Source organism: Pantoea sp. B566 (assembly GCF_024793925.1).
GTDB classification, from domain to species: Bacteria; Pseudomonadota; Gammaproteobacteria; order Enterobacterales; family Enterobacteriaceae; genus Pantoea; species Pantoea ananatis.
In genome coordinates, this window is sequence record NZ_JANUQL010000003.1 from 921,122 (window position 1) to 978,792 (window position 57,671).

Genomic DNA, 57,671 nt, shown 5'->3' on the forward strand with positions numbered 1-57,671 from the left:
AGTGCCTGTGCCATGATGTTCTCCGTTATTGCAGTTTACGTTCTGTACCCGCGCCCCATTAACCCATCTGGTCGGTACTGTCTGGCGTGAGTCATTATCTTGCGTTTGTGGCTCACGCCGCCGGAACCTGACGAGAGACCGCTATATTAAGAACACGGGGGATGAAGGCTGTATTACGGTTAGATGATTAAACTGTGACAGGCAAATCGGCACCCAGAGACAGCGACAAGCCGTCACAGGCTGCCCGAACCCCATCGGGTAAGGCGTGCTCTGCCAGCCAGTTATCCATGTGATGGCTCAGATGAATCAGCCAGGCCTGGTGCGGTTTCAGTTCATCAATGATGTTTAGCGCGGCGGTCAAATCGTTATGATTGCGTCCGCCCTGCCCGGGGGGATCGTTACAGTCTACCAGCAGGTGATCCAGCCGTTGTCCACGCAGGAAATCGGCAGTGTCCGGCGGCAGACCGCAGGTATCGCACAGCCAGGCCAGACGCGATCCATGCCAGTCAAACAGATAGCCGTGGGTCAGTCGTGAATGTTGAAGCGGCAGTGGTGTCACCTGTAATTCACCGAACTGATGTGCCACGTAAGGCGTTAAAGCGGGGCGGAAATCCAGCAGTCCGGGATGCTTAAACAGGTCATCGCAGCCCTTGTCGTCCGGCGGTCCCCACACAGGAATAGATTCGCCCTCGCCCCAGCGCAGAGTGAACAGCCCCTGCACATGGTCCATATGATAGTGAGTCAGCAAAATTCGGTTAATTTCGCCAGGCTGAAAGCGCTCGGCCAGCAATGGCAAACCGGCATCCAGTAAAATACGTTCGCGTCCGGCCTCAATTAACGCGCTGGTAGGCGCGCGGCGATAGCGGGAAGCGTCGCGGGCGCGCAAACAGGCATGACAGTCACAACCGAACACCGGCGCGCCTGTCACACCGCCGGTACCAAGCAAGGTCAGTTTCATGGGAATTCCGCCAGCAACTGTCGTAACTGTTGTACCGTATCCACCAGCGCACCATCATTGTTCAGCCGCAGGCAGCCCTCTGGCTGATGTTGCGCCGCGCGCGCCAGTCGTTGAACGATCTCCTCTTCACTCTCACGTCCCCGCTGTCGTAAACGCGCGGCCAGCACCAATGGCGAAACCTCAATGCACAGCGGCAACAGTCGTGCGCCGTAACGCGCACGAACCTGTTCCAGATGCTGACGGGAGCCGTTTACCAGCACGTTCTGCCCGCACGCCAGCCAGCCATCGATTTCACTCCCGATACCGTAATGAAAACCGTGGGCCTGCCAGCTGACCGCAAATAACCCCAGCGCCTTGCGCCGGATAAACTCCGCTTCCGTCAGGGCCACGTGGTTTTCGCCCCCCACATCGTGAGGGCGGGTGATATAGCGGTGCGCAATCAGCAGGCCGTCAGGCGGCGCCTCGCGCAGCAGGTCCAGCAGGCTGTCCTTTCCTGAGCCGGACGGGCCGATGAGCCAGATAAGCCGGGCCATCAGTACACCTGCCGGCCTTTGCTCCAGACATGGCGGATGTGGGGATGACCATGTTGGGTATGCGCCAGTACCAGGTCGGCACGGCAGCCTTCCGTAATCACGCCACGATCCTCCAGCCCCAACGCGCGCGCCGGATTACAGGTGACCAGCGCAACAGACTGGGACAGTGACAGCGTGTTTCGCTCATCCGCCGCTAAGCGGAAGGCCGCATCCAACAGGCTGCCGGGATAATAGTCCGATGACAGAATATCCAGCATTCCGTGTGATGCCAGCTCCCAGGCGGCTACGTTACCGGAGTGCGAGCCACCGCGAACAATATTCGGTGCGCCCATTAACACCTGCATATTGCAATAACGTGACGCCTTCGCCGCCTCCAGCGTGGTGGGGAATTCAGCTATCGCGCTGCCCACGCCGTGCGACTCTTCCACGTGCGCTTCGGTCGCATCATCGTGGCTGGCAATCGCAATACCATGTTCCCGGCACAGCGCGGCAATCGCCAGGCGGTTGGGCTGTGACCACTCTCTGGCCAGCGCCAGCTGATCGCGCTCAAACTCGTCCATCTGCTCGTCATTGAGCTGATATTTTCCCTGATAGTACTCGCGATACTTTTCCAGCGATGCGTACTGGCGCTGCCCCGGTGAATGGTCCATCAGCGAGACCAGCGACAGCTCTGGTGAGGAGATGAGCGCCTCAAACAACGGCAGCGTGGTGTGATGCGGCAGTTCGCAGCGCAGATGTAATAAATGCTCGGCGCGGTTGAGCCCCTTGCGGTTACTGTCACGAATCGCGCCAATCATTTTGCTGAGATTTTCCAGCCGGTGCCCCCCATCGCGTACATCACCTACACCGATGGCATCCAGCACGGTGGTGATGCCGCTGGCCACCATCAGCGCATCGTGGCTGCTCATGGCGGAATGGGCCGGCCAGTCAACCTTAGGCCGCGGGGTGAAGAACTTATCCAGGTTGTCCGTGTGCAGCTCGACCAGGCCGGGCAACAGAAACGCGCCCTCTCCGTCCAGCGCGCCGGCGAGCTGGCTGGCGGTTTCGCTAAAGTTCGTAATGCGGTCTTCACGAAACTCCAGCGATCCCTCTACCACTTCGTTTTCCAGCACCAGCTTTACATTATTGATGATCATGCTTCTGCCCCTGTTTTGAAGGGCTGCATCACGTGCAGGCGATCGGCCACACGCTCCCGCACCGCTTCATCATGAAAAATACCGACAATGGCCGCGCCACGCGCGCGCGCCTGTTCAATCAAACTCACGACTGCGGCGCTGTTAACGCTGTCGAGCGATGCCGTAGGCTCATCCAGCAGCAGCACGGGATAATCGGCAATAAAGCCACGGGCGATGTTGACGCGCTGCTGCTCTCCACCGGAGAACGTCGAGGGTGCCAGGGACCAGAGGCGTTGCGGGACATTGAGCCGGGTCAGCAGATCTTTGGCGCGCGCTTCGCAGAAGCTGCGCTCAACGCCGCGTTCCAGTAACGGCTGCATGACGATCTCCAGGGTCGGCACGCGCGGGATGACCCGCAGAAACTGACTGACCCAGCCGATGGTATCCCGGCGAATGGCAATAATCTGGCGGGCGGGTGCCTGTGCCATATCGACCCATTCGCCCAGATGCTGCACCCAGATACTGCCGCTGTTGGCCTGATAGTTGCCATACAGGGCACGGAGCAGAGTCGATTTTCCGCTGCCCGAATGCCCGTGCAGCACCACGCATTCGCCCTCACTGACTTCCAGGCTGGCATCCTGCAGCACCGGCAGAGCCGCCCCGTTCTGATTGTGCAGCACAAAGGTTTTGCACAAATTTTCCACGCGCAGTTGCGTCTTCATAGTCGCTGTCGCCATTAGTTAAGCACCGATGAAACCAGCAGTTGCGTATAAGGATGATGCGGATCATCCAGCACGCGGTCCGTTAAACCACTTTCCACGACCCGGCCCTGCTTCATGACCAGCAGCCGATGCGCCAGCAGGCGCGCCACGCCCAGATCGTGGGTCACAATGATCACCGCCAGATTCAGTTCGCGCACCAGCGTACGCAGCAGGTCCAGCAGTCGCGCCTGCACCGAGACGTCCAGCCCGCCTGTGGGTTCATCCATAAACACCAGTTTCGGCTGGGTCACTAAATTGCGGGCGATTTGCAGACGCTGCTGCATGCCGCCGGAAAACGTCGTCGGCAGGTCATCGATACGGTTCGCTGCGATTTCCACCGCCTGCAGCCAGTGACTCGCCTCGGCGCGGATCTCGCCATAGTGACGGTGGCCGACGGCCATTAGACGTTCACCGATATTGCCGCCCGCCGTGACCTGAGGACGCAGTCCTTCCAGCGGATGCTGGTGTACCACGCCCCACTCCGTGCGCAGTAAGCGGCGACGGTCGCTTTCGCTCATCTGGTAAAGATCGCGCTGCAGGTAATGAATTGCGCCTGCCTGCGGGGCCAGCCGGGCAGACAGGCTGCGCAGCAACGTGGTTTTACCCGAACCGGACTCTCCCACAATCCCCAGCACCTCGCCCGGGTAGAGATCAAAGCTGACCTCTTCGAAACCTTTGCCCGGTGCGTAAAGGTGCGTGAGGTTATTGACCGCGAGCAGCGGTTGTTCACTGTGCATGTTGTTGTTCCTGCTGCTGGTGGCAAAAATCGGTATCTGAGCACACAAACATGCGCGTTCCCTGATCGTCCATCACTACCTCGTCCAGATAGCTGTGACGCGATCCGCACAGCGCACAGGGTTCGTCCCACTGCTGCACGGTGAAGGGATGATCGTCGAAGTCGAGGCTTTCAACTTTGGTGTAAGGCGGCAAGGCATAGATGCGCTTCTCGCGTCCGGCACCAAACAGCTGCAGGGCGGGCATCATGTGCATCTTCGGGTTATCGAATTTGGGAATCGGCGACGGATCCATCACATAGCGATCGTTGACCTTCACCGGATAGGCATAGGTGGTGGCGATGTGGCCGAAACGGGCGATATCTTCGTACAGTTTGACCTGCATGATGCCGTACTCTTCCAGCGCATGCATGGTGCGGGTTTCCGTCTCGCGCGGCTCAATAAAGCGCAGCGGCTCGGGAATTGGCACCTGAAAAATCAGGATCTGATCTTCTTCCAGCGGGGTTTCCGGAATACGGTGACGCGTCTGAATCAGCGTGGCATCCACCGTGCGTTCCGTGGTGGCCGCGCCGCTCACTCGCTGGAAGAAACGGCGGATGGAGACGGCGTTGGTCGTATCGTCCGCGCCCTGGTCGATGACTTTCAAAACGTCTTTGTCGCCAATGACGCTGGCGGTGATTTGAATCCCGCCGGTGCCCCAGCCGTAAGGCATCGGCATTTCGCGTCCGGCAAAGGGCACCTGATAGCCGGGAATCGCCACCGCTTTTAAGATGGCGCGCCGGATCGTGCGTTTGGTTTGCTCGTCAAGGTAGCCGTTGTTATAGCCGCTGAGTTCAGCCATTTTGCTGCTCCTGATAGTCCTGACGCAGACGTTTCAGCAGTTCCAGTTCCGCCTGGAAATCGACGTAGTGCGGCAGTTTTAAGTGGGAAACAAAGCCTGCGGCTTCAACGTTATCCGCATGCGACAGAACAAATTCCTCATCCTGCGCCGGGCTGGTGATACGTTCATTGTGCTCGCGCGTCTGTAAGGCGCGATCCACCAGCGCCATGGACATGGCTTTACGCTCTGCCCGACCAAAGACCAGTCCATAGCCGCGCGTGAAGTGCGGGGCGCTTTCCCCATCGTGGGTAAAGCCGTTGACCATTTCACACTCGGTCAGCAGCATTTCCCCAATCTCCAGCTCAAATCCCAGTTCTTCCGGGCAAACGCTGACGCTGACATAACCGGTCCGGATTTCTCCGGCAAACGGATGGGTTCGGCCATAGCCGCGCTGGGTGGAATAGCCCAGCGACAGCAGAAAACCTTCATCGCCGCGCACCAGCTGTTGCAGTCGTGCGGCACGGGAGGCGGGAAAGCCCATCGGCTCTCGGGTGATGTCGGTGGGTTCGCTGCCGTCGTCGCTTTCACGCGCTGCTAAGCCTTCGTCGCTCATCATGCTGAACATGTGCGGGCAGTGTTCGGGCAGCGCCTGCTCGCTGCGCGGCGGCAGAGGCGTTTCCCCGTTAGCCATCAGGGTAAAGTCCAGCAGCCGGTGGCTGTAGTCATAGGTTGGGCCTAAAACCTGACCGCCAGGCAAATCCTTATAAACCGCGGAGATACGCCGCTCGATCCGCATGTTGCCGGTGTCCAGCGGCGTGCTTTGCGCCAGGCGTGGCAGGGTTGTGCGATAGGCGCGCAGCAAAAAAATGGCCTCAACCAGATCGCCGCTGGCCTGTTTAATGGCTAACGCCGCCAGCGCGGGATCGTAAATGCCGCCTTCGGTCATCACACGATCTACCGCCAGGCCAAGCTGCTGCGCGATCTGATCGCAGGATAACTCCGCGACCGCACGGTCGCCCCGACGCAGATCGGCCTGAAGATGATGGGCATTGGCAATGGCTTTTTCGCCCCCTTTAACCGCTACGTACATGAGCACACCTCAACATGGGTTGTCCGTGGCACCGCCATCATCGCTTCGCCACAGGTAAAGATGAGATCCACGCCCTGAGGGAACGGATGCGGTCGGGCACGCAGGTATTCGAGCACGCTTTCCGGCAACTGGGGCGCAATGGCGCGCGCTTCACGCAGGCCCGGGCCAGACAACCGTAGCGCCAGCCCACCGTTCAGTGCGGGCACCTCAATAATCAACGTGGTGCTTTTTTCCGGTGCCAGATTGTCGCCTGCGGCGAAGTCGGCAGGATTGGGCTGAGCAGTCGCGTGGCTGAGCGCAAAGGCTGCGTCATTGCTGTCGGTAAGGGGCGCACCAGTATGGAAACGCAGGTTATCGCGCAGTTCCTGATTATCGACCTGGGGATCCAGCCACAGCGGGCTTTCCTGATCCACCAGCGTCAGCAGCACGGCGGTGGCGGCAGGCGAAAGTGCGCCCCAGCCCTGTTGCAGCGGCAGGGAAACCATCACGCCAGGCTCGCTCATGGCTTTCAGGATGCGGCGGAAGGCGTGCTGCGCATCCGCAACCGGGTGATTAAAACTTGCCAGTAAAGTCATTCATTGTCTCCGCGTACCAGCGTAAAGAAGTCCACTTTGCTGCTGGCGATTTCACGTGCGCGCAGCTGACGCTGCTCTTCACGTGAGGCCGCCAGCGGGATAATCATTTTTTCCTGCAGCAGTTCAGCGGTGTCGGCCTGTTGCAACAGGGCATCCATCAGGGCGCAGCGTTCGGCATGGGCTTTATCCCGGCCGAGCAGATAGCTGTAACCCAGGGTGCCGTCGTTCAGCCGCACCACCGCACGCGTCACGGTGGCATCGCCCACCACAAAGCGTTTGCCGGTGGCGCCCATGCGGGCCTGCAGACGCGTCAGGCCAATCTCGGCCGGGCGAATCAGGGTAAATTCGGGCTTGAGGTTGAGCGGCTGCCAGTACGCGTCAAGCTCGGCTGCGCTGCTGTGTGCCAACACCGAAAGCCAGTGCTGGCGGGCCGTTTGCTGTTTCATTAATGCTCCAGAGTGAGTTCGATCATGTCGCCACGCGTGAGGCTGACGGAGTATTCCGCCATCGCGCCATCGGTGGTTTTATTCAGCGTCCGCACGCACAACAGTGGAGAGTGCAGCGCGATTTCCAGTTGCTTACACTCTTTGGCCTGGGCCCGGCGGGTGCTGATGCGCGTCTGGCTGCGTACCAGCTGCTTACCGGTGTGCTGCTGCAGATAGTCATGAAGTGAGCCGCTGTTAAAGCGCTGCAGCTGTGGCCACCAGCTGAGATCGGCAAGGAAGTGGTTGATCAGGCAGACCGGCAGGCCATTTACACGGCGAAGAGTTCGCAGGTGAATCACGTTATCGCCTTCACTGACGCCAAGCGCGGCGGCCACGTCGGCACTGGCCGGGCGCAGCACCGCCAGCAGACGTTCACTGGTGGGATCGCTGCCCTGCTCCATCAGGTTCTGGCTGAAGCGAGCCTGAGCGTGTAACGGATAGTCGTAGGGGCGCATCAGCACTAAAATGCCGACGCCATGGCGGCGCTGCAGCAGGCCCTTGTTCACCAGTTCGTCTACCGCCCGACGCAGCGTGTGGCGGTTCACCGCATAGTGATCGGCCAGCTGCTGCTCAGAGGGTAAATAGTCACCGCTGCGGTAGCGTTCCTGAACAGCCTGCTCCAGTTGCGCGGCAACAGCCTGATAGACAGTGGTCGGATGTCTGGATAACTCCATCACAATTAAATCCTCACATCAGTAGAGGGATTTCACAGCGAAGATGCTGCGGGATGGAAACAGAGTGACGGGATCAGATGACAGCGAGGTGACGAGACGGTGACGTAAAAATGAATTTGCGCCAGCCTGTCCCGCTCAGGGCGACAGGCTGGCAGAACAGCCCGTTAAGGCTGACCGAGCGTGTCCAGCAGCGCGGCAGAGGTGGCAACGGCACCAAAGATGCCGCCCTGCATGTGGATCATGCTCAGCGCGGCTTCATGATGGCGTTGCTCTGTGGCGGCACAACAGTCGGACAAAACCAGGCACTCATATCCGCGATCGTTGGCCTCTCTCAGCGTCGTATGAACACATACATCCGTCGTGATACCGGTAATAATTAAATTCCGAATGCCGCGACTGCGTAAGACCAGCTCAAGGTCTGTGGCATAAAAGGATCCTTTACCGGGCTTATCAATGATCACTTCTCCTGCTAAGGGGGCGAGCTCGGGGATAATCTCCCAGCCCGGCTCACCGCGCACCAGGATACGGCCGCACGGCCCTGCACTGCCGATCTCCGCCTGCATCCTGGCCGAACGCCAGCGCTTGTTTGCCGGTAAGTCACTCAGGTCCGCGCGATGCCCTTCCCGGGTGTGAATGATGGGAAACTGAAGCGCCCGCATACGTGCCAGTAACACTTTAAGGGGTTCGACAGGCGCACGCGTCAGGCCAATGTCGTAGCCCATCCTGTCAACGTACCCCCCCGGGCCGCAAAAATCGGTTTGCATATCAATGACGAGGAGAGCCGTGTCGGCCGGACTAAAATGGCCATCAAACGGCCAGGCATAAGGGGTGGAATTCACACTGTACTCAGGCATTGTTCTTCTCCAGTCGCGGCGTGGGGGAACGTAATTTAATAATCAGGGTGTAGCTGAGTGCGGCCGTCACCAGACCGATGACCGCTTCGCCAAACTGGGGGAACGCCAGATGCGCGACGACCGCGCACAGGCTTCCCAGCGCCCAGGCCGCGAAAGCCGCGCCATGGAAGCGTTGCGCCGGGCGCTGTTCACTCAGCTTTGCCATAAAAATCAGATCAACAATCATGACCGCACCAAACGGCGGCACCACCACGCCCAGCAGACTCAGCCACTCGAGAAAATATGACCAGACGCCTGCCAGTGCCAGCAGACCGCCGATGGCGCCAAGAATCAGGGTCCAGCGGCGCATCTTGCTGTTAAAGAGATGGCTAAACCCGACTGCACCGTTATAAAGACAGTGCGTACATACCGAGCCAAGGTTGATAAACACAAACAGGAAAGCCACCAGGGTCAGGACATCACCATGGCCCATCAGCATGGGCAGAAAGTTGCCGCCGTTGGTCAGCGGATCGACCGCCGCGCCAACCGAAACGATAATCACGCCAAACAGATAGGCGATCAGATTCGCGACCGGAAAGGCCGAAAAGGCGGCAATGACCGCAGCACGTCCACTCTTCGACCAGCGGGTGAAATCGGCGGTCATGGTGCCGGAATCGGCAAAACCCGCCACCACCATGGTGACCGCCGTGCCCATGCTCATGGCCCCCGCCACCGCCGGGCTGCCTTTCCAGTGAAACATGCTGGAAAATTCATGCGTCTGCCCCACGAAGTACAGCGCGACAAACCCCAGAATCACAAACATCGGCGCAGCAATCATGCCCAACACCGACAAGGCGCGCACGCCCAGAAAGGTCACGGCCGTAAACAGCACCATGGCAAATGCCGTCACCGACAGGGCATTCCAGCCGAAAGTCTCATGAATCACCGTACCGGTCAGTCCGGTCTGAAAGGCGTACCAGCCAATCACCACGGTCGAGAGGAAGCCCGACACGAGGATGTAACCTTTGCTGCCAAAGGTTCTTTTCGCCTGCAGGGCAAAGTTCATACCGGTATTACCGGCAAACCAGCTCAGCGTACCGACGTAGGCAAACAGCACCAGATTGCCCATCACAATCGCCAGCAGCGCAGGCCAGAAGCCAAGGTGCCAGGTGATGATGCCGCCAAACAGCGCATTCGTGAGGATCATAGGAAAACCAAACCAGACGGCCGAAACCGACCGGGTCGGATGGCGATGTGAGAGCGGCACAGGTTCGTGCTCAAACTCCTGTTCTAACGTTGGGGAAGCCTGTTTTTTCATTTGTCAGTTCCTGGTCAATGTCAGTCCACGGGTAGCCGCGTTGGGGCACTGTTTTTCATCCTGTACTCGCCATCGTTATGACGAAAAACGTGCCGTATCGCCGCCGACATGTGTGCATTGCGTGGCGTTGACGTGCCGCCTTGCCGGGGTGTTAATCCGTTTTCCACGCCTGTGTTCTACTGGATAGGGCTTACCGGACAGAAACTGCATGAAGCATGCCAGGAATCGCCGCCGCGACGTCATGGGGCGTAAATGCCCGTCGGGATACGGCCTTGGATACAAGATCGAATTCTTATGATAAGACGCGCTGAACCCCCGGCAGCGTCACGGCGGTTCAGGGCACGCTTGTGGGGCAGACTGCACAACAAATGGGAAACTTTATAACTCCATCTGGAAAGCAATTTTCACGTCAGATCGTCACGGGATTGTCATGTGTCATTAACGCTTTGCGGCCACAATACCGGGCCATCATTCGCCCGGAAGGTTTTCATCATGTCTGCTGCTGTTCGTTTTGGCATTTATCTGGCGCTGTTTTCTGGCATGGTTTCGACGCCTGTTTTGGGTCAGGATCGGCCCGCTACCGCACGGCCTGTCCCGCCGAGGGATCCGGGCTTCACCGACAGCGCGCCTGCGGCAGACGTGCCCGCTTTTATCGACAATATCGCCACCAACCAACGTGGTGATGCCCGGTTTGCGACGCTCGACACCAATGCCGGCGTGCGCGTGGTATCCGGCTTTCTTGCCCTGTGGCGCCCACGCACGCTGAAGGTCGATGCGGGAGTTACCGCGCCGGCCCGTGAGGGTTTTGCAGCCATTACGCCTTCTGACTGTACGGGACTGCCTGACAAAGCCCCCGTGTGCGGCACAATCCTTAATTCTCATGTCCTGGCCGCGAATGTTCAGTATGTGGTGACAACAACACGACGCCGCACGGCAGCCCAGGCTGAGGCGGCCTATTACGACGACCGTCGTGGCAAAGGCTACAGCGTCACAGATGGCATGGGGCCACTGACGGGCGCATGGCGCAGTGCGGCCCAGCAGGTCACAACCCTGACACGCATTCCGGCTGATGCCACCACCGTGCTGTACGTGGATAAAGGCAACAATACCGGCGTGGGCAGTCAGGAAGGCAATCGCGACTTCGGTCTGGTGGTGGATTTTCTCAATGAAATGGGCAACAACGCCTCGACCGAACCGGTGAAGCGCTTCTATAAATATGCGCGTCCGTATCGCTGGCGTTCTGCGGTGGAGGTTGTTCCTGCCCTTGTGCCTGCGGAGAATCCACAGCCCGCCACCGACGGCGGATTTATCAGCGGCCACACGGCGGAAGCCGTCAGAGATGCCCTTACCATGGCGTGGCTGGTGCCGGAGCGCTATCAGGAGATGGTCAGCCGCGGTATGGAGCTGGGCGAAAACCGGATCGTGGCCGGAATGCACTCGCCTCTGGACGTCATCGGCGGGCGCATGCTGGCGCTGGCGGTGACCACCGCAAATCTGACGGCTTATCATGAGGATGCCAGGCGTGCCTTCACCCAGGCGCATCAGGCATTATGGCAACGCACCGCGACGCAACCGGCCACCTTCTTTGCCTATGCCCATGCCGCGCCGCCGAGCGCCGATCGCTTCGCCGATCCCACCCTTAACCGCCTTCAGGCGCTGCGGCGCATGACCTTTGGTTTCGCCCCCATCGGCCCTCGCCACCGTCCCCCCGTGGTGCCCAAAGGGGCCGAGATTTTGCTGGAAACCCGGTTTCCCTATCTGAGCGCCCTGCAACGGCGCGTGGTATTAAAAACTACCGCATTGGCCTCAGGCTACCCGATCATGGACGATGCTGAGGGCTGGGGACGCCTGAACATTGTGGCCGCCGCCGACGGATATGGTCAGTTTACCGGCAACGTTAAAGTAGCAATGGACGCCGCTAAAGGCGGTTTTAATCAGTCCGACAGCTGGCGGAATGCGATCGGCGGTCAGGGAAAGCTGACCTTACAGGGTTCAGGCACCCTGAGGCTGACTGGCGCGAACCGCTACAGCGGCGGTACGGAGGTTCAGGGTGGCGTGCTGGAAGCCGGTTCAGCCCGCGCCTTTGGCGTGGGTGATCTCTATGTGGGCAATCAGGGCCGCGTGCGCATTGCTGCCCTGTCGCCGGTACAGGTGAAAAGCTACACGGCGCTGCCCGAAGCCAGTCTTGAACTGGATATTGATGGTCAGGGCGGTGGCCGTCTCATCGTGAACGGGCCTTTAGTGGCGGGGGGCACGCTGCTGGTGAAGTTTGTCAAAGGCTATCGTCCCGAAGCAGGCGATCTGATCCCGTTGATGCAGGCAGGCTCACTTGCGGCGCACTTTAGTCGCATCGTTGTCGAAGGCTATCAGGCTCGACCTGTCAGCAGCGCGACGCGACTCAGTATTAAGCTGCTCTGAACCTGATAAGCCCTGGCAAGGCGCGCGCAGGCAATGAGGTTGTCAGATTCCTGCGCGCTTAACCAAAAGTCAGACGCCGAACTCCATCGGGTTATGCTTGCTAATCAGTGAGCGCAGCGGCACGCTGCTTTTCATGACGGGTGATTTAATCACGATATAGCTGAAGTACTTATCGATACCAATTTGCGCATCCAGCATCTTCTCAATCACATCCTGATAATGCTCAATGCTGCGGGTAATAAAGCGCAACAGGTAATCGTAGCCGCCGGTAATTAAATGGCACTCCATCAGTTCATCAACTTCACGCATCGCAGCTTCGAACTTCATAAAGTCTTCGCGACGATGTCCGTTCAGGGTGACTTCGGTAAACACGGTGACGGAATCGGTAATTTTGGTGAGATTAACGTGCGCTTCGTAGCCGGTAATAAAGCCGGCCTGCTCCAGCCGTTTTACCCGCTGCAGGCAGGGACTCGGGGACAGCCCCACTGCATCGGCGAGATTGACGTTGCTGATACGGCCATCTTTTTGGAGTTGCACCAGAATATTGATATCGATGCGGTCGAGTTTCATTAAGCCGTTCATAGCACCCCTCATTGTTTACAGCTGTACTGGATGTTCGCTCCTACCCGGCGATAATCTGCGTACACGAGCGTAAAGCGCACTTTTAGCAATACTTAAAATACGCCACTTTAAAATAACAAGTACGCCACTTTTTTGTAACACAAAAAATTCCCGGCCTGTCACGCTTTGCAAAAAATGCGCCAGCGTTGACCGCGGCTGCGCGCACGCTGGCGGCACTGCCGGGATGATGCCTTTCCAATGAGAGAGAGCGGCTATCCTAAGCGTCCGGTCGCACGCGCCAGCGCAATATCAAAGATATGCAGCGCTTCTTCGAGTTGCGAATCGGTGGTCACTAACGGTGCAAGGAAGCGGATGGTGTTGCGATGCAAACCACATTTGATCAGCAGCAAACCTTCCTGACAGGCGCTGTCGAGGATCTTTTGTGTCAGCGCGCTGTCGGGTTTATGGGTATCCACATCCAGAATTTCTACTGCCTGCATAAAGCCCACGCCGCGTACATCGCCGATGCAGGCATATTTATCCGCAAGCTGGCGCAGACGCTGGTTTAACTGCTCGCCCAACTGGCAGGAACGCGCCAGCAGGTTTTCCTGCTCAAAGATATCCAGTACAGCCAGTGCCGCCGCACAGGCCAGCGCATTACCACCATAGGTACCGCCCAACCCGCCTGGGGCCGGACTGTCCATAATCTCGGCTTTGCCCACCACGCCGGAAATCGGCAAGCCACCGGCCAGGCTCTTCGCCGTGGTGATCATGTCGGGTTTGATACCGAGTTGCTGGAAGGCAAACATGGTACCGGTACGGCCAAAGCCGCTCTGAATTTCATCACAGATCAGCATAATGCCGTGCTGGGTAGTAATACGACGCAGCGCCTGCATAAATGCCGGGCCTGCAGGTAAGAAGCCGCCATCGCCCTGAACGGGTTCAATGATAATCGCGGCGACGCGCTCCGGCAAAATCTGCACAGAAAACAGCTGATCAAGTGCCTTCAGACAGTCGGCCTCAGTCACACCGTGCAACGGATTCGGGAACGGCAGGCGATAAACATCCCCCGGGAACGGACCAAAATTCTGTTTGTATGGCGCAGACATGCCCGTCAGCGTCACGCCAAGCAGGGTACGTCCGTGGAAAGCCCCGTCAAACGCAATGATGCCCGGCCGTTGCGTATAAGAACGGGCGATTTTCACCGCGTTCTCTACCGCTTCTGCACCGCTGGTGAAAAACACGCTTTTATAGTGCTCGTCACCGCCCACCAGCTTATTCAGACGCTGGGCCAGCTCAATGTATCCCGGATAGGCCGCCACCTGAAAACAGGCATGGGACACCATGCCCAGTTGGCGGGTGACGGCGTTAACCACGGCCGGATGGTTGTGGCCTACGTTAAGGACGCCAATACCGCCCACAAAATCCAGATAGCGGTTGCCTTCCACATCCCATACTTCGCTGCCTTTGGCTCGCTCAATCACCAGCGGATGAGCGGTAATAATGCCACGCGGCACATTGTGATCTCGGACATCCAGCAACTGGCTGTTGTCCGCATAGGTTTGCTGCTCTGCCAGGACATTCTGCATTTTTATACCTCATCCACGTCGTGTTCGGTTGGCTTAAGTATCGCAATCTGTTGGTCAATGACGCTGCCGTAATTCCGTCAGCCGCGGCATTTCGTGTCAAAATCCCACGGATTTCAGCCGGGAAATGTTGCCCCTGTTGCATAACAGGCCAGCGTGACAAAGGCCTGGATTCCGTAGGGTATGAGCGCGTCGTTAAAATCATAGGCGGCGTGATGGAGCGGCTTGCTGGGTGCCGATCCTATCCACAAATAAGCGCCAGGCTTTGCCTGTAACATAAAAGCAAAATCTTCTGAGGTCAGCGCAGGCTGAGGGGCCAGCCGGGCTGTCATGCCTGCCGCCTGCAAGGCCGCGAGGGCCTGACTTGCCTCAGACTCGCTGTTGATGGTGGCTGGGTAATAACGCAAATAATTCACCTCGGCGTCCAATCCATGCGCCGCCGCGATGTGCCCGGCCATGTGCCGCAGACGTGATTCGATGATGTCCTGTGCCGCTGGGTTGAACGTGCGTACCGTGCCGGTGATATTGGCTTCCGCAGGGATCATATTGTGAGAAAATCCGCCCTGCATGCGCGTCACGGTCAGCAACGCCGGTTCGCAGGGATCAAGCGCCCGGGGCACCAGAGTGTTTAACTGCACCACCAGTTCACTGAGGGCAAGCAGCGTATCGTGCGTGAGATGAGGCTGTGCGGCATGGCCGCCAGGCCCTTTCAGGGTGATATCAAATCGGTCTGCCGCGGCCATGATGGCACCGGGGCGAGTCTGAATTTCACCCAAGGGTAATTCAGGCCAGTTATGCAGGGCAAACACCGCATCGCAGGGGAAGCGCTGGAACAGACCGTCGTCAATCATGGCCTTCGCGCCCGCCAGGCCCTCTTCTGCTGGCTGAAAAATAAAGCAGACCGTGCCGGTAAACTCGACCTCGCGCGTCAGCTTTGCTGCCGCGCCAAGCAGCATAATGGTGTGGCCATCGTGACCGCAGGCGTGGCTGCAGTTCGGCGTCTGGCTGGTCCAGGGCACCTCGCCGTTGTCCTGCATGGGCAGCGCATCCATATCAGCCCGCAGTCCAATCATGCGTGAACCGCTGCCTTTTTTCAGTACGCCCACCACGCCCGTTTTACCGATGCCGCGATGCACCTCAATGCCGAGATCCTCTAAAAACCGCGCGACAATATCGCTGGTCCGCGCTTCATGAAAGCCCAGCTCCGGATGACGGTGCAGATCACGGCGCAATGCCACTAAAGGGTCCATTTCAATATCCTCGTGAACGATCAACGACGCCGACCAGCGGCTCGCCGCGCTGAAAGCGACGCAGGTTAGCCAGAAGCGCCTTAATCGCGCTGTCATTCTGCGTCTGGCTGGCGATGTGCGGCGTCAACCACACAGCCGGGTGCGTCCAAAATGCGTGACCGGCAGGCAAAGGTTCGGGATCGGTGACATCGATCACCGCAGCCCGTAACTGGCCGCTGTCGAGCGCATCCAACAGGTCCTGATGATTTAGCTGAGGGCCGCGTCCCACCTGAACCAGTGCGGCTCCCGCAGGCAACTGGCCGAACAGCCCGGCATTCAGGCGTCCCTGGGTGCTGGACGTTAGCGGCAGCAGGCACACCAGAATATCGCTGCGCGCCAGAAAGTCGGACAGCTGATCGTCACCATGCCAGCACGGCACGCCCGCAATATGGTGCGGCGTACGGCTCCAGCCGCCGCAGTCAAATCCCATCGACTGAAGCTGCGCCAGCGCCGCGCGGCCCAGTTCGCCCAGGCCCATAATGCCGATGCGACGCTGACTGGCGGGCATCGCCAGATGCGCCTGCCACTGCTGGTGGCGTTGCTGCTGGAAATAGCGTGGCATGTCGCGATGCAGCCCCAGCACCGCAAAGGTGACGTATTCCACCATGCCCTGCGTCAGGCCAGGTTCAATCGTTCTGACCAGCGGGATGTGGCCAGGCAGCGTGGACAGATCAAACTGCTCAGCCCCTGCGCCCACAGAAAACAGGACTTTCAGATTGGGAAAACAGGCCATAAGGTCATCCGGCGGCAACCAGGCGACCAGGGCATCAACCTGAGCCGCATCACCGGTTTCCGGCCAGAGATGTAAGTGGATATCGGGCGCGTGTTCAGCCAGCCAGCGCTGCCAGTAAAGGCCGCGCTGGGGTTCAGATTTATAGACAACGTGCATCAGGCCATGGCCTGCGTGGTCAGACCAAACGCCTGCATACCTTGCGCTACCCAGACCTCACCGCGCACCATCGTGACGGGCGCATCAACATTCGTGAGGCCCAGGCTCTCCAGCCAGGGAGCCAGCGGTAAAGCCGCATCCGTATCCATGCGCAAATACTCGCCCTTCATGCCCTGCATCAGCGCAGCCGACAGCGCCTGCGCAACCGGAAAATCTTCTGCAATAACGGGACCAATGACCCAGCCACGGCCAAAACGGCGCAGGCTGGCAAAGCCCTTAAGGCGTTGCTCATCATCCTGCAATATCACGGTCTGATTGTCGGTAATCAGATGCGCCACCAGCGCCGGGCGGAAAAGCCCGTGGGCGGCCTGGTCCATGTTTACCAGCGCATCCCGGTCGTCAAGGGTGGCGCTGCGCAACGTCAACCCAGCCGGGATCGCGACCCTGGGCAGCGTCGTCAGGGATGGCGTCTGGTACTGAAGGATCTTACCGCAGGCAACGAAGCCGAGCTTTTCATACAGGCCTTTCCCCATCTCGGTGGCGTGCAGACGCACATTGTAGCCGGGAACTTTCTCTAACAAGGCCAGCATCAGCTGCTTGCCCAGCCCGCGCCCCTGATGTGAGTTTGCGACAATGACCAGACCGATGGTGGCGGCTTTGTCGCCCCAGCGCCAGAGAATCGCGCTGCCAATCACTTCACCCTGATCTTCAATCACCACGCCTTCGCCAAGCTCAATGCCGATCGCCCAGTCTTCATGGCGGTGCGGCCAGTTTAGCGTCTGGCTCATCGCATAAACCTGCGGAATGTCTTCGGTCGTCATGCTACGAATATCAAATGTCATTTTGCTTTCCTTACATCATGCCAGGTGCATCAAGTCCGCTGCCGTCAATAAAACGGCTGTAACGATACGGGGTGGGATCCACCACCGGCGTCGCGTCCGTCGCCAGTTCAGCGGCGAGGCGGCCCGCGCCGGGGCCAATACCAAAACCGTGTGCGCTGAACCCCGCCGACAGCACCAGGCCAGGCAGTTTTGCCACCGTTGAAATAACCGGAATAGCATCCGGCGTACTGTCAATCATTCCCCCCCAGGCCTGGGCGACTTTGAGATTCGCCAGGGCAGGAAATTCGCGGCGCATGGCGGCCAGTCCGCTTTCCACGACCCAGGCATCGGCAGCCGGATCCAGAATACGCATCCGCTCGAAAGGCGAAACGGCATCCAGATCCCAGCGCCCCATTGCCTCAGGGCCGTGAAAGAACGGCTTCACCCCCAGATTCAGGGTAAGATTTTTACGACGACTTTTGAACGTGGGATAAAACTGACGCAGATATCGCAAGCCCTGAGCACCGGGCTCCAGCCGTCCACGGCCCGATACGGAAACGGTATAGCTGCCATCCAGCTGCGGCCGACAGGCGAAGCTTTCGGTATAAAAAGGAACGGCAATGGCCTGCTCGATGGGCTGAGTCCGAAAGGCGGTGCCAATCACATTCCCCAGCGGCAGATCGATGCCGTGCCGACGGCAAAACATCGACGTCCATGCACCCGCTGCGCAGATCACGCGGGGGGCTTTGACGACTCCCCGTTCGGTTATCACGCCGCTGACGCGTCCTGCTGAAATATCCAGCCCGCGCACCGCACATTGCTGAAACACCAGCGCCCCTTTTTTCTGTGCGCCAATCACTATACCCGGCGCGGCCAGTCTGGGCTCTGCTGCACCGTCGGTGGGGGCCGAAACGCCGCCCAGCCAGTTTGTAGTGCTGCCCGGCGTCAGGGCTTTCGCCTGCTGCGCATTTAATATGTCGCTGCGTACGCCATACTGTTTGGCCATCTGGCCCCATGTATCCCAGGCGGCGATGTCCGCTTCATTGCGGGTGGCGTAAACCAGTCCGCTGCGGCGAAAACCCAGCTCTTCACCGGTTTCCACACTGAGTTCTTCCCAGCCTCGTAAGGCTTCAATCACCAGCGGCAGTTCACGTTCATCGCGATTCTGCTGACGGCACCAGCCCCAGTTGCGACTGGATTGTTCAGCCCCGACCAGGCCCTTCTCAATCAGCACCACCTTCAGGCCCTGCTTTGCCAGATACCAGGTGGCAGCGGCACCGGCGATACCGGCACCAATCACCACCACATCAGCGGCATCCGGGAAGTCCGGGCTGTCCTGTACATAACGAATCGGTGCAGGCATGACGTCACAACCTCGTCGTGTATTGGGGCAGAATGACCCTGGTTCAGCTGCCCCAAAATGAGTTTTGCTTGCCAAAATGGCGGTGCCGGTTATTCGGCTTTCAGAATCTCTTCATGCTCGTCCAGCCAGCCCTGACGTAGCTCAGGAACCGCACGTTTCAGGCGTTCGAAATAGAGCTCACTGGTCGGTTGATCGTAGTTACCGCGTGCCAGCTGGGTCACGATAGCGCCATTGCGCATCACAACGATCTCGTCACACACGGCACGCACGGCGTGCATATCGTGGCTGATAAACATTACCGACAATCCCAGCTCACGGCGCAGTTCACTGATCAGATCCAGCACCGCCGAGGCCACTACGGTATCGAGCGCCGAGGTCACCTCATCACAGAGAATGACATCCGGTTCTGCCGCCAGGGCACGTGCCAGATTCACACGCTGCTTTTGCCCACCGGACAACGACCAGGGACGGCGCGAGAGTACCGTGCGCGGCAACTTCACCAGATCCAGAAGTTGATACAGCCGGTTCTGCCGGGCGATGCCGCTCAGACTATGAAACAGCGTCAGGGGACGAGACAGAATCCGCTCCACACTGTGCGCCGGATTGAGCGCCGTATCCGCCATCTGGAAAACATACTGAATACGGCGCAGCTCGTTATCCGTGCGCTTTTGCATCTGATCGGCCACCGTGTAGCCATTAAACAAGATTTGCCCCTGGCAGGCCGGATTGAGGCCAGCGATAGCGTGAGCCAGGGTGGTTTTGCCCGAGCCGGATTCACCAATAATGCCGATGGCCTGACCTTTCCAGAGCGTCAGATTGATGTTTTCCAGGATGCGCACTTTGGGTAAGCCATCGCTGCCTTTCGGGCCGTAACCGGCAGACAGATCGCGCACTTCCAGTAGCGGCAGTTCACCGGCTTTCGCCGGGCACCAGTGGCTGGGGCGCTCTTTCTGCTGAGCCGCATCCATCAACAGGCGCGTATAGTCCGCTTGCGGCGCGCCAATCAGGTGCGCAGTGGTGCCGTACTCAGCGATTTTACCTTGCAGCAGAACAAGGATGCGATCGGCCATTTGTGCCACCACGGCCAGGTCATGACTGACATAAATTGCCGTTACGCCGCGCTGTTTGACCACCCGACGAAAGGCTTTCAACACTTCAACCTGGGTGGTGACATCCAGCGCCGTCGTGGGTTCATCCAGAATCACCACGTCCGGATCGCTGATCAGCGCCATCGCCGTCATCAAACGCTGTAACTGCCCGCCCGAGACCTGATGGGGGAAGCGATCGCCAATCGTATCCGGGTTGGGTAACGCCAGCTCACGAAACAACGCCAGCGCTTTGGCCTTCGCCGCCTTGCGCGTCATTGTGCCGTGAATCACGACCGGTTCAATGACCTGATCGATAATTTTCATGCCGGGGTTAAAAGAGGCAGCCGCACTCTGGGCAATGTAGGCGACTTTGTTGCCGCGAAAAACACGCAACTGTGCGGGGGTAAGATTCATGATGTTGGTCCCCGCAACATGAATATTGCCCTCGGCTATTTTACAGCCGTGGCGTGCATAGCCCATGAGCGCCATCGCAATGGTGGTTTTACCCGAGCCGGATTCGCCAATCAGCGCCAGCACTTCGCCCTTTTGCACCGTGAAGCGAATATCGGACACGATATCCAGCTCATCCCCGTTGTCGTTATGCGCCGTTACGCGCAGGTTATCGACAGATATCACAGGCATTGCCGTATGTTGCGTCACGTTCATGCCCCCTCCTTTGCCAGCGTCAACGGACGCATGCTTTGCAAGCTGTCAATAAACAGGTTAACGGCGATGGTCAGGCTGGCAATGGCCACCGCGGGCATCAACACGGCGGGTGAACCATCAAACAGCCCCTGAATATTTTCACGCACTAATGTTCCCCAGTCGGCATAAGGTGGCTGAACGCCCAAGCCAAGGAAGCTCAGCCCGCTCAGCAGTAAAACGATATACACAAAACGCAGGCCAAAATCGGCCAGGACCGGGTGCACCATATTGGGCAGAATATCGTGGATGGCGATGTACCAGCGGCTTTCTCCCCGCAGGCGGGAGGCGCGGACATAGTCCATATTGCGCAAGTTGCTGGCCAGGGCAAAGGCGATACGAAATGCGCCAGGCCAGTAGGTGAATACCGCGGTAATCAGCAGCATCGGCAATGAAGATCCGAACACTGCCACGATCATCAGCGCCAGGATTTTCCCCGGTAACACCAGCATGGCGTCGTTGATACGGCCCAGCAGCTCTTCCAGCCAGCGCCCGGTCACCGCCGCTAACAGCGCCAGCAGGGTGCCAATCAGGCTGGCCAGCACCGCAGCGCCCAGCGCCAGGCCAAGGGAAAATTTCGCCCCGTACATAATGCGGCTGAGCATATCCCGCCCCAGGTAATCCGTACCCAGCAGGTTTTCATGCGTAAATCCCCCCATTAACGGGCCCGCACCAATGTCGTCGAGATTATGGGGCGCCCACCAGGTGCCGAAGAGCGCGATAATCAGCCAGAACAAGGTCACCACCAGGCCTAACTGGCCCGATAAAGACAGTGACTGAAAAATGCGCCAGGGAAGCAATATTTTCATCAGCTCCTCCATTTCGGGTTAAAGGCGATAGTCAGGATATCGGCCGCCAGCAGCAGAAGCAGATAGCAGCTGGCAAACAACATCACACAGAGTTGAACTACCGGCAGATCGCGGTTGCTGACCGCATCGACCATCTGACTGGCCAGGCCGGGATAGCTGAAGATGGTTTCGATAATGATGACCCCACCAAACAGGTAAGAAAGACTGAGGGAAATGGCGTTAGCGATAGGGCCAACGGCATTCGGTAAGGCATGACGGAGCACCGCCCGCATCGGGGAAACGCCTTTCAGCAAGGCCATTTCCAGATAAGGGCTGTCGAGCTGGTTAATAATGGCCGCGCGGGTCATGCGCGCCATTTGTGCCACCAGGCCGCAGCATAACGTCATCACCGGCAGCGCATAGGCTTTAAGGTAGCTGGCGAAGTCCATATTGGGGCTGCCCAGCGACATGGCCGAAACCCAGTGCAGCTTCACCGCAAAAATCAGGACCGCGACGGTTGCAACCAGAAACTCCGGTACCGCAACCGTTGCCATGGTGCCAATCACCAGGGCACGATCGAGTTTTGAGCCACGATTCATGGCCGCCGCGATGCCAATAATCAGCGCCAGCGGGACACAAATTGCCGTGGTGGTGGCAGCCAGTTCAAAGGTGGCAGGCAAGCGCTGCGCCACCAGCTGTGCTACCGGCAGATGACTGGCAAATGAGGTGCCAAAATTCCCTGTCAGCATACCGCCAAGCCAAGTGAAATAGCGCACCAGCAGGGGCTGATCTAAGCCCAACTGCTGGCGCAGGGCCGCCACGGTTTCCGGCGTGGCGTTTTGCCCCAGGATCATTTGCGCCGCATCGCCCGGCAGCAGGCTGGTGATAAAAAACACCACCGCCGAGACGATAAGCAAGGTCAGGATGCCAGCGCCAATGCGCCGGGCAATCAGGAACATCATGTATCGGTTCATCGGCGAACTCCTTCTTCAGACGATTATCAGGCTGAAAGCCAGGCGAACTCATGGAAGCGATAGCCCATCAGCATGCCCGATGGCCAGGCTTCAAGTCCGTTAACCTTCTTGCTGTAACCGTCCATGGAACTGATAAATGCCGGGATGAGCGTACCGCAGTGGTCATAGATCAGGGTTTGCATATCGCCGTACATCTGCTTGCGTTTGGCTTTATCACGTTCGCCACGTGCCGCAATCACCAACTGATCGAACTGAGGGTTTTTCCAGCCGCTCTCGTTGGTGGATGAGCTTGACAGGTAGAACTGTGAGAACAGCATATCGAGCGTTGGGCGCGGGTTGATCGAGCCGTAGCCCACCGGATCTTTCATCCAGTGGGTGCCCCAGTAGCCTTCATAAGGCACGCGACGCACGTTGACGTTCAGGCCTGCATTGCGTCCTACCTGCTGAATCAGCTGTGCCCCTTCCGTTGCGCCTTCCAGCGGCGGAGAGGTCACAATCTCAATGGTCTGCCCGGTCATGCCCGCTTTGTTGATATAAAATTTGGCTTTTTCGGGATCGAGCGGACGCGGTTTAAGGTCGGCGTTAAACAGCGGATGCCAGGGTGGAACCGGCGTGTCATTACTCACGTCGCCAAAGCCCTGCAGCACGGTTTTCACGATGATTTCTCTGGGCTGCAGATATTTCATCGCCAGCACGAAATCCGGGTTGCTGCCGGGTTTGATATCGGTGCGGATAATCAGGTTGGTGTACATGCCACCTTTGGTTTCAAGCACTGCATGATCCGGCGTACGGCTGATGCGCATACTGTCCGGCGCTTTCAGGCCCGAGGCCACCTGGATATCGCCCGACAGCAGCGCGTTGACGCGGGCGGCCTGATCGGTCACACCCAGCAGTTCCACTTCATCCAGATGCGGTAGCCCCGGTTTAAAGTAGTTCGGGTTTTTGGTGCCCACGGTATTGACCCCGGGCGTAAAGCTTTTGCACACGAAGGGGCCGGTGCCAATCCCTTTGCTGAAATCTTTGGTGCCATCCTGAACGATCAGGAAGGGAGATGTCGTCAGCATGTAAGGAAGGTCAAAGTTGGGTGCCACGAGAACAAGCTGAACTTCATTGTCGTTGACAGCTGTAAGGGTCTTGAACTGTTCGGCAAGCTTGAATGCACTTGAGGCCACGGCGGGATCTTTATGGCGGTTAAGCGAGAAAATCACGTCTTTCGCGGTAAAGGGCTTACCGTCGTGGAACGTGACGCCTTTGCGCAGTTTGATGCTCCAGGTGATACCGTCGTCCGAATCCACCGACTCTGCCAGGCCGGGCTTAACCGACATTGACTTGTCGACCTCTGTCAGACAGCTGTAAAACATAAACTGGCGCGTGTAGTCGGCGCTGTTGCTACCTTTTGCCGGATCAAGCGTATCAGTCGCAGACGCGTTAGACATGCCGACACGTATTTTTCCGCCCTGAACCGGTTTGCTTTCTGCCAGCGCCATGCCGGGAAAGCCGATCAGTCCGGTGCTCATCACCGCACCGGCGGAAAGCAGCTTCATTAAACTGCGACGGGACAGCGTGCCCTCCGTGATCATCCGCGTCAGAGCAGGATTGGTTACGTCAGATTCTTTATTATCAATTTTACTCATCTGTACACCCTCATTACGTGTTCGAGAGAACATGGAAACATCCCCTGCGTCATTCAGACGGCGCATACTGGCTGGCCGTTCCGCTGCCGGGCTGGCGAGTCGTCATTCACTGCGCGCCCAGAGCGGCCTGAAAAACAGTGTGAATTTATGAAAGGCGATCCTTTGCTTTGTAGTAGAGCCCGGCGAGCGGCAAAAACCACGGTTTTCCGTGATAGCCCGGCAGTGCAGGCCATGCCTCGCGCTGCCAGGGGTTATCGCGAGATTTCTCACTTATCAGATCGGCCATCACCCGGCCCATCCATACCGACATCTGCGTGCCATGCCCGCTGTAACCCAGCGAATAAAACACCCCGTCCTGTTCACCGGCATGTGGCAGACGATCGGCACTCATATCCACCATGCCGCCCCAGCAGTAGTCGATCTTCGTGTTAGCCAGTTGGGGGAACATTTTCGCCATTGCCGCATGCAGGATGTCGCCGCTGCGTGAATCCGACGTCGGATTGCTGATGGCGAAGCGCGCCCTGCCGCCAAACACCAGACGGCTATCCGCCGTGGTACGGAAGTAGTTACCGATGTTCATCGAGGTCACGTAGTTGCGGTTTTCGGGCAGCAGCGCATGAAGCAGCGCGTTATCCAGTGGCTCAGTGACGACAATAAAACTGCCCACCGGCACAATACGACGCTGAAACCACGGGAACGGGCCTTCGCTGGAGCAGCCGGTTGCCATCAGCACTTTGTCGGCCAGGATTTCGCCCTGGCTGGTGACCACCCGGTGACGATAGCCGTCGAGCCGTACCAGCTGAGTGACGTGATGATGGGTATAGATTTTTGCGCCACTGCGCACCGCAGCTTCGGCCAGGCCCACACCAAACTTGCCCATGTGCATCTGGCCGCCATGCTGTTGCAAGAGTCCACCATGAAAGTCGCCACCGCCAATTTCCCGCTGAACCTCATCTTTGCTCAGTAACTGGATATCAGGATCCACGGTGCGGCGCATCAGTGTCCAGGCGTCCTGCAGGCCGGAGAAGTGGGATGCCTTGCTGGCCAGTTTGAGCTTGCCGCACAGACGAAAATCGCAGTCGATCTGCTCTTGTTTAATTAACTGCTCAACATAGGTCACCGCATCGTCAAATGCCTTGTAGAAGCGACTGGCCTGGTCAAGTCCGTGGCTGCCAACCAGCGAGGCAAAGTTTTGCGCCACGCCGGTGTTGCAATGGCCGCCGTTGCGTGACGAGGCCTGACTCATCACCTCTCCGCTGTCCAGCACCACCACATTAATTCCGCTACGCGCCAGCGTCAGCGCTGCGGACACACCGGTAAAACCCGCCCCAATCACGACCACATCGGCCTGTGCAGGTAAGGGGGCTTTAGCGGCGGCGCTGAACGACGGGGCGGTGGCTTGCCAGTACGATTCCAGTTTCATGACGGTGTCCTCAAAGACCGACGACGCCAGGCAGGCCGCCAATATCTTTAATTTCGGTGTATTGATAATAGGGATTGGCCGGTTCATGCCCGCGATTGACCCAGACCTTATGCTTAATGCCCAGGTCGTGCGCGGTCATCAGGTCATAACGGAAACTGGATGACACATGCAGAATTTCGTCCGGACGGCAGTCCAGTTTTTCCAGCATGTATTCAAAGCCTTTCATCTGCGGTTTATAGGCACCGGCCTCTTCCGCCGTAATCGCCATATGCACAGGCGCGCCAAGACGAGGAATGTGATGCGGAATCAGGTCGTTCATCGAGTTGGTCAGCAGCACCAGCGGAAATTCTTTCGCCACTTTGGCTAATCCGGCGGGCACATCCGGATGCGGTCCCCAGGTGGCGCAGTCGGTGTAGATAAAATCACTGTCTGCCTGCTCCCATTTCACGCCCCATTTTTTACAGGTGCGCTGAATCGCATTGCTGACCACGTCGTAGTAAGGCTTCCAGGCACCCAGCACCTCATCCAGACGATAGCCCGAAAAGTCAGCGACAAAGGCATCCATGGCATTCGCGTCCACCCGCTCCGCAAAACAGCGCTTTGCTGCACCTGCCATATCAAAAAAGATCAGCGTGCCGTAACAATCAAAAGTGATGAATTTGGGTTTAAACAGTGCCATGGAATTAACCTCGTTATTGTCAGGTGTGGTGCTTAAAAATCGATAAGTACGCTTTTCTGGCGCTGGCAGGCCTGGAACGCCTGGCGTCCCAAATCTTTACCAATACCCGAGCCCAGAAAACCGCCGGTTGGAATGATGAAATCGCCGGAGCGTCCATAGCGATTGACCCACACTGTACCGGCGTCAATCGCCCGTATCGCCCGCATGGCCCGTGGCAGGCTCAGCGTATGCACACCGGCACACAGGCCGTACGTATCATGTGCTGCCAGCGCCAGCCCCTGCTCTTCATCGTCGAAGGTCTGAATGGTCAGTACCGGACCAAAAATTTCCTGCTGTACCGCCGGATTATCCTGCTTCACCTGGCTTAACAGCGTGGGTTGCCAGAACCAGCCCTCATCGGTATCCGCGAAGCGTTCGCCGCCCACCAGCACCTCAGCGCCCTGCGCTTTGGCATCTTCAATGACCGAACGCACTTTATTGCCCTGGCGCGCATCAATCAGCGGTGCATAACGCGAGGTGTCCTGCCATGTAACGCCTGGCCTGGCCTCACGACATAACGCCGCCAGCCGTTCCGTCAGCGCATCGGCAATGCCGCGCTGCACGATTAAGCGCGTACCCGCAACGCAGGCCTGGCCGCCATTTGCGGTGAAGCCGCGCAGAATACGCTGCGCCAGCACCTCAATATCCCCTGCATCATCGAAAACCAGTTGGGGGCTTTTACCGCCCAGCTCCAGCGTAACGGGCTTCATGCCAAACTGTGCGGCATCGCTCATGATGCGCGCGCCGGTCAGGGTGGAACCGGTGAAAGACACTTTGCGCACGCGCGGATGTCTGACGAGCGCGCTGCCCGTTACCGCCCCGCTGCCCTGCACGATATTCAGGATGCCTGCGGGTAAACCAGCCTGAACCGCCAGCTCTGCCATGCGCACGGTAGAAAGCGGCGTGAGTTCAGAGGGTTTCAGCACCACCGCATTTCCTGCCGCCAGGGCCGGCCCGCATTTCCACGAGGCCATCGACAGGGGGAAATTCCAGGGCGTAATCGCCCCGATCACGCCATAGGGTTCGGCAATCAGCATTCCCAGGCTGCTATCCCGCGTGGGAAACAGGTCACCGCTGTATTTGTCAGCACATTCGGCATAGAAACGAATGGCTTCGGCGGTGAAGGGAATTTCATGCTGCACCACGTCGGCGATCGGACGCGTTGAGCCAAGTGCTTCAAGCTGGGCCAGCAGCAGATCCTGTTCGATTAAGTCCGCCCAGCGGCGCAAAACCCGACCGCGTTCACGGGGGGAACAACCTGACCAGCCGCTGGTTTTTAATGCCTGATGCGCCGTCATCACGGCACGATCAACATCGTCCGCCTGGGCTTCATGCAGGGTGGCAAAAACACGACCATCTGAGGGGCGTTTAACGGCAAAAGATTCGCCTTGTGTTTGCACATGTTTCCCGCCGATATAATGGCCTAACGGGAGTGGCACGCTTTCCGGGTCGAAACTCAACATGGAAGAATCCTTATTTGTTACACCCATCACACTCTGGATTGGTTAAATTTCGGCAATGCTTTTCTGAATAAGTAATTAGGTAATGCAGAAAGTATGCCAGCCGTTAAAAAAATAAAAATGCGTTTAAAACGACGCAAAAAAATTTTTCTGCCGTATTAATGACGGATTTATTGCGGAATTGCCGAAGCGTTAAACAGATGATTTACCTCACAAAAAACCCGCCTTGCTTTGGTGCATTGCGCATGAAACTTGCACTAAAAAGGAGAAAAGGCGCAAAAACCAGATCTGATGCACAAAAAAAAGCGCCAGCATAACGATTATGCTGGCGCCTGAATTCAGGTATTACGTCTTAAATTACAAACTGCCGAGATGGAATGTTTTTTGTTCCAGATATTCATCAATTCCGTAACGTGAACCTTCACGACCGATTCCCGATAATTTAACGCCGCCAAAGGGCGCCACTTCTAAAGAGATTACGCCCGTATTAAATCCTACCATGCCAAATTCCAGCGCTTCCGCTACCCGCCAGGCGCGTCGAATATTCTCCGTAAAGAAATACGCGCCCAGGCCATAAGGCGTGTCGTTCGCCATCGCCAATGCCTGCGCCTCATCGTCAAACACAAACAGTGGTGCCACCGGGCCAAAGGTCTCTTCCTGCGCAATGCGCATCTCACTCGTCACCTGCCCCAGAACGGTAGGCTGAACCCAGGTTCCCGCTCCGCTGCTGATGCCGCCCGTTAACAGCGTCGCCCCTTTCTGTAAGGCATCGTCGATATGTGCATTGACCTTTTCAACCGCGGCGGTATTGATCAGGGGCCCGAGGGTGCTACCGGCCGCAAATCCGTCGCCCACCTTGAGGGTGGCCACGGCTTCCAGTAAGCGGGCGGAAAAGCGTTCATAGATGTTGCGCTGTACCAGAATCCGGTTGGCGCAGACACAGGTTTGCCCGGCGTTACGGAATTTGCTGGTCATGACGCCAGCCACCGCGATCTCAATATCGGCGTCATCGAAAACGATTAGCGGCGCGTTGCCGCCCAGTTCCAGACTCAACCGTTTTACGCTGTCGGCACATTGTTTCATCAGTAACTGACCCACACGGGTTGAGCCGGTGAATGAAATTTTACGCACCAGGCGGCTTTCAGTCAGGGCGGCGCCAATTTCCGTCGGCATACCGGTGACCACCTGCAAAACACCGGACGGAAAGCCGGCGCGCTCTGCCAGAACCGCCAGCGCCAGGGCAGACAGCGGCGTCAGATCAGAAGGTTTAACGATAATCGGACAACCCGCCGCCAGCGCAGGCGCCACCTTGCGGGTAATCATAGCAATGGGAAAATTCCACGGCGTAATGGCTGCCGCTACGCCGACCGGCTGTTTTAACACGATGATTCTGCGGTCGGACGTGGGCGCGGGAATGGTATCGCCGTAAATGCGACGCGCCTCTTCGGCAAACCACTTAACGAAACTGGCGCCGTACAAGACTTCGCTTCTGGCTTCCGCCAGCGGTTTGCCCTGCTCGGCCGTCATGATGATGGCAAGATCGTCGGCGTTATCGACAATCAACTGATACCACTTTTCCAGCAGTGCGGCGCGTGTGGCATTGGGTGTTTTGGCCCAGTCATGGCGTACCGACTCCGCATGATCGATCGCCGCCTCGGTTTCCTTCCGCCCCAGCGCCGGAACTGTCGCCAGCGTCTCACGGGTTGCCGGATCGATAACCGGCAGCGTTTCGCCCTGATAACCGTTCTGCCATTGACCCGCAAACAGCGCCTGCTGACGCAACAGCGTGTGATCTTTTAGTTGTATACGTGACATCGCATCCCCCCTTGTTCAGATCTTTCCACTTTATCGGGAGGGGAGAAGCGCAGGATGTTGTTATTGCCGGCCAGAAAGCGTTCGCTGTGAAGATTTACGGCAGAAAAAAAATTTTATGCCGTTGCGCCAGGGCGCTGGATGTTCAGGGTCGCTAAATCTGAAAATCGATAACCGGCTCATCGTCACCCGCGGAGGACAGTGCCTGCTCTTTAATCTCTTCAAGCGATAAGTTGGCGTTGCACAGCTCCAGAAATTGCCAGACATAGTTGCGCTGCAGTTGGCCCCGTTTCAGCCCCAGCCACACGGTGTTAGCCTCAAACAGATGCGTGGCATCCAGCCTGACCAGCTCACCGCCCGGTTCGGTTTCACAGGCCTGATCGGCCAGAATACCGACACCAAGGCCAAGTTTGACATAGGTTTTCACCACATCGGAATCCTGTGCGCTGAGCACGATGTCCGGCTTTAAGCCTGCCCCCTGGAAGGCCCGGTCCACACGTGAACGCCCGGTAATCCCCTGGCGATAAGTAATGAGCGGATGGTGACTGAGCGCATTGAGCGATACCGGCTGTTGCTGCACCAGCTCGTGATCGTGCGGCACCAGCAGGGCATGATGCCAGCTAAACCACGGAAACGCCGCCAGGCTGCTGTTATTCACCAGCATCTCACTGGCAATTCCGACATCCACCTCGCCTGCCAGCAGCATGTTCACAATTTCCTGCGGCGAGCCCTGGTTCAGTTCAAGTCTGACGTTGGGATAAAGCTGGCGAAACGCCTTGATGACGGGCGGCAGACTGTAACGCGCCTGCGTATGCGTGGTGGCGATGGAAAGGATACCGCTGGATTCATTGGTAAACACGTCAGCCAGACGGCGGACTTTACCGGCTTCGTCCAAAATGCGCTCCGCAATGGTTAATAGCGCTTTCCCGGGCTCTGTCATGCCAAGCAGCCGCTTGCCGCGCCGGATAAAGATTTCAACCCCAAGCTCATCTTCCAGATCGCGAATATGGCGGCTGACGCCCGATTGCGAGGTAAATAGCGTGCTTGCGACCTCTGTAAGGTTGAACTCCCGTCGTGCCGCTTCGCGGATAATTTTAAGTTGCTGGAAATTCACACTATTTACCTCTCTTTACACAATCCGATAAACAGAGGGTAAAAAGGATTTTCGATAACTGGAAATACTAAAAAAGTTTTATTTATGCATTTGAAGCATATAGAACAGGGCGGGAGACGTTGAGCTGCATCCTGATGGACAGTCACAGAAAGGGCAGCGGCGCGATATCTACGCGCCCTGCTTCAGAGAAAGTGGGTCAGGACAGGCGTTCTAGCTGACCAGGGTGAGTTCCCGTTTTTCCGTCAGCGGTTTGTTCAGCAGCGACAGCAGGATATTTTTAACGGCCTGCGCCGGGGGCGATAAAGGTAACCGATGTGAAAGGTTGAGCGATAACGGCAGGCTGATCGTCGGGCTGGTAATACGCGCCATCCATGCCTGGGTGGAACCCACCAGCGCCCGGGCGGCGGATTCCGGCAATACGGTGACGCCCATCCCGCTGGATATCGCGGCGGTCAGCGTGGAAAGCGACTCTATTTCACCAATAATACGCGCACTCAGGCGGCGCAGTGAAAATGCCTCGTCAACGCGCTGACGCACGGCACTGTAATCGCGTGGCAAAAACAGGCTCATCTGTGCCACTTCAGCCAGATCCACATTGGTACCCGGACAGGCGGTGGTGCCGACCAGATACAGATCTTCTTTGAGCAGCGGTAGACTGTTGATCCCTGCCGTCGGCGCACGGTCATACAGCACGGCCATATCCAGCTGCCCGCTAATAATGTTTTCATTCAGGGCGCTGCTGCTGTTTTCATGCAGATAAACAATGATATCCGGATACTGTTCCCGTACCGTTTGCAGCAATGGCATCGTCAGCGAGGAGGCGGCCGTTCCGGGAGCCAGTCCAATGGAAACCTGCCCTTTCACCACTTCACCGGCATTCATCACCGCTGACTGTGCCAGCTCACACTGTCGCAGAATAACGCGCGCATGGCTGTAGAGTAATTTTCCGGCTTCCGTAGGTGTTACGCCGCGTTTGGTGCGATTCAGAAGCTGCTGCTCCAGCTCACCTTCAAGCGTAGCAACCTGCTGGCTTAACGCAGGCTGGGCAATATGCAGCACTTCTGCTGCCCGCGTCAGGCTACCGATATCGACGATTTTCACAAAGTATTTCAGCCGTCTTAAATTCATCTTGCCTCCGTTGCTACGTCAAGGTTTCTGGCTGATCCGTATCAACCAGCCTGTATACAGATGAATTGCAATATGCAGACCAGGTTTATTCAGATCGCGAAACATGTCGGGAAATAATTGCTAAGCATCAGAATAAACAGCGTTTCTCTGTACCTCCAAAGAGGTAAGTCGGGGAGCACCGCCGCATTCAGGCGGCAACACAGGGTGAGCTGCACCGCAACAGTGCGAAACATGTCAAACCAGCGTGCAGCGTCGGCCCTGTGCCAGCAAAGGTTATCGACGTGCCAGCGTCCGGCCCGGTTATGCAGGAGAAAAAGCAGAAAGAGAGTGAGATGCGTTGCTAGGTTGCTGCGTGGCTGCGTGGCTGCGTGGCTGCGTGGCTGCGTGGCTGCGTGGCTGCGTGGCTGCGTAAAAGTCTAAGACTGTTGGCTGAGGAGAAACAGGTTTATTGCCTGAGCGGTTGATCGATTCGAAACGTCTTCCCACCTGTAACGCTCAATACGCTCACGTTTTTTTAAAAAGGTCAGAAAGGCGAATACGCAAACGCATTTGTGTTGTAGCAAGGCGGCGCCGGGCGCTTAGGCCCAGGAGCATAGTAAACTATGTGACTGGGATAAGCGCCTGGTGCCAACGCCGCTACGGCGCAAAGGCGGCAGCGTATTTTAGCGTTTAGCGCGATTGCGTCGCATATCGATGGTAACTGCGGCGACGATGATGATGCCTTTGATGATGTCCTGGATATAGGCATCCACCCCAACAAAGGTGAATCCGCTTTTAATCAGACCAAGAATTACCGCACCAATCAGCGTGCCGGTAATACGGCCCACACCACCCATTAGGCTGCTGCCGCCGATCACCGCTGCGGCAATCGCATCCAGTTCATAGCCCACGCCCATGCTTGACTGGCCGCTGCTGACGCGTGCCGCCAGCACTACGCCTGCCAGGCCTGACAGCGCACCCGCAATGGTGTAAACGATGATCAGGTATTTGTTGACGTTAATGCCGGACACTTTGGCCGACGTCATATTGCCGCCGATGGCATAAACATATTTGCCATAACGGGTATGTTTCAGCGCAACGTGAAACACCAGCGCCACAACCAGAAAAATCACCACCGGCATGGCACCCTGACCAATAGAGGTGAATCCATCGGACAGAAAACTGATGGGGTTACCCTGGGTGTAATACTGCGCCAGACCGCGCGCAGAAACCATCATGCCCAGTGTGGCAATAAAAGGTGGGATGCCGGTGCGGGTAATCAATACGCCATTGATCAACCCGCACAGTAAACCGACGCCAATGCCGGCAGCAATCGGCACGGCCGCAGGCATATTCACCAGGGATGGAAACATCGGCGTCAGCGTATCTGAGGTTTGCGCCAGGCTGGCAGCCACCACCGCAGTCAACGCAATCACCGAACCGGAGGAGAGATCGATACCGGTCGTAATGATCACCTGGGTTACACCGACGGCGATGATACCGATGATAGCGACCTGCAATACGATTAAAATCAGGCGGTTCGTGTTCATCAGGAACGACTGATCGCGAACATACCAGCCAAAAATTTCAAAAATTAAGGCAATCCCCACCATTACCACAAAGATGCCGGTATCCTTTGGAACCCGGTGACGCAGGCTTGCCAGGAAAGAGGGTTGTTGCTCAGAAGCCTGAGCGGCCGTGGCTTTCATATTACTCATCGTGGTTTCGCGCCTCATTCGGATGCTAACGACAAAATAGTTTCCTGATCGGCCTCTTCTTTATCGAGGATGCCGGTAATGCGCCCACCATGCATCACCATGATGCGGTCACTCATGCCCAGAATTTCAGGCAGCTCTGAGGACACCATAATGATGGCAACGCCACGGTTGGCAAGCTCACTAATCAAACGATAAATTTCTGCTTTTGCCCCAACATCAATGCCGCGCGTCGGCTCATCCAGGATCAGGATTTTCGGTTGAGCCAATAGCCAGCGGGCGATAAGCACTTTCTGCTGATTGCCGCCGCTCAGGTTATTGATGATTTGATCCATGGTAGGGGTTTTAATATTCAGACGGCGAATTTGATCCATGCAGTCCTGAGCCATTTTGACATGGCTGACAAAGCCGCTTTTGCCGCTGTATTCCGGCATGTTGACAATGCTCATGTTCTCCAGCACCGACAACACCAAAAACAATCCTGACTTTTTACGATCTTCAGTCAAAAATGCCATGCCCTTTTCGATGGCGACCGACGGTGAGTCAATATTCGCCGGGATGCCGTCAATCAGAATTTCGCCGCTGTCAAAATGCGTCATGCCAAACAGGCTTTCCATCACTTCGCTGCGCCCGGCTCCGACCAGGCCTGCCACACCGAGAATTTCTCCCCGGCGCACACCGAAACTGACGTCGGTGAAGCGGTCTTTGCAGCTCAGATGACGAACGGTCAGCACCTCTTCCCCGATGGCATTGTTGAATTTAGGGAAAAGCTGTGTCAGCTCACGCCCGACCATTTTAGTGATCAGAGACTGGCGCGTGAACGCACTGGTGCTGTCGCTGCCCACCCAACTGCCGTCACGAAACACGCTGATCTCATCCGTGATGGAAAAGATCTCATCCATTTTGTGACTGATATAAACGATGGCTTTACCCTGTTCGCGCAGATCGCGAATGATGGTAAATAAATGTGCGACTTCGGTTTCCGTCAACGCGGAGGTGGGCTCATCCATAATGACAATGTCGGCATCCCAGGACACCGCTTTGGCGATTTCCACCATCTGCTGTGAGGCGATGCTCAGTTCGCCTACCATGCGGTCGGCTTTCAGTTTGATATTGAGCCGGTTAAGCAGCGCCTGCGTGTCTTTATTTAGCCGGGCATGATCGACAAAACCAAATTTCATCGGCTCCCGCCCCAGCCAGATATTCTCGGCCACGGTCATGTGCGGCACCAGATTCAGCTCCTGGTGGATCATTGACACACCCGAACGTAACGCATCCATGGTGTCCCTGAACTGCACTGGCTCCCCTTTAATCTTGATGGTGCCCTGATCGGGACGGTAAATCCCGATCAGGCACTTCATTAAAGTGGATTTGCCCGCGCCATTTTCACCCATCAAAGCATGTACCGTTCCAGAGCGGACGCGCAGCGACACATTGTCCAGTGCCTTCACACCCGGAAAGAACTTGCTGATGCCTTCGGCTTCAAGCGCAAAAGCGGTCATACATCACCTCCGTACTACGGGTTCAGACGTTTATTTTTGGTTCATGCTGGTATATTTGGTGTAGTTGTCTTTGGTGATCAGCTGGAATGGGATATCAACAATCTTCTGCACTTTTTCACCGTTTGCCAGTTTGATTGCGGTCTGAACAGCGCCTTCACCCTGCCCTTTTGCATCCTGGAATACGCTGGCCACCATCTTGCCGTTCTTGATCATCTGCAACGCATCCGGTGTGCCATCCACGCCTGCCACCAGAATGTGTTTATCGTTCTTGCCTAATGCCTGAATGGCACCAATCGCCATTTCATCATTGTTTGACGCGATGGCATTGATATCATCGCCAGCGGTCATCCAGTTGCTCACGACATCTACCGCATCGTTGCGGCTGAATTTCGCCGTCTGCTTTTGCACCACTTTAATATTCGGGTATTTCGCCACTACGGCTTCCACGCCTTTGGTGCGTTCGCGGGTCGATTCGTTAGCCAGATCACCTAATAAAATGGCAACGTTGCCCTTGCCGTTCATCGCCTTCGCCAGGGCTTCCATCTGCAGACGGCCCGCCAGTTCAGAGTCAGAGCCCACAAACGCCATTTTGTCGCCTAGCTGGGCCTGGGGTTTACGGTTAACAAATACCAACGCCACACCGGCCTTGGACGCCTGATCGATAATGGGTTTTACAGCGTCAGTGTCGACGGGGTTAACAATGATGGCGTCAACGCCCTGTCCAATAAAGTTCTGTACCTGCTGGAGCTGCTGGGCCACATCGCCTTTGGCATCTTCGATCTGGCCTTTGACGCCATCTTTTTTCATCTCATTTTGTACAGCGTTACGCACAATCGTCAGAAAGTTGTCATCAAACACCGCCATAGAAACACCCACGGAAATATCTTTCGCCATCGCAGCGGCGGGCAACATGCAGGCTAACAGTGAGGCAACAATCGTTTTTTTGATGTTCATAGGGACCCTTCTTATTTGTTAACTTGCTAGCGATTTACGTTTTGAATGAAAAATATCTTTTACATTCACACCGCCTCGCCGGCGTTTTTATGGAAAATTTGAGGTAAGACGACTACGTTGATGCTTTTGCTAAAATCACCACTGCTTTTCTTATCCGCATGATTTTACTTAACATGCTGACGGTATCGTCCTGGCGCTGGTACGTCCATCCCACTTTCAGGCGCCAAGCAGTTTGTTTATTCCATATATTTCTTTTTTGAAATTTTTATCATAAAAGCACTGAAACAAGCGTTTTGATATCGTCAAATAACAAAACTTTGACATGCGTCTAACATCTACTGAGAAATGGCGTTAAAGTGAGATCCTGTTAGCAGTTTGAAAAGCAAGCGAATGTGTCTGATATTCACCAATACGCTGCTTTTACGAGCACTTAAACGCAAACCATGAAAGAGGGCTTTGACATCCCTAACCGGCGCCGCTACTATTCGCCCCGTTCTGACAATTCCTCTGTAGTTCAGTCGGTAGAACGGCGGACTGTTAATCCGTATGTCACTGGTTCGAGTCCAGTCAGAGGAGCCAAATTCTTGTTTTCAGGCATGCTTTAAAGCCTTTCAATCCGGTTTTATTACGTCTGCGTGAGAAATTTTTCCGATGCGTAGTGGGGTTAACCTGCGCATTCGGCAAAACAGCAAGTCTGATTGGCATCATTCCCGCTCGATAATAGCGTCATAAATCTGTTCCCCAGCCCTACGTGAAAAGCCTCAGCATCCCCCTTGTGATCGCCTTTTATACTGACTGATTCACAGCGTCTTTCTCTGCTTGTCCATCCTGACGGTTCACGCCGCTGTCCTCTCCGAGAGCGCCTCGACCAAAAAGAATCCCGCATTGCATCAGGTGCCCGTCACTGACTCCGTCTGCCATCCGCGCGACGCTATGCGTAACTGGCTGAAAAAGAAGATCAATCCCGCATAACCGCACTAAACTGGAAAAGTTGGTTCAGATTCCGACCTGCAGGCTGGCGCAGTAAAAGGAGGTATCCTGTTGAAAGCTGGGCTCTTCCGCGCTGTTCTGCGCCCGGTTTGGCTAACGTCTACAAGGCTAAGGCTTTCTGTTTGTAAAGCGTGGCGCTGTCCGCGACAGCATTGGGCAAGGAAGCGCTACCCATAGCGCTGGCGTGGTCAGGTATGTTTACAGGCAACAGAAGTCTTGAGTCATGTGTTGATATAAAAATAATGGCTTTTATGGCGTCAGCCCCTACCGATATCCCCTCCGTCTTAAAAAAGCGTCGTTCTGCGGTTTCTGAAAAGGACACTTAGGTTCACTCGTTCTTTGCCGAAAACAACATGGGTACGACAACACCATAACCGGAGAGAATGATGAAGGTATCGACACGACTGTCTGCTGGCTTTGCTTTTTTGATACTGCTTTTCGTCATCAGTTCAGCGGTTGCAATCAGCAATCTGCTTGAGACGCGTCAGAATATTGATGAGATCGTCAACACCAACCTTAAAAAAGTGACTTTGTCTAATGATGCAGGTACGGCGCTGAGAAACATGCTTGTTGAGGTGAGAAACATGGCGCTCTTCTCTGATCAAAAAGCAATTGAGAATGAGTGGGGCCGCTTTGAAACTCAGAAAGGGGTTTATACCCAGAAACGCACTGAGCTCGCATCCATGATCGAACGCGACCATAACCAGCAGGAAATTGGCCTACTCAGGAAAGTACAGCAGAATGAACAGGCCGCGCTCACGACACTCGCGACGGCGGCAAACATGGGCAGGCAGAGACAACTGAATGGCCTCGCAGATTATCTGACCAACGTTGTTCGTCCCCCTCAGCAAATCCTTATCTCCAGTCTCAACGAACTCACGGACATGCAGCGTGCCTTTGCTGAAAACACCGCCGTGGAAAGTAACGCATCCGCCAGCCGCGTTATCAAAACCTTTATTGTTCTCATCATTGCAACCGTCATTTCCGGCGCCCTGATTTGTCTCGTCATCAGCAGGAAGCTGATGCGCCAACTGGGCGGTGAACCTGCACAGGCTCAGGCGCTGGCCGCGACCATCGCTTCCGGAGACCTCACCTCCACCGTGCTGCTGCGTCGCAACGACACCAGCAGCCTGCTTGCCTCACTGGACAGCATGCAGGCCAGGCTGCGCGGCCTGGTATCGCAGATAAAGGATGCTTCCACTTCCGTGGCGCTGGCGGCCGACGAAATCGCCCAGGGCAACACCGAGCTGTCGTCACGAACCGAGCAGCAGGCGGCCGCCCTGCAGGAAACCGCTGCCAGCATGGAGCAACTGACCGCCACGGTGAAGAGCAACACCGCTGGCGCGCAGCAAACCGCTGAATCGGCCCGCGATACGGCCCAGTTGGCCCGTTCGGGTGAGGCCGACGTGCAGCGGATGTCTGGCACGATGCAGGATATTTCCGTCAGTGCCGCTAAAGTCCGGGACATTACCTCGGTCATTGAAAGCATCGCGTTTCAGACCAACATCCTGGCCCTGAACGCCGCGGTGGAGGCGGCGCGCGCCGGCGAGGAAGGCCGCGGTTTTGCCGTGGTGGCCGGTGAGGTGCGCACGCTGGCGCAGCGCAGCGCCACGGCGGCCCGCGATATCAAGATCCTGATTGAACAGGCCGTTGAGCAAGTGGAAAGCGGCGTTGCCGTGGCCTCCTCGACCGGGCAGAGCATCATCAAAATTGTCGGGATGGTCGGCGAGCTGGCGGAGGCCATGGACTCCCTCTCTCTGGCGTCCTCCGAGCAGATGCAGGGGATTTCACAGGTCAGCGTGGCGGTGAGTCAGATGGACGGCGTGACGCAGAACAATGCGGCGCTGGTCGAGGAGTCGTCTTCAGCCTCGCGTTCGCTGTCTGAACAGGCGCAGGCGCTGCGCGGTATGGTAGCGGCGTTTCATGTCTGAGAACGGGTTGTGGGTTCATGGTGAAGCATATTTTCTGTTTTCGTAGAGCATCCCGGTTCAACGGGTGCCGGCACAGGAATAAAGCCCTGATCCACAGCACAGAAAATCACAGGGTTCAGGCTGGCATTGCTGCCGTTGTTGCGCACGTATGACAACAATCGCCACACCCGGAGTAGCCCCCCTTTCACGCGCTCCCGCCTGCTTTTTACAATGGCATTACACAGCGAATCTCGATGAGGTTCGCTGTTCACTGACGCCTCAACGTCGGAAAAAAGAGGATGCTCCCCGCAAGCCTTCGTCTGCATGGGTTTAAAACTCGACGACAATATTGCATTTGGGAATGCTACAGCACGACAAAATATAGCCCTCTTCCACGTCCTCATCTGTGATGCCGCCGTTGTGGTTCATCTCCACTTCCCCTTCCAGGCATTTCACCTTGCAGGTGCCGCAGATCCCCATACCGCACGCCTTGGGAATATGCAGCCCCAGCTTAAGGCGTCAGCCAGTGACGTTTTCTTCGCGTTTACAATAGCTCCGGCCACGTCATAATCAGCTTTGCCTGCACAGGCTCGGCCAGCAGGCTGGGATCGGGCTGCCAGCTGTCCCAGTCGCGAAATGCGCTGAAATCAAGCCCGGTCAGGGTTTCCAGTGAACGAACCGCCACGCGATATTCATCCACCTGCGGCACCGCTTCCGGTTGTAAAAGCGGCAACACGCGGCGAGGCTCATCCAGCAGCTTATCCTGACTGACCAGCAGTGCGGTGGCCTGCGGCGTGCCCTGTGGACCGATGCGCAGAACGACCTTCCAGAACAGCAGCGGGACCTGCAAATCCCCGTACTGCCGATGTTGATCGTTCAGTACCGGGCCGGTCAGTACACTAATTTGCTGTTTGGTTTTTAACACGCCGTATTCCAGGATATAGCGCTCAACCCCTTGCCAATACTGCACGCTCTGGTTAAAGCGAAAATGCTGCGGGGAACAATTAGTGAAGTGGAACGTGTCTTTATTGGCGCGCACCGCCTCGGCCGCCGTGCCCCAGGTGGGATCGCTGCGGCGGGTGAGATGACCGCGATCGAACCAGCGACTGAACGCGCTATAAAACGACTCACCAGTAACATAGCGGCTGTCGATGCGGCTGTCTTCATACCAGCGGTCACCTTCGGGCAACAGCGAAGGTTGCCCACTGCCACGGTCAATGTTGATATAGCGTGCCCCATCGATATTGGTGGCGGTAAAAAAAGCCAGCCGTCGTTCGGCATTCATCAGCAGAGAAAAGTGCTCGTAATTCAGCCTGGCATCAGCGCCGTTGCGCCCGTCACGCAGAGGGGCGACTTCCCCTGCACGCGGCGCGATAATCTGTGCCAGATCGACAGGATTGTCCGCCAGAAAGTCTGTCTGAAAACCGTCGCGATTAGAGTAGTTTTCATCTGGCGCGGCGGCACTGGACTCAGGCAGTAGCGGTGCATTATCGGCCGTGAGCGCCTGCATCAGGATTGCCTGCCCATGCGGGGACAGCGCTGGCAACTCGCCCTTCAGCCAGTCGGTGAGCGCACTCATGCGAATGCCTTCGTTAACCCATTTTCCGCTGTCTTCTGTGGCGCCATGATGAAGGGCCACCAGCTGCCAGCCGTCGTTGAAGACCGGTGCACCTGACGAGCCGCCTTCACTGTCGGCCTCATAGTGCAGAAACTGTTCGTGACGTGCTAACAGGGCATTGTTGCGCAGCGTGATTTGCTGTGGCGCACCACCCGGATGATGAATGAGATTGAGGCTGATGCCCAGCGCATGTTTATCATTACGATCGTTAAGTGCCAGCGGCAGCGGTGGCTCACCGCTGTCGGTAAGCGCCTCGCCAAGCGCTATTAACGTACAGTCGAACGCCTCCGTCGGGCTGGAAAGCCAGAAGCTGTCGGCATCCACCGCATAGAGACGTCCCGGAAGAATTTCGCCGGATTCGTCTTGGCGATAACCGAACTGCAGCGTGATGCGCCCCGAAATGGGGGCTTCAGGCAGCACGTGATGATTCGTGACGAAGAGGTTGCCATAGGTCAGAAATCCACTTCCCTTAGGTATGCCATCTTCTCTGACCAGCGCGACGGCGCGGGCTGCGCGTAACCCCTGCTGTAAAAATGACACCGGCAGCAAGTCGTTAGCGCCCATAATGACGCTCTGGCGGGCCCGCTGTTGAAACGCATAGCGCTGCGCTCGTCGTGAGTCCGGTTCCGCCTGCTGGCCCTGGCTGAGCGCAGTGCGCGTCTGCTGCCTTTGCCCGGCCGTAATCGCCAGCCTTGAGGCTATCTGCGCTTTCAGTTGCTCGTTCATTCGCATCTCCATGGTTGGGTTTGCTCTCTTTAACCATAGCCGTTTATCACGGAACAGGCGGCACATTGCGGCGCTGCGACACAGTGGCTAACCTGCAGAAAACATGATCTATATAAGACTGTTTCGGCGTCTTGAACTGGCCTTTCCTGACGATTTGAACGGCCCTGCCATGCGGTAAACTGTGGATGAAACAACCAGGCTGCTGAATCCTTCAGCAAACGATCCGAAAGCGGGTAAAACCGCTTTGACTCAGCATGCCGACTCCATTACTATGCGCCCTGTAGCACGATTCCTCTGTAGTTCAGTCGGTAGAACGGCGGACTGTTAATCCGTATGTCACTGGTTCGAGTCCAGTCAGAGGAGCCAGATTTAAAGAAGCCCGCTCAGGGAAACCTGAGCGGGCTTTTTGTTGATCTTTATACTCTCCAGTCGCCTCTGAACGACGATTGCTGCCAACATCAGGTTCCCAGAACAAGCCAGTACACCCTTCGCTTTTTCCCATTTGATCCATGCACATGACCAACTGATTACTGAATATAAATTATCCGTTCATCAACGGTTTATAGACCGAAATATAAACCGGGTGCTAGTGTTTCGCTCTATAATAAAAAACGTCCCCCTAAGAGGCTATGGATGAGAAATCCCATTCTGTATTTTGCTTTAACCATGATGTTGACAGGATGTGTAGCACGCTCCCATGAACCCGATCCCCTCCAGGTGCAGCTCGCCAACTACGGTACGCTGCCAGACACTTATAAAACGGATGTCAGAAATACGTTTTATTATCACCTGAAAGATCCTTACAGCGCGCATTATCGCTTTTTTAAACCTTTTAAAGGGTATACCTGGGTAATGAATGTGCCCGAGGATAAAGAAGAACTGATGTTTGGCTGGGTCATCCCGGGCGTGATTAACGCAAAAAACAGTTTTGGCGCCTATGTTGGCGCGCGCAGATTCGTGGTGATTTATTCAAATGGTCACTATCACAATCTTTACTACATGAAAGGCACGAAAAAAATCGGGCGGGCCATTTAAAACAGCCCGCGATTTTCCGAGCCTTTAACACGTCATCGTCAATGGCGTATTTAAATGACAAAGGCAGGTGATATCGCGTTGTGAGTTTGCAATGATGATATTCGCCTGCCTGTCGTAGAAACGCGCTAGCCGTATTCAAATCCCTAAAGGGCGAACGTCTTTTACCGGCCTTTAGGGTGCAAAAACCGGACATTATAACTCACCGGCTAAAACAGACCTGCACGTTAAGCGCCGTGTCGCAATATCGCATTAAAATAACAAAGGCCTTCTGACAAACACGGCATAAGCGTGAGCCAATCATCTCATCGGGGGTTTTTAACCGGATAGGCCGTCAGCGGTTTAATCTCTTTCAAAACAAACATACTTTGCATCTCTTTAATGCGCGGCAGCCTGCGCACCACCGACATGGCAAACTCGGCGTAAGAGTCGAGGTCGGTTGCCACCACCTGTAACAAAAAATCGGCATCGCCGCCGATACTGTAGCAGGCCACAACATCCTCCAGCGCGGTCACCTGCTGCTCAAACTTTTCCGCTTCAGCTTCGCTGTGGCAGTCAATGACCACCCGAATAAAAACCATAACGCCCGAGCCGGTTTTCTTACGGTCCAGCACTGCCCGATAGCCCTTTATCACGCCCTGCTCTTCCAGTTTGCGGACTTTGCGCCAGCAGGGCGAGGCAGACATACCGATCTTATCGGCAAGCTCCTGATTGGTCATCCGGGCATCATCCTGCAAGATGCTTAAAATTTTCACCTCTGTCTTATCAAGCGGCATATCAGTCATATCCTTTCTGTTTAACCTATTTTACAGGCAAATTATTGCCATAATTACGGCACAGAAGCGATATTCAGACAACGTATTTCTGCCCAGCTCAGGCATACTTTAATCAGGCTGTATTGCGCAGCAGAGGAATGGCATTAAACGGCACAGAGCAGGTTCTTATGCTCAGAAGCGGGATGAGCAAGCGGCATCGCATTCTTTCCAGAATGCACGCTCTGTTAACGCAATCACGCCTGTAAACAACGTTCTTATCCCTATTGAATGAAGGAAACATCATGTCGCTTCAAACTGAATTACTGCCTTATATTTTGGCGCTGGGACTGGCCGCCGCGATTCCGGGCCCTGGGATGACGACGATCGTTGCGCGTAGCATCAATGGGGGTTCACTGGCAGGCTTTGCTGCGCTTATCGGCGTGATAATGGGCGATGTGTTTTATTTAACCCTGGCCGTATTTGGTCTGGGCATTGTGGCCAAGACCTATACCGCGCTCTTTACGTTGATTAACTGGGCGGCGGCGCTTTATTTGGGCTATCTGGCCTGGCAGTTCTGGTCTTATCAACCCCATGCTATCAGCATTGACCAGAAGGTTACCCGTCAGCAACTGGTCTCCGCCTGGCTGTCGGGGCTGAGTATTACGCTGGGCAACCCCAAAACGATTGCCTTTTATCTGGCAATACTGCCGCTCGTTATTTCCCTGGAGGCAATTTCACTGAAATTCTGGGGTGCCGTACTGGTTCCCGTTACCGCTGCCGTATTACTGGCCGTGGGCGCGATGTTTATTTTGGCGGCGGTGAAAGTCCGCGTGTTTCTGACCCGCCCGCGCTCGCTGCGGATCATGTACCGGGTCGTGGGCGTGATGATGCTGCTGGCCGCCATGGGTATGATTGTTAAAACGCTGTAATTGAGCGACCAGGTGAAATAACAGGTAGGTGACGGCTGCCTTGTGGATAACGGGGCTTCAGAACAGGCTGATTAATCCTGCTTAAAGGGGATTTTACTGCTGTATCCCCACCCGCATGGTTACGCTGTGGTAATATCGCCCCCTTACCTTCTCGTTACCTGGCAACCCACTGAGCACTATGACGGACACGACAAAACGCAAAAACGATCCTGAAGGGCTTAAAAAACGCATTCTGGCTGGCGCACTCAAAATCTTTGCTGAGTTCGGCATGCAGGGCGCCCGGCTGGAGCAGATCGCCGAGAGTGCTCAGACGACGAAACGCATGGTGGTCTACCACTTTGGCAATAAAGAGCAGCTCTATATTGATGTGCTGGAGCAGGTTTATCAGCAGATCAGGGAACATGAAACCGGCCTGAATCTGGCGGCAATGGAACCCGGACAGGCCATTACGAAACTGGTTGAGGCCAGCTTCGATTATCACGTTTCGCATCCTGATTTTATTCGGCTGATCTGCATGGAGAACCTCTCTCGCGGACGCTACATCTCACAATCCGTGCGGCTGAGCCAGCTTAACCGCAGCGCGCTGGATCTGCTGGATGACATCCTGACGCGCGGTCAACAGCAGGGGCTGTTTATTCAGCCGCTGGACACGCTGGATGTACATCGCCTTATCAGTAGTATCTGCGTACATCAGGTTTCTAACCGGTTCACGTTTAATACGCTGTTCAGTCCGGACAAAAGTGAAGAGGATATTATCAGCCGCAATCGCCAGTTAGCGGTGACGGCCACGCTGCGTTATATCTGTCGGCATCAGTAGGCTCACAGGGCGTTGAAAGCGATAGTCTATGCTTAAGGGGTATTCTTAATATCACTTAAGTAAGGAAAGCAGTTTGAGCAAAGACGCCAACCTTTATCCGCTTCGCCAGACCCACCTTGATCCACAAGATGATGCAGTCTGGAACTGGGCGCAAAACGCGCAGATTGGTACGCAGCAGCAGGTTAAACGCCCTGCTGACGAGGCCGCACTCCGGCAGTTACTGCGTGAGTCAAGCGGCAAAGTGCGCGTAACCGGTAAAACCTACTCCCCAGGCAGAATGCTGGCCGTGCACCCCGATGATTTGCTGCTGGATCTGAGTGCACTGTCCGGCCTGATCCGCAGTGATGCACACAGCGTCACGTTCGCCGGCGCGACCCCGCTGGAACAAATCTACAGTACCTTAACGGAAATGGATCGTATGCTCGCCTCCTCACCCGGCGTGATTTCGGTTCAGACGCTGGCGGGCGCAATGGCTACCGGCACTCACGGTCAGGGCCTGCACCAGAGTTCCATTGCTGATGAGGCTGAGCACATTCGCATGGTGCTGAGCGACGGCTCGATCCGTGAGCTGTCACGTGGCGATGCAGATTTTCCTGCCGCACTGGTGTCGCTGGGCGTGCTGGGCATTGTGACCGAAGTGACCCTGCGCACGCAGCCGTTTCGTATTTTCACCTGCCATAAAAATGCGGTGTCGGCGGACAGCCTGGAAAGTGATTTGCTGCGCTGGAATGATGAATACGAACTCAGCAAAGCCTGGTGGTTTGTGGATGACAATTTTATCCACGTCTGGAATGCACATCAGGCCAGCGAGGAGGAGATCCACCATTATGCGCAGAACGATCGTGAGGTGATGGAACACGCCGATGAAGGCGACGACAGCCTCAACGACACGATCGATCAGACGCTGGAACACATGCATCGCGACACCCAAATTCACGGCAAGGGCGGCAAACAGTTCCGTACCGTAACGCGCTTTCGGGATTTTACCGATGTGACAGGCGACATCTATCAGCTGTTCTGTCGCGGTATCGCCGTGCCGCAGATCAACGTCGAAATTGGCGTACCGCTGGAAAAAACGCCAGCAGTCATCAGCAAGATTAAACGCTGGTACGCCGACAATCGCCCGCATATGCACTATCCCATCATCCTGCGTTGTACAGGTGCGTCATCGGCATGGCTCAGCCCGGCCTTTGACCAGCCCACCTGCTTCTTTGGCTTTGTGGTGTATTACGCCGACGACGGCTCCCTTTCAGAAGCGGGCCTGCACTTTTTAAGTGAGGTGGAGAAGCTTCTGGCAGAAGAAGGCGGTCGCCCTCACTGGGGCAAGTATTACGACGCCTCGCTGTACCGCTGGCAGGATCTCTACCCGCACTGGGCGTCCTTCCGTGCTCTGCGTGAGCAGTTCGATCCGCAAGGCCGTCTGAGCAACGACTACACCGCTGCACTGTTTAATCAATTCGATAAGGGATGATATGTTTGCCTGGGTAACCTTACTGACGCAACCGGATTATCTGGTCGGCGTAAAAGCGCTGCGCTGTTCACTCACTCAAAGTCAAACGCGTTGGCCCCTGGTCGTGATGGCAACCGCTGCCATTGATGAGCAAGACTGCGCGATCCTGGAAGAGGAAGGCTGCTTAATCCAACATGTGGAGGGGCTTTATCCGCACAGCGATTTGAACCCGCAGTATGCATCTGAACGTTTTGGTGAAGTCTGGACCAAACTGCGCGCCTGGCAGTTGACCGACTATCAGCGGGTGGTCTTTCTGGATGCCGATATGCTGGTACTTCAGAACATGGATGAGCTGTTCTCGCTGGATCTGGGTGGCCATGCGCTGGCCGCCTGCCACGCCTGCCGCTGCAATCCGAATCAGATCGAGGCCTATCCCGACAGCTGGCAGCCCGAGTTCTGCCACTACACCTGGCAGGAACGTGAGGAGTCGCCGCCCGCACATGTGGATTATTACCTCAACGGCGGCTTTCTGGTGCTGGAGCCTGATAACGCCGTTTTTGAAAAACTTGAAGCGCGCATTGCCGCTATAGAGGACCTGAGCCAGTACGCCTTTTCAGAGCAGGATTTGCTGAACGAGGCTTTTAAAGGCCAGTGGCTGCCGCTCTCCTATGTCTACAATGCCCTAAAAACGCTGCGTTTCCAGCACGATAAGCTGTGGGAATGTGAAGAGGTGAAGAACCTGCATTACATTCTGGATAAGCCGTGGCAGCGCGATCTGTCTCAGCCTGTTAGTCAGCGTGATCGCTATTATGCGATGGATAAACTGTGGTGGGATAAAGTCTCAGCCTGATCAGCATCAACCGGCCCCGGCACTAAGCCCGGGGCCACATCCGGATCATGGACTGGTTTTGTATAATGTCACTTAAAGGCTATACCGCCATCCAGCGCCTTTCTGCCGCCGACAGCGCGATGGCCTCAAGCACCTTCTGCACCTGCAATCCTTCTGCAAAATCAGGCCACATAGGGTCGCCAGCGGCAATGCCATTAATGAGATCGCGAATTTCTACCGTTTTCTGATCGTTAAAGCCAATACCATGACCTGCTGAGACGCAGAAGTTAGCATAGTCCGGATGCGCAGGCCCGGTCAGCAGGGTTTTAAAGCCCTGCCGCCCCGCCGGTTCATCATGGATATACAGCTCCAGCTCGGCCATGCGCTCCTGAGTGTAACGCAGGGTACCTTTGGTGCCGGTCACGACATAGGTCAACCCCATCTTGGCCCCACAGGCGATACGCGAGGTTTCAATCACACCGTGCGCACCGTTGTGAAAGCGCAGCAAGGCGCTGGCCTGATCTTCATTTTCAACCGGCAACTGACGGCTGAGATCCTTTGGGTCAGGACGGGTTTTAATCACCGTCATCATATCCCCACTGACTTCCGCAATATTGCCCACCAGGTAGTGCGCCATATTGACGATGTGCGCCGCCAGATCGCCCAGCGCGCCTAACCCGGCCAGCGCTTTCTGGCAGTGCCAGTCGAGTGGCGTTTCCGGTTTCGCCAGATAGTCTTCGTTGTGCGTGCCGTAAAAGTGCACCACCTCGCCGATTTCACCGCGCGCGATGATCTCTTTTGCCAGCTGACTGGTCGGATTCTTCATATAGTTGAAGCCCACCAGGGTTTTAACCCCTGCTGTATTGGCCGCTTCAACCATTTCCCGCGCATCGGCCACCGTCAGGGATAACGGCTTTTCGGAATACACGTGTTTGCCGTTAGCAATGGCGGCCAGCGCCATCTCTTTATGCAGGAAATTGGGCGCGCAGATGTCCACAACATCAATATTCGGGTCGCTCACCAGCTCGCGCCAGTTGCCCGTAGAGCGGGAAAAACCAAAGGTGGCGGCCTGCTTTGCGGCCAGTTCGGGATTAACCTCTGCCAGCATTTCACGCACGATCTCCCCTTTTAACGCAAACACCGCGGGTGCCTGGGCATAGGCAATCGCGTGGCAACGACCGATATAGCCACTGCCGATCATGCCGATTCTGACTTTGTTCATTTTAACTCCGGGCTGACAGAGAAAGGATTAAATGAAATTTAAATTCCATTTATGAGTATTTCAATTTAAAAATGAAATAAATGTGACGAACATAAAGAACATTCGTGAGGGAATGTCGTGCAAAGCTTTATAAAAATGAAACAGAGATTCTGTTTACTGAATAAAAGGTGCAAAATTACAGCTATTCGATTGCGTCAGTACGCTAAGCGAAACGGTTAAAACGCGGGAGTTGGCGAGTATTTCAGCAATTAGACAGTTTTGTGAAAAAGAGCTTTGACAAGCCTGCGGGACGTCGATAATATGCGCCCCGTTCAAACGATTCCTCTGTAGTTCAGTCGGTAGAACGGCGGACTGTTAATCCGTATGTCACTGGTTCGAGTCCAGTCAGAGGAGCCATCTTCCTGTTTTCAGGCCTACTGAAACGTACCTGCTCAGCCAGGTTGCCGTAAGTTAGCGTGAAAATCTTCCCCGACGCGTATCGACCTACCCTACGCGTCCGGCGAAATGCGTTGTACGATTCCTTTTATTTCATTTCGATAATGGCACGACAAACCTGTCCCTTTTCAGCCCTGAAAATCCGTCGTATCACGTCTTGCAAAACCCCTGAACTGACCGATTCTTATGGTCCGTCTCTGCTTGTTGATTCAGGCGATTCACGTCTTTGGTATTCAACTATCGCCTCATCCGAAAAGAGCCCTATATTGTGCGAGTACCCGTCCGCAGGCTTTACTTTGTTTCCGGTGCCCGCAAGCAGCGCGAGTTTATCCGTTAACGACTGACAAAGAATAGCTGTCTCGCGCAGCAACACCTGGCTGAGAGCGTCGCCGCGCGAATGGAAAATGCGTTGGGGCCGTCGCGCAGGCATCGTGCAAAACCCTAAGAAACGATCGGCTGGCTACGTTGAACGGCCCTGCGGGTTTAAAGCACAAAACCGTAGTGAGAACCATCCGGCAGTTCAACATCAAGGCGAAACTTGCCACCGGTCGCTTCAACATAGCGTTTGAGCGTGGACAGCTTCAGGTCGTGCCCCGGTTTTTCCATTCTTGCAACGGTAGGTTGTTTGATGCCCAGCGCCTGCGCCATTTCTACCTGCGTTTTTTGTACTTTCTCACGCAGTTCGGCAAGGTGAATATTGAGCAGGATGTCCGTCGCCATCGCCTGAGCTTCATCCACGACGTCATTTTTTTCATCCGCAATAAGCTGTTCCAGCGTTCTGCCCATCGCGTTACTCCTTATTTTTTAATGCGTTAAGCCAGTTCGTAAATTCCCGGTCAGCAACCGGGAGCATCGCGTCGTAAAAACGTTTTTCATTGCCGACCTTATTTCCAGCACAAAGCACAATGCCGGTTCGGGCCGGCTCAAAGGCAAAAATGCCCGTAAAGGATAGCCCCGGCTCTGGATACGTCGTTCTTTCATGTTGCTATAGCGGGAGCCTTTGAGCTTATCGGTATAAGGTCTGGACAAACCCGGCCCCTTCTCCCGCAGGACCAACAATGCTGCAAGCACGTCAGCCCTGTCGATATCGCTAAGCGAGGTAAACCAGCAGTCAAACGTATCCGTTGTTTTAATCGGCCACACAACTCCGGGATATAGGTTAAATGCTATATAGGTGTAAAGCGATAAAGAGAAGTATGGCGCGAAGGAATGAGGGGTTCATACGGTATTGCTGCAAAGCTGAAGGCGCATTCGGTTGTTTAAGTGAATGGCTACGAGGACATTTAGCGTTTTACGATCTGTATCGATAAACCCGCTCAGGGAAACCCGAGCGGGCTTTATGTTTTTTGCCATTTGGCTAGCGCGTTATGGCTAGCGGGTTTGGTTATGCGCGGTTCGGGATTGTGTCGTTCTGTTCATCAGCTCTCTAAGGCAAATAAAACATCGGCTTTAATATTGAACTCACCGGGCTGTTATCCGCATTAGACGGCATTAAATCTTTCATCGATGCCCACCAGCGCTGGCAAACCTCGGTTTGCGCCACCGCGAGCCAGCGGGCTTCTGATTCAATCTCAACACTGGCGAACAGCAGGTTACGATCTGCATCCAGCCAGATAGCATAGTGATGGGCACCATGCGCTTTTAGCGTCTGTTCCAGTTCCGGCCAGATGGGTGAATGGCGACGCAGGTATTCATCGTGGCAGTGAGCATGCACCTGCATGACAAAAGCTTTACGTAACATCGCTGCGCTCCGCATCCAGTGCTGCCTGCCAGGGTTTAACATTAAAGCGTTCACCCAGCGCGATCAGCTGCGCGGTAGTGATGCTCTGACGAATACCGCCCATAGATAGAGCTTTTACGACAACCTCCGATGATTTTTCAGCGGTGTCGATCAGGCCAAAGGTCTCATCAAGATTAGGACCCGCGCCAAAGATGCCGTGGAAGGGCCACATGACCAGGCTGTGGATCGCCATCTCATCTGCCGTTGCCTGACCGATACCGTCAGTGCCCGGCACCATCCATGGCAAAATGCCCACCCCGTCCGGGAACACCACCAGACACTCTGTGCTGCCTTCCCACAACAGGCGCGTAAAGCGTGCCGAATCCAGATTTACAACGTAGCTCAGCGCCATAAAGTGAGTAGCATGGCAGTGCATAATCACCCGATCGCTTCCCTGAGTCACCTGCTTGCGTACGCTGTGCGACTGGAAATGCGCCGCCAGTTCAGAGGTCGGCAGCCCACCGTTGCTTAATCCCCAGTGAATTTTATACGACAACCCCTGGTCATCCACCTGCAGCAGCACCAGACTGTCTGCCGGGTCGAGCTGCACGTTACGAAAAAACTTGCCAGACCCGGTCACTAAAAACCAGTCGTTAGCTAACGCCGGTGCCGGTTTACTCAGTTCAATGCAGCGCGGTTCGGCATAAAAGTCGCTGGCGAAGTCCTGCACTTCTTCGGGAAGCAGGCGCAGGCTAACGTTACCGCCGTTACGCTCATCCCAGCCTTTCAACCACATATCGCTGGTGGCTTTTACCATCCCCTGTACGAACCAGGATGTCAGAATGTTTTGCATGGTTTATCCCTTAGCGTTGACGCAAAGTATGTTGTTCGTAATGACGGACGTCGCTCAGCCAGCTGGCATCGGCAGGAACGTCATGACGCAGGCACCATGCTTCCCACACCGCCTGCCACGGCAGCGACTTTTGCTCTTCCAGCAGGGCCAACCGTGTGGTGAAATCCCCTTCACTCTCCAGCCTACGCAGCCGATCGCTGGGCTCCAGCAGCGCCCGCAGCAACGCTTTTTTGGCGTTACGCGTACCAACGACCCAGGCGGCAATGCGGTTGATTGAGGCATCAAAAAAGTCGAGACCGATATGCACCTTATCGAAGAGTTTCTGGCGGGCGATCTCATGGGCAATCGCCTGAGTTTCATCATCGAGCAGCACTACATGATCGCTGTCCCAACGTACCGGACGGCTCACATGCAGCAGCAGGCGCGGCACGTACAGCATCGCGGTAGAGATTTTGTCGGAGATCACTTCAGTCGGGTGGAAATGCCCGGCGTCCAGCGTCAGCGCAATCTGCCGGCTGCTGGCGTAGCCAAGGCAGAATTCGTTGGAACCCACGGTGTAGCTTTCCGCACCAATCCCGAATAGTTTGCTTTCGACAGCATCAATATGGTGTTGCGGGTTGAGTTGCTCATTGATGATCGCGTCAAGCGCGCTGGCAAGGCGCTGGCGCGGCGCAAAGCGGTCGATGGTGAGATCTTTCATGCCGTCCGGCACCCAAATGTTCATCACGGAAGGCGTACCGAGCTGTTCACCAAAGTAAGCCGAAATATGGCGACTGGCTTTACAGTGGTCGATCCAAAACTGGCGAATACCTGAATCGGCGTGCGACAGCGTAAAGCCATCGGCACTCTTTTCATGTGAAAAGCAGGTGGGATTGAAATCCAGCCCCAGCCTGTTGCTTTTTGCCCACGCTACCCAGTTGCTGAAGTGTTTCGGCTCGATGGCATCGCGCTCAACGGGTTGGCTGCTCTCAAGATAGATCGCGTGCAGATTCAGACGTAAGGCGCCCGGAATCAGCGATATGGCTTTTTCAATGTCGGCGCGCAATTCGTCGGCGTTGCGTGCCCGTCCCGGATAGTTGCCGGTGGCCTGAATACCGCCGGTGAGTTGCCCGTTGGGATTTTCAAAACCGCGCACGTCATCACCCTGCCAACAGTGCATCGAGACCGGGATCTCATCCAGTTGCGCCATCACAAGGTCCACATCAACGCCATTCTCAGCATAACGTTGTTTCGCCAGGTCAAAGGCCTGTTCAATCAGCTTTGTCATATGCAAGTTCCTTAGCAGGTTGGAGCAGCGCGGTGAAGCGCGCCTGATGGGCCGCAAACGCGCTGTTGTCGAGCGGTTCAAAGATGTCTGACGGGAAATTACGGCTGATGCAGCGGCGCAAATCCGCGACGTCACGCAGTTCACCTAGCGCGATGAGCTGGCAACCCACATTTCCCAGCGTGGAGGCTTCTACCGGACCGGCAATCACCGGCAGTTGACAGGCATCGGCACACAGCTGGTTGAGTAAAGGATTCTGGCTGCCGCCGCCCACGATATGCAGCTGCCGTAGCGGTGTGCCGCGTAGCTGGCCGAGTTCCAGGATTGTCTGACGATATAAGAGCGCCAGACTGTCAAAGAGGGTGCGTGCCAGTTCGGCCGCAGTGTGCGGTATCGGCATCGCCTGTTCAGCACAGGCATGTTGGATTGCCTGCACCATGTTGTCTGGGTTAATAAAGCGAGGGTGGTTAGGATCTATGAGCGAGCGGCAGGCTGGCTGTTTTGCGGCATCCGCAATAAGCAGGGGCAAGTCGCGGATGTTCAGTTCGCTACAGACGCGCTGTAAAAGCCACAGCCCCATAATGTTTTTCAGCACCCGGTAACCTTCCGCGCCGCCTTCATTGGTTATGTTGGCCTGTAAAGCAGTCGCATTCACATAGGGTTGGAGACTTTCAATCCCCATTAACGACCAGGTACCTGAACTGAGATAGGCTGCATCGTCGTGCATCAGTGGCGTGGCCAGCACCGCGCTGGCCGTATCGTGCGTGGCTACGGCAATCACCGGGATCCGCTTGCCGCTGGCGCTGGCCCAGTAACCCACGTTATTGCCCGGTGCATGCGGTGTGCCGAACCAGGCGGAGTCGACGCCAGCCCAGTCCAGCAAGTCACGATCCCACTCACCACTTTGAATATTCAGTAACTGCGTGGTGGTGGCGTTGGTGTATTCCCAGTTCATTTCGCCGGTGAGACGATAGTGTAGATAGTCCGGAATCATCAGCGCATGTTTCACCTGCGACTGCCAGTCCGGCTGCTGCAGATGTAGCGCGCGCAGCTGATATAAAGTGTTAAATGGCAGAAACTGAATGCCGGTGCGCTGGTATATCGCCTGCTGGCCGAGATCGTCAATCGCCTGGGCCATCAGGCCCTCGGTGCGTTTGTCACGGTAGCTCACGGCTTCGCCAACGCGATGTCCGTCTGCATCCAGCAGTACCAAATCAACGCCCCAGGTATCAATACCCATGCTGTCCGGCACGATGCCTTCATCATCCAGTTGCTGCAGTCCGGCGCGAATGTCCTGCTCCAGACGATCCAGATCCCAGCAGTCATAGCCGCCGCGCTGAACCCGCTGATTCGCGAAACGACGGACTTCACGCAGGGCGATTTTCTGGCTGTCCGACGTCCACTGCGCAAGCATGACGCGCCCGCTGGATGCGCCTAAATCAATGGCAACGATGTTACGCATATTCATGGCATGTTTTCCTGAAATGACATGGCTACAGAATAAAAAGCCTGCAGGCCTGCCACCTTAGGCGCAGTGCCAGCAGAGGATCTTCGCTGGCAGGTTTGCAAAGGTGTTCGTGAGACAGCTCACAGAACCGCGTGACGATAGAGTTGTGAGCTTTGCCGCATTTCTATCAATCACTTAGGCGATCTTAAATAATTCGCCATTTTCTTGCGCCGCCCCGTTCAAAATTCAAGGTGATGTCCGCAGCGCCTGCGTAGACTCAGTTGCAACATTGTTAACGGAGAGCAAGCCATGACCGTTCTGCATAGCGCGGATTTCTTTCCCGCCGGAAATTACGCCATTGCCATCGAGCCACGCGTGCCACAGCAGGCTTTTCCAGAGCATCACCATGATTTCCATGAAATTGTGCTGGTTGAACAGGGGTCCGGTATTCATGTGTTTAATGGTCAGCCGCAGGCGTTGAGTGCCGGTTGCGTGTGCTTTATACGCGACCACGATCGCCATCTGTATGAAAAAACCGACAACCTGTGCCTGACCAATGTGCTGTACCGAAGCCCGGGGGCGTTCCGCTTTCTTTCCGGGCTGCAGGCACTATTGCCGCGTGAAGAGGACGGACGGTACGCGTCGCACTGGCGCATTAATCAAAAAGTGATGGGTCATGCTTTGCAGTTGGTGACACAGATGAAGCAGCAACCTCTGTGGTCACTGGAACGTCAGGCACATCAGGAGCAACTCTTTCTGCAAATGCTGGTGTTGCTACGTGAGGCCGCTCGCAATGACAACGCGCAGGACCAGGAAGCCAGACTGCACCGATTGCTTGACTGGCTGAATGAGCATTACAGTGAAGAGATCGTATGGGAGGCGCTGGCCGACAGCTTTTCACTGTCGCTGCGTACGCTGCACCGCCAGATGAAGCAGCAGACAGGCAGTACGCCACAGCGTTATTTGAATCGGCTGCGGTTATTGCAGGCGCGTCATCTGCTTCGCCACAGCGATATGCGTATAACGGACATCGCCTATCAGTGTGGGTTTGGTGACAGCAACCACTTCTCCACGCTGTTCCGGCGTGAATTTGGCTACGCGCCCCGCATGGAGCGTCAACAGATGTGGTAACTGGAGCTTTTAATATGTCGCTAATTCTGTCGCGCGAGGACTACTTTCCTGCCAGAAACCTGCCCATTGCAGTGGCCGAACGTATGCCACAACCCTCTTTCCCGCCTCATCAACACAGGTTTAGCGAGATTGTAATTGTCTGGCGCGGCAACGGGCTGCACATCCTCAACGATCGCCCCTGGCTGATTACCTGCGGCGATGTGTTTTATATTCGCGACAGCGACTGCCATAGCTATGACAGCGTCCATGACCTGGCGCTCGACAACATTCTTTATTGCCGCGATCGCTTTCGGCTCGATCTTGACTGGAGCCAGCTTATACCGCCTCAGGAAGAGAATGCTCAGTCCGGTTGGCGATTAACCACCCACGGTATGGCGCTGGCGCGTGGCGTCATCAGCCAACTGGAGCGGGAAAGCCGCAAAAACGATCCCTTGTCCATTCAGCTTTCTGAAGCCTTGTTTTTACAGCTGGCGCTGATTCTGCGCCGCCACGGTTACGCGGCCGATCGTTCCTGGGCGCTACCGGAAGGCGAACAGCTTGATCTGCTGATGTCGTCGCTGCTGGCCGATATCAGCCGTCCGTTTGACCTCGCCCACTTTTGCGAGCAGCACCAACTCAGCGAGCGAGCGCTTAAACAGCTGTTTCGCCAGCAAACCGGCATGACAATTGGCCACTATTTGCGTCAGCTTCAACTCTGTCAGGCAAAATACTTACTGCGCACCCAGGAAAGTTTAATCAGCGAGATTGCTTCACGCTGCGGCTTTGATGACAGTAACTATTTTTCGGTGGTGTTTACTCGTGAAACCGGCATGACGCCCAGTGCCTGGCGGCAACGTTTTGTACCGCAATGCGCCACGCTAACTGATAACGCAAAAGCCTGATACGCGTTAACGCATCAGGCTTTTATCTCTGCGGAGTCAGGCAGCCATGCCAAGCCCGACAATATTGGCAGCGATGATAATGACTATGCAGCCAATCGACAGGACGCTAACCGGACGACGCCCGACAGATTTCCACTCTTTCAGCATCAGTCCGACCAGACCACCACACAGCACATACAGACTCATGTGCAGCATCCAACTGACAAAGTCATATTGCGGTGGAATTTTGGCATGGCCCCATGCATAGAAAAAGAACTGCAGATACCACATGGTGCCGCCAAGAATAGCGAAAGCGATATTGGCAATTAACAGCGGTTTTGCCACGGAGAAGTCCCGGCGTAGGGAGAGCTCCGGCTTAACCGCCAGGCGGATAAAGCAGTACGCCAGGTTAATCAGCGCACCACCGCCCATAATCACCACATAGCTGGGTAGCGCCACGTACAGCGGATTAATACCCAGATTAGCTGCCGCAACATGCATCGGCTTTGCGGCATCCATAGCGAAGGACATGCCGGCCGAGAAAATACCGCAGATAACCGCCAGTATCAGCCCTTTCTTCAGATTGAATTCTTCGGCGTTAATGCCCAGCGCGCGCTCTTTCAGCAAACCGGCTCGCGATACAATTGCCACGCCAATCAGCGCGACCAGAACGCCAAGCAGCGTCATACGGCCACCAGCCGAGCTAAAGAGTGCGACAAAACGGCCCTGCAGCAACGGCGTCATGAGTGTCCCGACGACTAACGTAATGCCGATAGCAATACCGATGCCTAACGACATGCCGAGATAGCGCATGGTCAGGCCGTAGTTAATATTGCCGATGCCCCACATTGCACCAAACAAAAACACAGGTAGCAGCTGTGACAGACTGAAACTACTGTAGTACGCCCAGAAATTCGGCAGCAGCACGGCACTGACTGCCCATGGCAAAATCAGCCACGACATCAAGCCACCTACTGCCCACATGGTTTCCCATGACCATTTTTTGACCTGTTTAAACGGCGCATAAAAACATGCGGCACTGGCGGCACCCACCAGATGCCAGAAAATACCGGCAATAATGGCACTGTTCATTGTTATTCCTTCGCAAGGTTGAGGCCAAACAGGAAACCGACGTTTCCTGATAAGCAGCAGTCTAGTGGGAGCTGCTTTCACTCAGCCTTTGAATGGCTGCCGGAAAACACAGGTCGCTGGCAAAATCCGGTGAATGTTCAACATAAAGATCACAAATTCACATTTAAGGACAGTAACCGGACGTTTTACCTAACCCGCTTATTATTCGAGATATTTTTGTTGTTTGTTGTGTTGATCGGCACAGTTTTAATCTTACTGCCAGCACGCTTATTAACGTGGCAATGACATAAAGTTGAGCTGCGGGTTCGCTGCAAAGATGGTTTGGCGGACGAAGAGGGAAAACGGTCGGCAGAAAAGGTTTGTGATATGACTCAAGGCTAGTGGGGATACTGTGATCAGCGGGAGATCGCATGATGTTGGATAAGCACTCTACGATTCAGCGCAGTAGTCGCTGCGCATGTTATTAACTGCAGTCACGCAATGAGACGTTTGCGTGGCAGGGCAAACCGAAAGGACAATTGGCCGGGGATGCCTCCCGTCAAAAGCCTACCGCTTCGTCATTGACTGCGCGGGCAGGCACGGGCTTATCGCCATCCCAGGCGTTCCGGCATTTGCTGGCGAATACAGGGTTTCAGCCCGTCGACCCTTTTTATAAGACGCTGACCGCTCAGATAACAAAACACGCCGTGGAAATGCTGGCTTCGTCGTGTCTTTCTTCCCTTCCCTGCCATCTGCAGTGTGGCTTTGGCAAAGATAAAAAGGTGTATCGTCGTAATC

The 57,671-nt window shown here is 55.9% G+C and carries 50 protein-coding genes, 3 tRNA genes and 2 pseudogenes (1 of these 55 cut by a window edge); 12 read left to right on the forward strand and 43 right to left on the reverse strand.

The window, feature by feature from the left end:
• The 13 genes from phnC to NYE92_RS06090 all read right to left on the reverse strand — a co-directional run.
• Positions 1-14: the 5' portion of a phosphonate ABC transporter ATP-binding protein gene (gene phnC / locus NYE92_RS06030; protein WP_259018738.1), read on the reverse strand. It extends 817 nt beyond the left edge of the window; 14 of the gene's 831 nt are visible here — the first part of the coding sequence; its start codon is at positions 12-14; the stop codon falls past the left edge of the window.
• Between the two features lie 173 nt (positions 15-187).
• On the reverse strand, positions 188-958 hold the full coding sequence (gene phnP, locus NYE92_RS06035) for a phosphonate metabolism protein PhnP (RefSeq protein ID WP_014594004.1): 771 nt from the start codon (positions 956-958) through the stop codon (positions 188-190).
• Complete coding sequence (gene phnN, locus NYE92_RS06040) at positions 955-1,491, reverse strand: ribose 1,5-bisphosphokinase (protein WP_014594005.1); 537 nt, start codon at positions 1,489-1,491, stop codon at positions 955-957. The genes phnP and phnN overlap by 4 nt, the downstream gene beginning before the upstream one ends.
• Positions 1,491-2,627, reverse strand: a complete 1,137-nt coding sequence (gene phnM, locus NYE92_RS06045) for an alpha-D-ribose 1-methylphosphonate 5-triphosphate diphosphatase (protein ID WP_013026271.1) — start codon at positions 2,625-2,627, stop codon at positions 1,491-1,493. The genes phnN and phnM overlap by 1 nt, the downstream gene beginning before the upstream one ends.
• Positions 2,624-3,343 carry a phosphonate C-P lyase system protein PhnL gene (phnL, locus tag NYE92_RS06050; RefSeq protein WP_013026272.1) on the reverse strand — a complete coding sequence of 240 codons (720 nt, stop codon included), beginning with the start codon at positions 3,341-3,343 and terminating at the stop codon, positions 2,624-2,626. The genes phnM and phnL overlap by 4 nt, the downstream gene beginning before the upstream one ends.
• Positions 3,343-4,104, reverse strand: coding sequence for a phosphonate C-P lyase system protein PhnK (gene phnK, locus NYE92_RS06055; protein WP_014594006.1), 762 nt, complete (start codon positions 4,102-4,104; stop codon positions 3,343-3,345). Before phnK ends, phnL begins: the two co-directional genes overlap by 1 nt.
• Entirely contained in the window at positions 4,094-4,942 is an 849-nt protein-coding gene (locus NYE92_RS06060) for an alpha-D-ribose 1-methylphosphonate 5-phosphate C-P-lyase PhnJ (protein ID WP_013026274.1), read from the reverse strand. Before NYE92_RS06060 ends, phnK begins: the two co-directional genes overlap by 11 nt.
• Positions 4,935-6,011 (reverse strand): carbon-phosphorus lyase complex subunit PhnI, encoded by a 1,077-nt coding sequence (locus NYE92_RS06065; RefSeq protein WP_022623348.1) that lies wholly within the window; start codon positions 6,009-6,011, stop codon positions 4,935-4,937. The genes NYE92_RS06060 and NYE92_RS06065 overlap by 8 nt, the downstream gene beginning before the upstream one ends.
• Complete coding sequence (gene phnH, locus NYE92_RS06070; RefSeq protein ID WP_014594010.1) at positions 6,002-6,586, reverse strand: phosphonate C-P lyase system protein PhnH; 585 nt, start codon at positions 6,584-6,586, stop codon at positions 6,002-6,004. Before phnH ends, NYE92_RS06065 begins: the two co-directional genes overlap by 10 nt.
• On the reverse strand, positions 6,583-7,032 hold the full coding sequence (phnG, locus tag NYE92_RS06075; protein WP_013026277.1) for a phosphonate C-P lyase system protein PhnG: 450 nt from the start codon (positions 7,030-7,032) through the stop codon (positions 6,583-6,585). Before phnG ends, phnH begins: the two co-directional genes overlap by 4 nt.
• Complete coding sequence (gene phnF, locus NYE92_RS06080; protein ID WP_015700005.1) at positions 7,032-7,745, reverse strand: phosphonate metabolism transcriptional regulator PhnF; 714 nt, start codon at positions 7,743-7,745, stop codon at positions 7,032-7,034. The genes phnG and phnF overlap by 1 nt, the downstream gene beginning before the upstream one ends.
• A gap of 164 nt (positions 7,746-7,909) precedes the next feature.
• Positions 7,910-8,599 carry a cysteine hydrolase family protein gene (locus NYE92_RS06085; protein WP_014594012.1) on the reverse strand — a complete coding sequence of 230 codons (690 nt, stop codon included), beginning with the start codon at positions 8,597-8,599 and terminating at the stop codon, positions 7,910-7,912.
• Positions 8,592-9,896, reverse strand: a complete 1,305-nt coding sequence (locus tag NYE92_RS06090) for a cytosine permease (protein WP_210475969.1) — start codon at positions 9,894-9,896, stop codon at positions 8,592-8,594. Before NYE92_RS06090 ends, NYE92_RS06085 begins: the two co-directional genes overlap by 8 nt.
• A gap of 492 nt (positions 9,897-10,388) precedes the next feature.
• Between NYE92_RS06090 and NYE92_RS23240 the strand changes: the two genes are divergently transcribed.
• A complete protein-coding gene (locus tag NYE92_RS23240) occupies positions 10,389-12,314 on the forward strand; it encodes a phosphatase PAP2 family protein (protein ID WP_019106482.1) in 1,926 nt (641 codons plus the stop codon).
• 69 nt (positions 12,315-12,383) lie between these two features.
• Here the strand turns inward: NYE92_RS23240 and NYE92_RS06105 are convergent, their stop codons facing one another.
• The 19 genes from NYE92_RS06105 to NYE92_RS06195 all read right to left on the reverse strand — a co-directional run bounded on the left by NYE92_RS06105 (position 12,384) and on the right by NYE92_RS06195 (position 35,814).
• Complete coding sequence (locus NYE92_RS06105; protein WP_019106483.1) at positions 12,384-12,896, reverse strand: Lrp/AsnC family transcriptional regulator; 513 nt, start codon at positions 12,894-12,896, stop codon at positions 12,384-12,386.
• A 251-nt stretch (positions 12,897-13,147) separates the two neighbouring features.
• Positions 13,148-14,464 (reverse strand): 4-aminobutyrate--2-oxoglutarate transaminase, encoded by a 1,317-nt coding sequence (gabT, locus tag NYE92_RS06110; RefSeq protein WP_013026283.1) that lies wholly within the window; start codon positions 14,462-14,464, stop codon positions 13,148-13,150.
• Positions 14,465-14,577: 113 nt separating this feature from the next.
• Entirely contained in the window at positions 14,578-15,711 is a 1,134-nt protein-coding gene (locus NYE92_RS06115; RefSeq protein ID WP_014605505.1) for a M20 aminoacylase family protein, read from the reverse strand.
• 1 nt (position 15,712) lies between these two features.
• Positions 15,713-16,639, reverse strand: a complete 927-nt coding sequence (locus NYE92_RS06120) for a glyoxylate/hydroxypyruvate reductase A (protein WP_014594016.1) — start codon at positions 16,637-16,639, stop codon at positions 15,713-15,715.
• Complete coding sequence (locus tag NYE92_RS06125) at positions 16,639-17,481, reverse strand: GNAT family N-acetyltransferase (RefSeq protein ID WP_014605504.1); 843 nt, start codon at positions 17,479-17,481, stop codon at positions 16,639-16,641. The genes NYE92_RS06120 and NYE92_RS06125 overlap by 1 nt, the downstream gene beginning before the upstream one ends.
• A 10-nt stretch (positions 17,482-17,491) precedes the next feature.
• Complete coding sequence (locus NYE92_RS06130) at positions 17,492-18,823, reverse strand: FAD-binding oxidoreductase (protein WP_014605503.1); 1,332 nt, start codon at positions 18,821-18,823, stop codon at positions 17,492-17,494.
• Between the two features lie 89 nt (positions 18,824-18,912).
• Positions 18,913-20,577, reverse strand: coding sequence for an ABC transporter ATP-binding protein (locus NYE92_RS06135; protein WP_014605502.1), 1,665 nt, complete (start codon positions 20,575-20,577; stop codon positions 18,913-18,915).
• Positions 20,574-21,422, reverse strand: coding sequence for an ABC transporter permease (locus tag NYE92_RS06140; protein ID WP_014605501.1), 849 nt, complete (start codon positions 21,420-21,422; stop codon positions 20,574-20,576). Before NYE92_RS06140 ends, NYE92_RS06135 begins: the two co-directional genes overlap by 4 nt.
• Positions 21,422-22,375: an ABC transporter permease gene (locus NYE92_RS06145; RefSeq protein ID WP_014594019.1), complete on the reverse strand. Its 954-nt coding sequence runs from the start codon at positions 22,373-22,375 to the stop codon at positions 21,422-21,424. The genes NYE92_RS06140 and NYE92_RS06145 overlap by 1 nt, the downstream gene beginning before the upstream one ends.
• A gap of 26 nt (positions 22,376-22,401) precedes the next feature.
• The gene (locus NYE92_RS06150; RefSeq protein WP_014605500.1) at positions 22,402-24,009 is read right to left on the reverse strand and encodes an ABC transporter substrate-binding protein; all 1,608 of its coding nucleotides are present in this window, start codon (positions 24,007-24,009) and stop codon (positions 22,402-22,404) included.
• A gap of 145 nt (positions 24,010-24,154) precedes the next feature.
• Entirely contained in the window at positions 24,155-25,432 is a 1,278-nt protein-coding gene (locus tag NYE92_RS06155) for an FAD-binding oxidoreductase (protein ID WP_014605499.1), read from the reverse strand.
• Positions 25,433-25,442: 10 nt separating this feature from the next.
• The gene (locus NYE92_RS06160; RefSeq protein WP_013026293.1) at positions 25,443-26,111 is read right to left on the reverse strand and encodes a haloacid dehalogenase type II; all 669 of its coding nucleotides are present in this window, start codon (positions 26,109-26,111) and stop codon (positions 25,443-25,445) included.
• Positions 26,112-26,143: 32 nt separating this feature from the next.
• Positions 26,144-27,613, reverse strand: coding sequence for an aldehyde dehydrogenase (locus NYE92_RS06165; protein ID WP_014605498.1), 1,470 nt, complete (start codon positions 27,611-27,613; stop codon positions 26,144-26,146).
• A gap of 354 nt (positions 27,614-27,967) precedes the next feature.
• On the reverse strand, positions 27,968-29,425 hold the full coding sequence (locus NYE92_RS06170) for an NAD-dependent succinate-semialdehyde dehydrogenase (protein WP_259018746.1): 1,458 nt from the start codon (positions 29,423-29,425) through the stop codon (positions 27,968-27,970).
• Positions 29,426-29,576: 151 nt separating this feature from the next.
• On the reverse strand, positions 29,577-30,536 hold the full coding sequence (gene cbl / locus NYE92_RS06175) for an HTH-type transcriptional regulator Cbl (RefSeq protein WP_013026296.1): 960 nt from the start codon (positions 30,534-30,536) through the stop codon (positions 29,577-29,579).
• 210 nt (positions 30,537-30,746) lie between these two features.
• Positions 30,747-31,664, reverse strand: coding sequence for a nitrogen assimilation transcriptional regulator NAC (nac, locus tag NYE92_RS06180; RefSeq protein WP_013026297.1), 918 nt, complete (start codon positions 31,662-31,664; stop codon positions 30,747-30,749).
• A gap of 662 nt (positions 31,665-32,326) precedes the next feature.
• On the reverse strand, positions 32,327-33,352 hold the full coding sequence (locus NYE92_RS06185) for an ABC transporter permease (RefSeq protein ID WP_024470980.1): 1,026 nt from the start codon (positions 33,350-33,352) through the stop codon (positions 32,327-32,329).
• Between the two features lie 23 nt (positions 33,353-33,375).
• Entirely contained in the window at positions 33,376-34,860 is a 1,485-nt protein-coding gene (locus NYE92_RS06190) for a sugar ABC transporter ATP-binding protein (protein WP_013026299.1), read from the reverse strand.
• Positions 34,861-34,890: 30 nt separating this feature from the next.
• The gene (locus NYE92_RS06195; RefSeq protein WP_013026300.1) at positions 34,891-35,814 is read right to left on the reverse strand and encodes a sugar ABC transporter substrate-binding protein; all 924 of its coding nucleotides are present in this window, start codon (positions 35,812-35,814) and stop codon (positions 34,891-34,893) included.
• A gap of 503 nt (positions 35,815-36,317) precedes the next feature.
• On the opposite strand from NYE92_RS06195, the gene NYE92_RS06200 reads away from it, so the two are divergent.
• Both NYE92_RS06200 and NYE92_RS06205 read left to right on the forward strand, forming a co-directional pair.
• Positions 36,318-36,393 (forward strand) — tRNA-Asn (locus tag NYE92_RS06200).
• Between the two features lie 797 nt (positions 36,394-37,190).
• Complete coding sequence (locus NYE92_RS06205) at positions 37,191-38,735, forward strand: methyl-accepting chemotaxis protein (protein ID WP_014605495.1); 1,545 nt, start codon at positions 37,191-37,193, stop codon at positions 38,733-38,735.
• Between the two features lie 309 nt (positions 38,736-39,044).
• Here the strand turns inward: NYE92_RS06205 and NYE92_RS06210 are convergent.
• A pseudogene (locus NYE92_RS06210) lies at positions 39,045-39,227 on the reverse strand (2Fe-2S iron-sulfur cluster-binding protein); the annotation flags it as partial.
• Positions 39,228-39,258: 31 nt separating this feature from the next.
• The gene (locus tag NYE92_RS06215) at positions 39,259-41,058 is read right to left on the reverse strand and encodes a DNA/RNA non-specific endonuclease (RefSeq protein ID WP_259018751.1); all 1,800 of its coding nucleotides are present in this window, start codon (positions 41,056-41,058) and stop codon (positions 39,259-39,261) included.
• 290 nt (positions 41,059-41,348) lie between these two features.
• Between NYE92_RS06215 and NYE92_RS06220 the strand changes: the two genes are divergently transcribed.
• A tRNA-Asn gene (locus NYE92_RS06220) sits at positions 41,349-41,424 on the forward strand.
• 267 nt (positions 41,425-41,691) lie between these two features.
• Entirely contained in the window at positions 41,692-42,093 is a 402-nt protein-coding gene (locus NYE92_RS06225; RefSeq protein WP_014605492.1) for a hypothetical protein, read from the forward strand.
• A 302-nt stretch (positions 42,094-42,395) separates the two neighbouring features.
• On the opposite strand, the gene NYE92_RS06230 is transcribed toward NYE92_RS06225, so the two are convergent.
• Positions 42,396-42,866: an Lrp/AsnC family transcriptional regulator gene (locus tag NYE92_RS06230; RefSeq protein ID WP_014605491.1), complete on the reverse strand. Its 471-nt coding sequence runs from the start codon at positions 42,864-42,866 to the stop codon at positions 42,396-42,398.
• A 281-nt stretch (positions 42,867-43,147) separates the two neighbouring features.
• Here NYE92_RS06230 and NYE92_RS06235 point away from each other — a divergent pair, with 281 nt between their 5' ends.
• The 4 genes from NYE92_RS06235 (at position 43,148) to NYE92_RS06250 (ending at position 46,891) form a co-directional block, all read left to right on the forward strand.
• Positions 43,148-43,774: a LysE family translocator gene (locus NYE92_RS06235; RefSeq protein ID WP_014605490.1), complete on the forward strand. Its 627-nt coding sequence runs from the start codon at positions 43,148-43,150 to the stop codon at positions 43,772-43,774.
• Positions 43,775-43,952: 178 nt separating this feature from the next.
• Positions 43,953-44,591: a TetR family transcriptional regulator gene (locus tag NYE92_RS06240; protein ID WP_013026308.1), complete on the forward strand. Its 639-nt coding sequence runs from the start codon at positions 43,953-43,955 to the stop codon at positions 44,589-44,591.
• A 73-nt stretch (positions 44,592-44,664) separates the two neighbouring features.
• Positions 44,665-46,062 carry a D-arabinono-1,4-lactone oxidase gene (locus NYE92_RS06245; protein WP_259018752.1) on the forward strand — a complete coding sequence of 466 codons (1,398 nt, stop codon included), beginning with the start codon at positions 44,665-44,667 and terminating at the stop codon, positions 46,060-46,062.
• Position 46,063: 1 nt separating this feature from the next.
• Positions 46,064-46,891 (forward strand): glycosyltransferase family 8 protein, encoded by an 828-nt coding sequence (locus tag NYE92_RS06250; protein ID WP_259018753.1) that lies wholly within the window; start codon positions 46,064-46,066, stop codon positions 46,889-46,891.
• A gap of 79 nt (positions 46,892-46,970) precedes the next feature.
• Here NYE92_RS06250 and NYE92_RS06255 read toward each other — a convergent pair whose 3' ends face one another.
• A complete protein-coding gene (locus tag NYE92_RS06255; protein ID WP_014605487.1) occupies positions 46,971-48,092 on the reverse strand; it encodes a Gfo/Idh/MocA family protein in 1,122 nt (373 codons plus the stop codon).
• Between the two features lie 320 nt (positions 48,093-48,412).
• Here NYE92_RS06255 and NYE92_RS06260 point away from each other — a divergent pair.
• Positions 48,413-48,488: transfer RNA gene (locus NYE92_RS06260), tRNA-Asn, on the forward strand.
• 522 nt (positions 48,489-49,010) lie between these two features.
• On the opposite strand, the gene NYE92_RS06265 is transcribed toward NYE92_RS06260, so the two are convergent.
• From NYE92_RS06265 to rhaB, 6 genes and pseudogenes are all read right to left on the reverse strand, one after another.
• Complete coding sequence (locus NYE92_RS06265; RefSeq protein WP_014605486.1) at positions 49,011-49,313, reverse strand: helix-turn-helix domain-containing protein; 303 nt, start codon at positions 49,311-49,313, stop codon at positions 49,011-49,013.
• 4 nt (positions 49,314-49,317) lie between these two features.
• Positions 49,318-49,670 (reverse strand): annotated as a pseudogene (locus NYE92_RS06270) (type II toxin-antitoxin system RelE/ParE family toxin).
• Positions 49,671-49,953: 283 nt separating this feature from the next.
• A complete protein-coding gene (gene rhaM, locus NYE92_RS06275) occupies positions 49,954-50,268 on the reverse strand; it encodes an L-rhamnose mutarotase (protein ID WP_014605485.1) in 315 nt (104 codons plus the stop codon).
• Entirely contained in the window at positions 50,258-51,100 is an 843-nt protein-coding gene (gene rhaD, locus NYE92_RS06280) for a rhamnulose-1-phosphate aldolase (RefSeq protein ID WP_013026315.1), read from the reverse strand. Before rhaD ends, rhaM begins: the two co-directional genes overlap by 11 nt.
• Positions 51,101-51,110: 10 nt before the next feature.
• Positions 51,111-52,367, reverse strand: coding sequence for an L-rhamnose isomerase (locus tag NYE92_RS06285; RefSeq protein WP_014605484.1), 1,257 nt, complete (start codon positions 52,365-52,367; stop codon positions 51,111-51,113).
• Positions 52,351-53,832: a rhamnulokinase gene (gene rhaB, locus NYE92_RS06290; protein WP_014605483.1), complete on the reverse strand. Its 1,482-nt coding sequence runs from the start codon at positions 53,830-53,832 to the stop codon at positions 52,351-52,353. Before rhaB ends, NYE92_RS06285 begins: the two co-directional genes overlap by 17 nt.
• 288 nt (positions 53,833-54,120) lie before the next feature.
• Between rhaB and rhaS the strand changes: the two genes are divergently transcribed.
• Both rhaS and rhaR read left to right on the forward strand, forming a co-directional pair.
• A complete protein-coding gene (rhaS, locus tag NYE92_RS06295; RefSeq protein WP_259018754.1) occupies positions 54,121-54,942 on the forward strand; it encodes an HTH-type transcriptional activator RhaS in 822 nt (273 codons plus the stop codon).
• A gap of 14 nt (positions 54,943-54,956) precedes the next feature.
• Entirely contained in the window at positions 54,957-55,823 is an 867-nt protein-coding gene (gene rhaR, locus NYE92_RS06300) for an HTH-type transcriptional activator RhaR (RefSeq protein WP_014605481.1), read from the forward strand.
• A 36-nt stretch (positions 55,824-55,859) separates the two neighbouring features.
• On the opposite strand, the gene rhaT is transcribed toward rhaR, so the two are convergent.
• Positions 55,860-56,894 (reverse strand): L-rhamnose/proton symporter RhaT, encoded by a 1,035-nt coding sequence (gene rhaT, locus NYE92_RS06305; protein ID WP_014594040.1) that lies wholly within the window; start codon positions 56,892-56,894, stop codon positions 55,860-55,862.
• Between the last annotated feature and the right edge of the window lie 777 nt (positions 56,895-57,671).

Coding starts and splice junctions, on each gene's coding strand:
- phnP (WP_014594004.1), bottom strand. CDS start 958: ATGAAACTGACCTTGCTTGGTACCGGCGGTGTGACAGGCGCGCCGGTG.
- phnN (WP_014594005.1), bottom strand. CDS start 1,491: ATGGCCCGGCTTATCTGGCTCATCGGCCCGTCCGGCTCAGGAAAGGAC.
- phnM (WP_013026271.1), bottom strand. CDS start 2,627: ATGATCATCAATAATGTAAAGCTGGTGCTGGAAAACGAAGTGGTAGAG.
- phnL (WP_013026272.1), bottom strand. CDS start 3,343: ATGGCGACAGCGACTATGAAGACGCAACTGCGCGTGGAAAATTTGTGC.
- phnK (WP_014594006.1), bottom strand. CDS start 4,104: ATGCACAGTGAACAACCGCTGCTCGCGGTCAATAACCTCACGCACCTT.
- NYE92_RS06060 (WP_013026274.1), bottom strand. CDS start 4,942: ATGGCTGAACTCAGCGGCTATAACAACGGCTACCTTGACGAGCAAACC.
- NYE92_RS06065 (WP_022623348.1), bottom strand. CDS start 6,011: ATGTACGTAGCGGTTAAAGGGGGCGAAAAAGCCATTGCCAATGCCCAT.
- phnH (WP_014594010.1), bottom strand. CDS start 6,586: ATGACTTTACTGGCAAGTTTTAATCACCCGGTTGCGGATGCGCAGCAC.
- phnG (WP_013026277.1), bottom strand. CDS start 7,032: ATGAAACAGCAAACGGCCCGCCAGCACTGGCTTTCGGTGTTGGCACAC.
- phnF (WP_015700005.1), bottom strand. CDS start 7,745: ATGGAGTTATCCAGACATCCGACCACTGTCTATCAGGCTGTTGCCGCG.
- NYE92_RS06085 (WP_014594012.1), bottom strand. CDS start 8,599: ATGCCTGAGTACAGTGTGAATTCCACCCCTTATGCCTGGCCGTTTGAT.
- NYE92_RS06090 (WP_210475969.1), bottom strand. CDS start 9,896: ATGAAAAAACAGGCTTCCCCAACGTTAGAACAGGAGTTTGAGCACGAA.
- NYE92_RS23240 (WP_019106482.1), top strand. CDS start 10,389: ATGTCTGCTGCTGTTCGTTTTGGCATTTATCTGGCGCTGTTTTCTGGC.
- NYE92_RS06105 (WP_019106483.1), bottom strand. CDS start 12,896: ATGAACGGCTTAATGAAACTCGACCGCATCGATATCAATATTCTGGTG.
- gabT (WP_013026283.1), bottom strand. CDS start 14,464: ATGCAGAATGTCCTGGCAGAGCAGCAAACCTATGCGGACAACAGCCAG.
- NYE92_RS06115 (WP_014605505.1), bottom strand. CDS start 15,711: ATGGACCCTTTAGTGGCATTGCGCCGTGATCTGCACCGTCATCCGGAG.
- NYE92_RS06120 (WP_014594016.1), bottom strand. CDS start 16,639: ATGCACGTTGTCTATAAATCTGAACCCCAGCGCGGCCTTTACTGGCAG.
- NYE92_RS06125 (WP_014605504.1), bottom strand. CDS start 17,481: ATGACATTTGATATTCGTAGCATGACGACCGAAGACATTCCGCAGGTT.
- NYE92_RS06130 (WP_014605503.1), bottom strand. CDS start 18,823: ATGCCTGCACCGATTCGTTATGTACAGGACAGCCCGGACTTCCCGGAT.
- NYE92_RS06135 (WP_014605502.1), bottom strand. CDS start 20,577: ATGAACGTGACGCAACATACGGCAATGCCTGTGATATCTGTCGATAAC.
- NYE92_RS06140 (WP_014605501.1), bottom strand. CDS start 21,422: ATGAAAATATTGCTTCCCTGGCGCATTTTTCAGTCACTGTCTTTATCG.
- NYE92_RS06145 (WP_014594019.1), bottom strand. CDS start 22,375: ATGAACCGATACATGATGTTCCTGATTGCCCGGCGCATTGGCGCTGGC.
- NYE92_RS06150 (WP_014605500.1), bottom strand. CDS start 24,009: ATGAGTAAAATTGATAATAAAGAATCTGACGTAACCAATCCTGCTCTG.
- NYE92_RS06155 (WP_014605499.1), bottom strand. CDS start 25,432: ATGAAACTGGAATCGTACTGGCAAGCCACCGCCCCGTCGTTCAGCGCC.
- NYE92_RS06160 (WP_013026293.1), bottom strand. CDS start 26,111: ATGGCACTGTTTAAACCCAAATTCATCACTTTTGATTGTTACGGCACG.
- NYE92_RS06165 (WP_014605498.1), bottom strand. CDS start 27,613: ATGTTGAGTTTCGACCCGGAAAGCGTGCCACTCCCGTTAGGCCATTAT.
- NYE92_RS06170 (WP_259018746.1), bottom strand. CDS start 29,425: ATGTCACGTATACAACTAAAAGATCACACGCTGTTGCGTCAGCAGGCG.
- nac (WP_013026297.1), bottom strand. CDS start 31,664: ATGAATTTAAGACGGCTGAAATACTTTGTGAAAATCGTCGATATCGGT.
- NYE92_RS06185 (WP_024470980.1), bottom strand. CDS start 33,352: ATGAAAGCCACGGCCGCTCAGGCTTCTGAGCAACAACCCTCTTTCCTG.
- NYE92_RS06190 (WP_013026299.1), bottom strand. CDS start 34,860: ATGACCGCTTTTGCGCTTGAAGCCGAAGGCATCAGCAAGTTCTTTCCG.
- NYE92_RS06195 (WP_013026300.1), bottom strand. CDS start 35,814: ATGAACATCAAAAAAACGATTGTTGCCTCACTGTTAGCCTGCATGTTG.
- NYE92_RS06205 (WP_014605495.1), top strand. CDS start 37,191: ATGAAGGTATCGACACGACTGTCTGCTGGCTTTGCTTTTTTGATACTG.
- NYE92_RS06215 (WP_259018751.1), bottom strand. CDS start 41,058: ATGAACGAGCAACTGAAAGCGCAGATAGCCTCAAGGCTGGCGATTACG.
- NYE92_RS06225 (WP_014605492.1), top strand. CDS start 41,692: ATGAGAAATCCCATTCTGTATTTTGCTTTAACCATGATGTTGACAGGA.
- NYE92_RS06230 (WP_014605491.1), bottom strand. CDS start 42,866: ATGCCGCTTGATAAGACAGAGGTGAAAATTTTAAGCATCTTGCAGGAT.
- NYE92_RS06235 (WP_014605490.1), top strand. CDS start 43,148: ATGTCGCTTCAAACTGAATTACTGCCTTATATTTTGGCGCTGGGACTG.
- NYE92_RS06240 (WP_013026308.1), top strand. CDS start 43,953: ATGACGGACACGACAAAACGCAAAAACGATCCTGAAGGGCTTAAAAAA.
- NYE92_RS06250 (WP_259018753.1), top strand. CDS start 46,064: ATGTTTGCCTGGGTAACCTTACTGACGCAACCGGATTATCTGGTCGGC.
- NYE92_RS06255 (WP_014605487.1), bottom strand. CDS start 48,092: ATGAACAAAGTCAGAATCGGCATGATCGGCAGTGGCTATATCGGTCGT.
- NYE92_RS06265 (WP_014605486.1), bottom strand. CDS start 49,313: ATGGGCAGAACGCTGGAACAGCTTATTGCGGATGAAAAAAATGACGTC.
- rhaM (WP_014605485.1), bottom strand. CDS start 50,268: ATGTTACGTAAAGCTTTTGTCATGCAGGTGCATGCTCACTGCCACGAT.
- rhaD (WP_013026315.1), bottom strand. CDS start 51,100: ATGCAAAACATTCTGACATCCTGGTTCGTACAGGGGATGGTAAAAGCC.
- NYE92_RS06285 (WP_014605484.1), bottom strand. CDS start 52,367: ATGACAAAGCTGATTGAACAGGCCTTTGACCTGGCGAAACAACGTTAT.
- rhaB (WP_014605483.1), bottom strand. CDS start 53,832: ATGAATATGCGTAACATCGTTGCCATTGATTTAGGCGCATCCAGCGGG.
- rhaS (WP_259018754.1), top strand. CDS start 54,121: ATGACCGTTCTGCATAGCGCGGATTTCTTTCCCGCCGGAAATTACGCC.
- rhaR (WP_014605481.1), top strand. CDS start 54,957: ATGTCGCTAATTCTGTCGCGCGAGGACTACTTTCCTGCCAGAAACCTG.
- rhaT (WP_014594040.1), bottom strand. CDS start 56,894: ATGAACAGTGCCATTATTGCCGGTATTTTCTGGCATCTGGTGGGTGCC.